General features: G+C 73.3%; 53 protein-coding genes and 1 pseudogene (2 of these 54 cut by a window edge). 27 read left to right on the forward strand and 27 right to left on the reverse strand.

Annotated features, from left to right (window positions below; all coding sequences use genetic code 11):
- A protein-coding gene (locus IF20_RS08360) for a hypothetical protein (protein ID WP_052864348.1) crosses the window boundary here: on the forward strand, nt 1–237 show its 3' portion. Its footprint begins 96 nt before the window's first position; 237 of the gene's 333 nt are visible here — the last part of the coding sequence; the start codon falls outside the window, past its left edge; it ends in the stop codon at nt 235–237.
- Between the two features lie 126 nt (nt 238–363).
- Here IF20_RS08360 and IF20_RS08365 read toward each other — a convergent pair whose 3' ends face one another.
- Both IF20_RS08365 and IF20_RS08370 read right to left on the reverse strand, forming a co-directional pair.
- Nucleotides 364–1,335, reverse strand: coding sequence for a YihY/virulence factor BrkB family protein (locus IF20_RS08365; protein WP_110943964.1), 972 nt, complete (start codon nt 1,333–1,335; stop codon nt 364–366).
- Nucleotides 1,336–1,458: 123 nt separating this feature from the next.
- Nucleotides 1,459–2,253, reverse strand: coding sequence for an SDR family NAD(P)-dependent oxidoreductase (locus tag IF20_RS08370; RefSeq protein ID WP_052864349.1), 795 nt, complete (start codon nt 2,251–2,253; stop codon nt 1,459–1,461).
- A 125-nt stretch (nt 2,254–2,378) separates the two neighbouring features.
- Between IF20_RS08370 and IF20_RS08375 the strand changes: the two genes are divergently transcribed.
- The 6 genes from IF20_RS08375 to IF20_RS08400 all read left to right on the forward strand — a co-directional run bounded on the left by IF20_RS08375 (nt 2,379) and on the right by IF20_RS08400 (nt 9,091).
- Nucleotides 2,379–2,969, forward strand: a complete 591-nt coding sequence (locus IF20_RS08375) for an AAA family ATPase (protein WP_052864350.1) — start codon at nt 2,379–2,381, stop codon at nt 2,967–2,969.
- Between the two features lie 75 nt (nt 2,970–3,044).
- Nucleotides 3,045–3,578, forward strand: coding sequence for a DUF2243 domain-containing protein (locus tag IF20_RS08380; protein ID WP_052864351.1), 534 nt, complete (start codon nt 3,045–3,047; stop codon nt 3,576–3,578).
- A 29-nt stretch (nt 3,579–3,607) separates the two neighbouring features.
- Nucleotides 3,608–4,423 carry a cytochrome c oxidase assembly protein gene (locus IF20_RS08385; RefSeq protein WP_052864509.1) on the forward strand — a complete coding sequence of 272 codons (816 nt, stop codon included), beginning with the start codon at nt 3,608–3,610 and terminating at the stop codon, nt 4,421–4,423.
- Nucleotides 4,424–4,533: 110 nt separating this feature from the next.
- Nucleotides 4,534–6,000, forward strand: coding sequence for an aldehyde dehydrogenase family protein (locus IF20_RS08390; protein WP_052864352.1), 1,467 nt, complete (start codon nt 4,534–4,536; stop codon nt 5,998–6,000).
- Between the two features lie 38 nt (nt 6,001–6,038).
- Nucleotides 6,039–7,580 (forward strand): GMC family oxidoreductase, encoded by a 1,542-nt coding sequence (locus IF20_RS08395; RefSeq protein ID WP_052864353.1) that lies wholly within the window; start codon nt 6,039–6,041, stop codon nt 7,578–7,580.
- Nucleotides 7,580–9,091: an APC family permease gene (locus IF20_RS08400; protein ID WP_052864354.1), complete on the forward strand. Its 1,512-nt coding sequence runs from the start codon at nt 7,580–7,582 to the stop codon at nt 9,089–9,091. Before IF20_RS08395 ends, IF20_RS08400 begins: the two co-directional genes overlap by 1 nt.
- Here IF20_RS08400 and IF20_RS08405 read toward each other — a convergent pair.
- Nucleotides 9,037–10,311, reverse strand: coding sequence for an FAD-dependent monooxygenase (locus IF20_RS08405; protein ID WP_052864355.1), 1,275 nt, complete (start codon nt 10,309–10,311; stop codon nt 9,037–9,039). The genes IF20_RS08400 and IF20_RS08405 overlap by 55 nt on opposite strands.
- 129 nt (nt 10,312–10,440) lie before the next feature.
- Between IF20_RS08405 and IF20_RS08410 the strand changes: the two genes are divergently transcribed.
- Nucleotides 10,441–11,190 carry a TetR/AcrR family transcriptional regulator gene (locus IF20_RS08410; protein ID WP_052864356.1) on the forward strand — a complete coding sequence of 250 codons (750 nt, stop codon included), beginning with the start codon at nt 10,441–10,443 and terminating at the stop codon, nt 11,188–11,190.
- 22 nt (nt 11,191–11,212) lie between these two features.
- On the opposite strand, the gene IF20_RS08415 is transcribed toward IF20_RS08410, so the two are convergent.
- Together IF20_RS08415 and IF20_RS08420 are read right to left on the reverse strand one after the other, a co-directional pair.
- The gene (locus tag IF20_RS08415) at nt 11,213–11,881 is read right to left on the reverse strand and encodes a hypothetical protein (RefSeq protein WP_234426572.1); all 669 of its coding nucleotides are present in this window, start codon (nt 11,879–11,881) and stop codon (nt 11,213–11,215) included.
- 52 nt (nt 11,882–11,933) lie between these two features.
- Nucleotides 11,934–13,016, reverse strand: coding sequence for an SDR family oxidoreductase (locus IF20_RS08420; RefSeq protein WP_234426573.1), 1,083 nt, complete (start codon nt 13,014–13,016; stop codon nt 11,934–11,936).
- Nucleotides 13,017–13,118: 102 nt separating this feature from the next.
- On the opposite strand from IF20_RS08420, the gene IF20_RS08425 reads away from it, so the two are divergent.
- From IF20_RS08425 to IF20_RS08465, 9 genes are all read left to right on the forward strand, one after another.
- Nucleotides 13,119–13,616 carry an SRPBCC family protein gene (locus IF20_RS08425; protein WP_052864357.1) on the forward strand — a complete coding sequence of 166 codons (498 nt, stop codon included), beginning with the start codon at nt 13,119–13,121 and terminating at the stop codon, nt 13,614–13,616.
- Between the two features lies 1 nt (nt 13,617).
- On the forward strand, nt 13,618–15,246 hold the full coding sequence (locus IF20_RS08430; RefSeq protein WP_052864514.1) for a phytoene desaturase family protein: 1,629 nt from the start codon (nt 13,618–13,620) through the stop codon (nt 15,244–15,246).
- Between the two features lie 179 nt (nt 15,247–15,425).
- The gene (locus IF20_RS08435; RefSeq protein WP_110943965.1) at nt 15,426–16,595 is read left to right on the forward strand and encodes a Gfo/Idh/MocA family protein; all 1,170 of its coding nucleotides are present in this window, start codon (nt 15,426–15,428) and stop codon (nt 16,593–16,595) included.
- Nucleotides 16,596–16,602: 7 nt separating this feature from the next.
- Entirely contained in the window at nt 16,603–17,562 is a 960-nt protein-coding gene (locus tag IF20_RS08440; RefSeq protein WP_052864358.1) for a DUF6807 domain-containing protein, read from the forward strand.
- Nucleotides 17,563–17,576: 14 nt separating this feature from the next.
- Nucleotides 17,577–18,323 (forward strand): cupin domain-containing protein, encoded by a 747-nt coding sequence (locus tag IF20_RS08445; RefSeq protein WP_052864359.1) that lies wholly within the window; start codon nt 17,577–17,579, stop codon nt 18,321–18,323.
- 2 nt (nt 18,324–18,325) lie between these two features.
- Nucleotides 18,326–19,603: an ABC transporter substrate-binding protein gene (locus IF20_RS08450; protein WP_110943997.1), complete on the forward strand. Its 1,278-nt coding sequence runs from the start codon at nt 18,326–18,328 to the stop codon at nt 19,601–19,603.
- A gap of 11 nt (nt 19,604–19,614) precedes the next feature.
- Nucleotides 19,615–20,580, forward strand: coding sequence for a carbohydrate ABC transporter permease (locus IF20_RS08455; protein WP_052864361.1), 966 nt, complete (start codon nt 19,615–19,617; stop codon nt 20,578–20,580).
- On the forward strand, nt 20,580–21,416 hold the full coding sequence (locus IF20_RS08460) for a carbohydrate ABC transporter permease (RefSeq protein ID WP_052864362.1): 837 nt from the start codon (nt 20,580–20,582) through the stop codon (nt 21,414–21,416). Before IF20_RS08455 ends, IF20_RS08460 begins: the two co-directional genes overlap by 1 nt.
- Nucleotides 21,413–22,009 carry a hypothetical protein gene (locus tag IF20_RS08465; RefSeq protein ID WP_052864363.1) on the forward strand — a complete coding sequence of 199 codons (597 nt, stop codon included), beginning with the start codon at nt 21,413–21,415 and terminating at the stop codon, nt 22,007–22,009. Before IF20_RS08460 ends, IF20_RS08465 begins: the two co-directional genes overlap by 4 nt.
- A gap of 236 nt (nt 22,010–22,245) precedes the next feature.
- Here IF20_RS08465 and IF20_RS40890 read toward each other — a convergent pair.
- Nucleotides 22,246–22,500, reverse strand: a pseudogene (locus IF20_RS40890) (transposase); the annotation flags it as partial.
- A gap of 525 nt (nt 22,501–23,025) precedes the next feature.
- On the opposite strand from IF20_RS40890, the gene IF20_RS08475 reads away from it, so the two are divergent.
- Nucleotides 23,026–24,018 (forward strand): aldo/keto reductase, encoded by a 993-nt coding sequence (locus IF20_RS08475; RefSeq protein WP_052864365.1) that lies wholly within the window; start codon nt 23,026–23,028, stop codon nt 24,016–24,018.
- 239 nt (nt 24,019–24,257) lie between these two features.
- Here the strand turns inward: IF20_RS08475 and IF20_RS08480 are convergent, their stop codons facing one another.
- The 5 genes from IF20_RS08480 to IF20_RS08500 all read right to left on the reverse strand — a co-directional run bounded on the left by IF20_RS08480 (nt 24,258) and on the right by IF20_RS08500 (nt 28,824).
- A complete protein-coding gene (locus tag IF20_RS08480; RefSeq protein ID WP_052864517.1) occupies nt 24,258–25,265 on the reverse strand; it encodes an aldo/keto reductase in 1,008 nt (335 codons plus the stop codon).
- Nucleotides 25,266–25,312: 47 nt separating this feature from the next.
- The gene (locus IF20_RS08485; protein WP_052864366.1) at nt 25,313–26,074 is read right to left on the reverse strand and encodes an SDR family NAD(P)-dependent oxidoreductase; all 762 of its coding nucleotides are present in this window, start codon (nt 26,072–26,074) and stop codon (nt 25,313–25,315) included.
- Nucleotides 26,071–27,492 carry an L-fuconate dehydratase gene (locus IF20_RS08490; protein WP_110943966.1) on the reverse strand — a complete coding sequence of 474 codons (1,422 nt, stop codon included), beginning with the start codon at nt 27,490–27,492 and terminating at the stop codon, nt 26,071–26,073. Before IF20_RS08490 ends, IF20_RS08485 begins: the two co-directional genes overlap by 4 nt.
- A 115-nt stretch (nt 27,493–27,607) precedes the next feature.
- Nucleotides 27,608–28,507: an amidohydrolase family protein gene (locus tag IF20_RS08495; protein ID WP_407702471.1), complete on the reverse strand. Its 900-nt coding sequence runs from the start codon at nt 28,505–28,507 to the stop codon at nt 27,608–27,610.
- A gap of 5 nt (nt 28,508–28,512) precedes the next feature.
- Nucleotides 28,513–28,824 carry an L-rhamnose mutarotase gene (locus IF20_RS08500; protein ID WP_052864368.1) on the reverse strand — a complete coding sequence of 104 codons (312 nt, stop codon included), beginning with the start codon at nt 28,822–28,824 and terminating at the stop codon, nt 28,513–28,515.
- A gap of 202 nt (nt 28,825–29,026) precedes the next feature.
- Between IF20_RS08500 and IF20_RS08505 the strand changes: the two genes are divergently transcribed.
- From IF20_RS08505 to IF20_RS08520, 4 genes are read left to right on the forward strand one after another with little or no spacing between them, the layout of a single operon-like run.
- Nucleotides 29,027–30,391, forward strand: a complete 1,365-nt coding sequence (locus IF20_RS08505) for a sugar porter family MFS transporter (RefSeq protein ID WP_199896528.1) — start codon at nt 29,027–29,029, stop codon at nt 30,389–30,391.
- Nucleotides 30,392–30,434: 43 nt separating this feature from the next.
- Entirely contained in the window at nt 30,435–32,177 is a 1,743-nt protein-coding gene (locus tag IF20_RS08510; RefSeq protein ID WP_052864370.1) for an alpha-L-fucosidase, read from the forward strand.
- A 33-nt stretch (nt 32,178–32,210) separates the two neighbouring features.
- Entirely contained in the window at nt 32,211–32,741 is a 531-nt protein-coding gene (locus IF20_RS08515; protein WP_052864371.1) for a cupin domain-containing protein, read from the forward strand.
- Complete coding sequence (locus IF20_RS08520; protein WP_052864372.1) at nt 32,734–33,525, forward strand: SDR family NAD(P)-dependent oxidoreductase; 792 nt, start codon at nt 32,734–32,736, stop codon at nt 33,523–33,525. The genes IF20_RS08515 and IF20_RS08520 overlap by 8 nt, the downstream gene beginning before the upstream one ends.
- On the opposite strand, the gene IF20_RS08525 is transcribed toward IF20_RS08520, so the two are convergent.
- The 7 genes from IF20_RS08525 to IF20_RS08555 form a co-directional block, all read right to left on the reverse strand.
- Nucleotides 33,503–34,468, reverse strand: a complete 966-nt coding sequence (locus IF20_RS08525; RefSeq protein WP_052864373.1) for a LysR family transcriptional regulator — start codon at nt 34,466–34,468, stop codon at nt 33,503–33,505. The two genes, IF20_RS08520 and IF20_RS08525, sit on opposite strands and share 23 nt — an antisense overlap.
- Nucleotides 34,469–34,559: 91 nt before the next feature.
- On the reverse strand, nt 34,560–34,814 hold the full coding sequence (locus IF20_RS39025; protein WP_052864374.1) for a hypothetical protein: 255 nt from the start codon (nt 34,812–34,814) through the stop codon (nt 34,560–34,562).
- A 141-nt stretch (nt 34,815–34,955) separates the two neighbouring features.
- The gene (locus IF20_RS08535; protein WP_052864375.1) at nt 34,956–36,233 is read right to left on the reverse strand and encodes a SufS family cysteine desulfurase; all 1,278 of its coding nucleotides are present in this window, start codon (nt 36,231–36,233) and stop codon (nt 34,956–34,958) included.
- The gene (locus tag IF20_RS08540; protein WP_052864376.1) at nt 36,220–37,614 is read right to left on the reverse strand and encodes a family 2B encapsulin nanocompartment shell protein; all 1,395 of its coding nucleotides are present in this window, start codon (nt 37,612–37,614) and stop codon (nt 36,220–36,222) included. Before IF20_RS08540 ends, IF20_RS08535 begins: the two co-directional genes overlap by 14 nt.
- A 307-nt stretch (nt 37,615–37,921) precedes the next feature.
- The gene (locus IF20_RS08545) at nt 37,922–39,988 is read right to left on the reverse strand and encodes an ATP-binding protein (RefSeq protein WP_052864377.1); all 2,067 of its coding nucleotides are present in this window, start codon (nt 39,986–39,988) and stop codon (nt 37,922–37,924) included.
- Nucleotides 39,985–40,629 (reverse strand): DUF4255 domain-containing protein, encoded by a 645-nt coding sequence (locus tag IF20_RS08550; protein ID WP_052864521.1) that lies wholly within the window; start codon nt 40,627–40,629, stop codon nt 39,985–39,987. Before IF20_RS08550 ends, IF20_RS08545 begins: the two co-directional genes overlap by 4 nt.
- A gap of 135 nt (nt 40,630–40,764) precedes the next feature.
- Complete coding sequence (locus IF20_RS08555) at nt 40,765–41,409, reverse strand: helix-turn-helix transcriptional regulator (RefSeq protein ID WP_052864378.1); 645 nt, start codon at nt 41,407–41,409, stop codon at nt 40,765–40,767.
- Between the two features lie 204 nt (nt 41,410–41,613).
- On the opposite strand from IF20_RS08555, the gene IF20_RS08560 reads away from it, so the two are divergent.
- Nucleotides 41,614–44,460, forward strand: a complete 2,847-nt coding sequence (locus IF20_RS08560) for a helix-turn-helix transcriptional regulator (protein ID WP_234426575.1) — start codon at nt 41,614–41,616, stop codon at nt 44,458–44,460.
- Nucleotides 44,461–44,511: 51 nt separating this feature from the next.
- On the opposite strand, the gene IF20_RS08565 is transcribed toward IF20_RS08560, so the two are convergent.
- The 7 genes from IF20_RS08565 to IF20_RS08595 are packed head-to-tail and all read right to left on the reverse strand — an operon-like array spanning nt 44,512 to nt 51,990.
- Nucleotides 44,512–45,873 carry a zinc ribbon domain-containing protein gene (locus IF20_RS08565; RefSeq protein ID WP_110943968.1) on the reverse strand — a complete coding sequence of 454 codons (1,362 nt, stop codon included), beginning with the start codon at nt 45,871–45,873 and terminating at the stop codon, nt 44,512–44,514.
- The gene (locus IF20_RS08570) at nt 45,870–46,439 is read right to left on the reverse strand and encodes a phage tail protein (protein ID WP_052864379.1); all 570 of its coding nucleotides are present in this window, start codon (nt 46,437–46,439) and stop codon (nt 45,870–45,872) included. The genes IF20_RS08565 and IF20_RS08570 overlap by 4 nt, the downstream gene beginning before the upstream one ends.
- The gene (locus IF20_RS08575) at nt 46,436–48,394 is read right to left on the reverse strand and encodes a putative baseplate assembly protein (RefSeq protein WP_052864380.1); all 1,959 of its coding nucleotides are present in this window, start codon (nt 48,392–48,394) and stop codon (nt 46,436–46,438) included. The genes IF20_RS08570 and IF20_RS08575 overlap by 4 nt, the downstream gene beginning before the upstream one ends.
- A complete protein-coding gene (locus IF20_RS08580; protein ID WP_052864381.1) occupies nt 48,394–48,876 on the reverse strand; it encodes a GPW/gp25 family protein in 483 nt (160 codons plus the stop codon). The genes IF20_RS08575 and IF20_RS08580 overlap by 1 nt, the downstream gene beginning before the upstream one ends.
- Nucleotides 48,877–48,931: 55 nt before the next feature.
- Nucleotides 48,932–50,827 (reverse strand): VgrG-related protein, encoded by a 1,896-nt coding sequence (locus IF20_RS08585; protein ID WP_052864382.1) that lies wholly within the window; start codon nt 50,825–50,827, stop codon nt 48,932–48,934.
- On the reverse strand, nt 50,827–51,552 hold the full coding sequence (locus IF20_RS08590) for a CIS tube protein (RefSeq protein WP_052864383.1): 726 nt from the start codon (nt 51,550–51,552) through the stop codon (nt 50,827–50,829). The genes IF20_RS08585 and IF20_RS08590 overlap by 1 nt, the downstream gene beginning before the upstream one ends.
- Nucleotides 51,553–51,990, reverse strand: a complete 438-nt coding sequence (locus tag IF20_RS08595; RefSeq protein ID WP_030613525.1) for a phage tail protein — start codon at nt 51,988–51,990, stop codon at nt 51,553–51,555.
- Nucleotides 51,991–52,358: 368 nt separating this feature from the next.
- On the opposite strand from IF20_RS08595, the gene IF20_RS39030 reads away from it, so the two are divergent.
- The 4 genes from IF20_RS39030 to IF20_RS08615 all read left to right on the forward strand — a co-directional run bounded on the left by IF20_RS39030 (nt 52,359) and on the right by IF20_RS08615 (nt 54,314).
- The gene (locus tag IF20_RS39030) at nt 52,359–52,649 is read left to right on the forward strand and encodes a hypothetical protein (RefSeq protein WP_199896529.1); all 291 of its coding nucleotides are present in this window, start codon (nt 52,359–52,361) and stop codon (nt 52,647–52,649) included.
- A gap of 144 nt (nt 52,650–52,793) precedes the next feature.
- Complete coding sequence (locus IF20_RS39035) at nt 52,794–52,979, forward strand: hypothetical protein (protein WP_052864385.1); 186 nt, start codon at nt 52,794–52,796, stop codon at nt 52,977–52,979.
- Between the two features lie 303 nt (nt 52,980–53,282).
- A complete protein-coding gene (locus IF20_RS08610; RefSeq protein WP_052864386.1) occupies nt 53,283–53,603 on the forward strand; it encodes a hypothetical protein in 321 nt (106 codons plus the stop codon).
- Between the two features lie 192 nt (nt 53,604–53,795).
- Entirely contained in the window at nt 53,796–54,314 is a 519-nt protein-coding gene (locus IF20_RS08615) for a hypothetical protein (RefSeq protein WP_199896530.1), read from the forward strand.
- Nucleotides 54,315–55,485: 1,171 nt separating this feature from the next.
- Here IF20_RS08615 and IF20_RS39040 read toward each other — a convergent pair.
- Entirely contained in the window at nt 55,486–55,644 is a 159-nt protein-coding gene (locus tag IF20_RS39040; RefSeq protein ID WP_199896531.1) for a DUF6760 family protein, read from the reverse strand.
- On the reverse strand, nt 55,641–56,133 hold the 3' portion of the coding sequence (locus IF20_RS08625) for a hypothetical protein (protein WP_052864389.1). 26 nt of this gene lie beyond the right edge of the window; the window shows 493 of its 519 coding nt (coding positions 27–519); its start codon lies off the right edge, out of view; its stop codon occupies nt 55,641–55,643. Before IF20_RS08625 ends, IF20_RS39040 begins: the two co-directional genes overlap by 4 nt.

A 56,133-nucleotide genomic window follows, 5' to 3' on the forward strand; every position in this document is an offset into this window, starting at 1 on the left:
GCGCGGACGGCTTCCCAGTGGCTGCCGCCCATGCCGCCTGCCAGGGAACTCTGGTACTACGGCGGCCTGGGCGCGCTCGCCGTCGCGGGGGCGCTGGAGTGGCCGGTCGCGCTCGCCGTCGGCGGCGCCACCGTCCTGTTACGGCGCTCCGGACAGCAGGAATCGGCCGAACGGCGGGAGCCGACGGCGGAACGTGCCTCCGAGCAGGTCGCGCAGCCCGCCAAGAAGCGGGACTGACGCCGGAGAAAGGGGAGGGAAGAGCGGCCGGACAGACCGGCGCCGGGCCCGGTTCCACAAGGAGCCGGGCCCGGCACCGTCTCTCGGCGGAGGACGCCGCGCACGGATGCGCAGCGGCCGACCGCCTCACATATTGCGGGTGTCGCGCGGTTCGGCGTACGGCTCCTCGTCCCGCGGATGACCGGCTTCCATGGCGCGGCTCCGCTCCATCTCCGCGTTGAACTCCAGGCCGAGCAGGATGGCGAGGTTGGAGATCCACAGCCAGACGAGGAAGATGATGATCCCGGCCAGGCTGCCGTAGGTCTTGTTGTAGTTGCTGAAGTTGGCGACGTAGAGCGCGAAGAGGGCCGAGGCGACGAGCCAGAGCACGACGGCCAGCAGGCTGCCGGGGGTGACCCAGCGGAACCGGCGCCGGACGTTGGGCGCGGCCCAGTACAGCAGCGCGATGATGAAGCTGACCAGGATCACCATCACGGGCCACTTGGCGATGTTCCAGACCGTGACCGCCGTGCTGCCGAGCCCCAGGATGTCCCCCGCCTTCTTGGCCAGCGAGCCCGTGAAGACCACGGCGATGCTGATGAGGGCGAGCAGGACGACGGTCACGACGGTGATCAGGAAGCGGGTCGGCAGGATCTTCCAGGCCGGCCGGCCCTCCTCGATGTCGTAGACGGCGTTGGCGGCGCGCATGAAGGCGGCGATGTATCCGGAGGCCGACCACAGCGCGATCAGGATGCCGATGATCAGGACGATGCCGGCCTTCCCCCCGCTGCCCTGCATCTGTTTGAGCATGTTCGTGATGACGTCGCGGGTGGCGCCCGGGGCGAACTTCCCGACATTGTCGATCATCTGCTGGATCGTGTCGCTGCCCAGCAGGCCGAGGATCGAGACCAGGGCCAGCGCGGCCGGGAAGATGGCCAGCACGCCGTAGTACGTGAGGGCCGCGGCCAGGTCGGTGAGGTTGTCCCTCTTGAACTCCTTCGCGGTGCGTTTCAGCACCGCCTTCCACGACTGTTTGGGCAGGTCGCCAGGGCCCTTGGGGGTGCCGGAGCTCGCCCCGCCGGCGCCTTCGTGGTTCTCGTCTCGGTGCTGCCCTCGCATGGGTACGGGACCTCCGCATCGGGTGATCGGATCTCCAGCCTCACCAGTCCGGCGGACGGCCGCCCGCCGGACTGGTCCGTATGGAGGGCCGGCGATCGGCCCGGCGCCCGGTCAGGGCAGGGGTCAGGGCAGGATCGAGTCGACGTAACCGCCGTCCACCCGCAGCGCGCCACCGGTCGTCGCCGATGCCTGCTCCGAGCTGAGGTAGACGACCATGTGCGCGATCTCCTCGGGTTCGATCAGCCGCTGCAGCAGCGACTGCGGCCGGTGCTCGCGCATGAAGACCCGCTGCGCCTCGTCCCACGGCAGGTCGCGGTCCACCAGCTCGTACACGAAGTCCGCCACGCCTTCGGTGTGCGTCGGCCCGGCGATGACGGAGTTGACCGTGACGCCGGTGCCCGCCGCCTGCTTGGCGAAGCCGCGGCCCACCGCGAGGAGCGCCGTCTTCGACATGCCGTAGTGGATCATCTCGGCGGGGATCACCACGGCCGAGTCGCTGGCGATGTACTGGATCCGGCCCCAGCCGCGCCCGGTCATGCCGGGCAGGTACGTCCGGGTGAGCCGGACCGCCGCCAGCACGTTCACCTCGAAGTAGCGTCGCCACTCCGCATCGCTGATCTCCAGCGGGTCCCGCGCGCCGAAAATGCCGAGATTGTTGACGAGGATGTCCACGTCGGGCAACGTGTCCGCCAACCGGGCGGTGCCCTCCTCGGTGGTCACGTCGGCGGTCGCCGCGACGAACCGACCACCGGGCACCTCCGCGCCGAGCCGGGCCACCGCCTCGTCGACCCGGGCGGCGTGCCGCCCGTTGATCCCGACCCGGGCGCCCGAGCGGGCCAGTCCCGCGGCGATCGCCGCGCCGATTCCCTGGGTCGATCCCGTGACCAGTGCGGTCCGTCCTGACAGGTCGAGCTGCATGGCATCGGCTCCCTTTCCTGACTGTTCCCTGGCTGTTTCCCGACTCGTTTTTTCGCCTGCCGCCCCTGGTCAGCAGGCTGCCACGGCCCCCCCGGCCCTCCCCAACGGCACGAAAGGTGTCCGCCATGTCTTCGTCCTTCACCCCCGCGCACCGCGACCGCTTCGTGGTGGTCACCGGCGGGCCCGGGGCCGGCAAGAGCACGCTCATCGACCGGTTGGCGGCGGCCGGGTACGCCCGGACGGAGGAGGCCGGCCGGGGCGTGATCCGGGACCAGGTGGCCATCGGCGGGCGCGGCCTGCCGTGGACCGACCCGGCGCTGTTCGCCGAGCTGATGCTGGGCTGGGAACTGCGCTCGTACCGGCTCGCCGCGGCGCACGGGACGCCGCCCGGCGGCCCCGTCTTCTTCGACCGCGGGGTGCCCGACATCGTCGGCTACCTGCGGCTGCAGGGCCTGCCCGTACCGGACCACGTGCACGCCGCCGCGCGCGCTCACCGCTACCACCGCCGGGTGTTCGTCGCGCCGTTCTGGCCGGAGATCTACGCGCGGGACGCGGAGCGCAAGCAGTCCCCGGCGGAGGCCGAACGGACCTGCCTCGTCATGGTCGAGACGTACGCGGAGTACGGCTACGAGCCGGTCGAACTGGAGCGGGCACCGGTCGAGGACCGGGTGCGGTCGGTGCTGCGGTCGGTGGAGGCGGACCGGAAGAGCGCGTGACGGAGGGGCGCGGCCGGGAACCGGTACGGGGACCGGGACGGCGGAGCCCGGCGTCCACCAGGAAGGAGTGACCGTATGGCCACCACGAGCGAGATGCGGGCAGGCCCCGCGCCGCGGAGCCTCCGGCTGCCGGGGATCGTACTGGGCGTGGGGCTCGGCGGCTTCGTCGACGGCATCCTGCTGCATCAACTCCTGCAGTGGCACCACATGCTGACCAGCACCAACACCGACCGCATCGGCGTGAAGTACTACAGCCCGCACACCGTTTCCGGGCTGCGGATGAACACCGTGTGGGACGGCATCTTCCACACCGTCTGCTGGTTGGCGGTGCTCATCGGGCTGGCCGTGCTGTACTCCCGGGTGACCCACGACCGGCGGCGCGTGTGGACGTCCCGGGTGCTGTGGGGCTGGGTCCTGGCGGGCTGGGGCCTCTTCAACCTGGTCGAGGGGGTGCTGGACCACCAGATCCTCGGCATCCACCACGTGCACGGCGGCCCGTACCAGGTCTGGTGGGACATCGGCTTCCTGGTGCTGGGGGCGCTGCTCTGGCTCGGAGGCTGGGCGCTGCAACGCAGCGGCCGCTCCGTCGACCCCGCCCTGAGCCTCTGATGGGCGGTCACGCGCACCACACCGGAGGCATGCACCCACTGCCCGGCGGCCCGCTCCCGACGGCGGTCGCGGTCGCCCTGCTGCTCCTGCTCGCCACCGGCTACCTGCTGCTCGTACGGCGGGCCGGCCGGCGGCACCCGGCCAAGAGCCAGCATCCCTGGCGCACCGCGAGCTTCCTCACCGGGTGCGCGCTGGCGGCCGGTGCGCTGCTGCCACCGCTGGGGACGTTCGCGCACGGGGACTTCCGCGGCCACATGGCCCAGCATCTGGTGCTCGGGATGTACGCGCCGCTCGCGCTGGTCCTCGGCGCGCCGGTCACGCTGCTGCTGCGGACGCTGCCGCCCGCCCGTGCCCGGCGGCTGACGGGCCTGCTGCACAGCCGCCCGCTCCGGTTGCTCGCCCACCCGGTCACCGCGCTGCTGCTGAGCACGGGCTCGCTCGCGGCCCTGTACGGCACGCCGCTGTACGACGTGACCGCGGCGCATCCGGCGCTGCACTGGCCGGTGCACGCCCACTTCCTGCTCTCCGGGTGCCTCTTCGCCTGGGTCGTGGCGGGGCCGGATCCCGCTCCGGCGCGGCCGGGGGTGCCGGCGCGGCTGGTCCTGCTGGGTGTGGCGGTCGCCCTGCACGCGGTCTTCTCGCAGCTCCTCTACGGCGGCTTCCTCATCGGTGTGCACGCGCCGGTGGAGCAGGTGCGGGGCGGCGCGGAGCTGATGTACTACGGCGGCGACATCGCCGAGCTGCTGCTGGCGGGCGCGCTGGTCGCCACCTGGCGGCCGGTCCGCCGCCCGGGCCGGCCGACCGCTCCGCGCGTTAGCCCGACCGAGTCACTTTCCTCCTCCTAGCCCGGGGTGCTTCGGTGCGCCCCGCCGTCCGCCGCGCCGGACTCTGGACCATGGTGCGAGTCCAGGCCCAGGCATAGCGGCGCGGCCCCCGGGAGCGAGGAGATCAGCAGATGGCTGACCTGTACATCGACGGCGAGTGGACCGGGGCGGCGGCGGGCGGCCGACGCGACGTGGTCAACCCGTTCGACGCGTCCGTGGTGCGCACCGTCGACGATGCGGACGGCACGGACGTCGACCGGGCGGTGCGGGCCGCGCGGCGCGCGTTCGACGACGGGGAGTGGGCGGGCTCCCCGACCCGGCGCCGCGCGGACGTGCTGCACCGCGTGTACGAGCTGCTGCTGCGCGACCGCGAGGACGTCGCCCGCATCGAGACGCAGGACACCGGCAAGACCATCGCGGAGTCCCGGCTCGACGTGGAGGACATCGCGAACGCGTTCCGCTACTTCGCCGAGATCGCCGACAAGGACGGCGGCCGGGTGGTGGACGTCGGCCCCGATGTGCTCAGCCGGGTGGTGTACCAGCCGGTCGGGGTGTGCGCGCTGATCGCACCGTGGAACTATCCGCTGCTCCAGGCGACCTGGAAGGTGGCGCCCGCGCTCGCGGCCGGCAACACCTTCGTGCTCAAGCCGAGCGAGACCACGCCGCTGACCACCATCTACCTCTTCCGGCTGCTGGCGGAGGCCGGTGCGCCGCCCGGCGTCGCGAACCTCGTCCTCGGGCCGGGCGCGACGGTCGGGTCCGCGATGACCCAGCACCCGGACGTGGACCTGGTGTCCTTCACGGGCGGGCTGGCGACCGGCCGCACGATCATGGCGGGCGCCGCGGCCGACGTGAAGAACATCGCGCTGGAGCTGGGCGGCAAGAACCCCAACGTGATCTTCGAGGACGCCGACTTCGATGCGGCGGTGGACTACGCGCTGGACGCCGCGTTCCTCCACTCCGGCCAGGTCTGCTCGGCCGGCTCGCGCCTCCTCGTGCAGGAGGGGCTGCACGACCGGTTCGTCGAGGCGCTGGCCGACCGGGCCCGGCGCATCCGGCTCGGCAACGGCATGCACGAGGACACCGAGAGCGGGCCGCTCAGCTCCCCCGAGCACCGGGAGAAGGTGGAGGGCTATCTGAAGGTCGCGGCCGCCGAGGGCGCACGGCTGGTGTGCGGCGGCCGCCGCCCGGACGACCCGGAGCTCTCCCGCGGCTTCTTCGTACTGCCCACCATCTACGCCGACTGCGACCGCTCGATGCGCATCGTCCAGGAGGAGGTGTTCGGCCCGGTGGTGACGGTCGAGCGGTTCCGCGACGAGGAGGACGCGGTGCGGCTCGCCAACGACACCAAGTACGGGCTGGCGGGCGCGGTGTGGACGAGCGACGCGAGCCGCGCGCAGCGGGTGGCGCAGCGGCTGCGGCACGGCACGGTCTGGATCAACGACTTCCACCCCTACGTTCCGCAGGCCGAGTGGGGCGGCTTCGGGCACTCCGGCGTCGGGCGGGAGCTCGGCCCGACCGGGCTGCGCGAGTACCAGGAGGCCAAGCACATCTACCAGAACCTGCGGCCGGCGCCCTCCGGCTGGTTCAAGGGCTGAGGGCGACAGGGTGACGGGAACGGACCGAGGAGCGGAACATGGGTGACGGCACGGAGTTCGACCACGTCATCGTGGGCGGCGGAACGGCGGGCTGCGTGCTGGCGGCGCGGCTGACCGAGGATCCGGACTGCCGGGTGTGCGTGGTCGAGGGCGGGCCCAGCGACGTGGGCGACGAGAAGATCCTGCGACTGCGCAACTGGATCAACCTGCTGGACTCGGAGTACGACTACGGCTACACGACCGAGGAACAGCCGCGCGGCAACTCCTACATCCTGCACTCGCGGGCGCGCGTGCTGGGCGGCTGTTCCTCGCACAACACCCTGATCAGCTTCCTGCCGCTGCCGCAGGACATGGACGAGTGGGCCACTCTGGGCTGCAAGGGCTGGGACGCGGCGACGGTCCTGCCCTACCGCGACCGGCTGCAGAACACCATCGTCCCGGTGGCGGAGAAGGACCGGAACCCGATCGCGAAGGACTTCGTGACGGCCGCTTCCACTGCGCTGGGCGTGCCGGTGGTGGAGGACTTCAACGCCCGGCCGTTCGCCGACGGCGTGGGCTTCTTCTCACTGGCGTACGAGGCGGAGGACAACAAGCGCTCCTCGGCGTCGGTGGCGTACCTGCACCCGGTCATGGACCGCCCGAACCTCACGCTGAAGCTGGAGACCTGGGCGCACGAGGTGGTGCCGGACGGGGACGGCCGGATGACGTGCGTACGCGTACGGGCCGCGGACGGCACGGAGTCGACGCTGCGGGCGCAGCGGGAGCTGCTGCTCTGCGCGGGCGCCATCGACACGCCGCGGCTGCTGATGCTCTCCGGCATCGGCCCGGCCGACCACCTGCGCGACCTGGGCATCGACGTACGGGTGGACCTGCCGGGGGTGGGCGAGAATCTGCTGGACCACCCGGAGTCGGTGATCATCTGGGAGACGGCGGGGCCGCTGCCGCCGAACTCCGCGATGGACTCCGACGCCGGGCTGTTCCTGCGCCGCGATCCGGCCGGCGGGCCGCGCCCGGACCTGATGTTCCACTTCTACCAGGTGCCGTTCAGCGTCAACACGGAGCGGCTGGGCTATCCGCCGGTGGAGCACGGCGTATGCATGACGCCGAACGTGCCGCGGGCCCGGTCGGTGGGCCGGATGTGGCTGCGCAGCGCCGACCCCGCGGAGAAGCCGGCCCTGGACTTCCGGTACTTCACCGACCCGGAGGGCCACGACGAGAGGACCATCGTGGACGGGCTGAAGGTGGCGCGCGAGGTCGCGGCGACGGCGCCGCTGCGGGACTGGCTGAAGCGGGAGGTCGCGCCGGGCCCGGACGTGACGTCGGACGAGGCGCTGTCGGAGTACGGGCGGCGGGCCGCGCACACCGTCTACCACCCGGCGGGCACCTGCAAGATGGGCGGCGACGACGACCCCGCGGCCGTACTCGATCCACAGCTGCGGGTGCGCGGCACGGACGGCCTCCGCGTCGTGGACGCCTCGCTGTTCCCGACGATGCCGACGATCAACCCGATGGTGACGGTGCTGCTGGCCGCCGAGCGGGCCGCCGATCTGATCCGCGTGACGGGCGGAGGTGGCCGGTGATGGCCTCGGCAAGCACCCCGGCGGGTGACGCGCACGCGCACGGGAACGGGCCGGCCGGCGGGGAGTCGGCGGACCCCACCGACGGCTCCGTACCCGGCTCGGAGTTCCGCAAGGACATGGGGCCGTGGGCGAACTTCGCGCTCGGCTTCACCTACCTCTCCCCCGTCGTCAGCACGTACACCCTCTTCGCCACCGCGCTGGGCGAGGGCGGCCCGCCGATGGTGTGGGCGTTCCTGCTGGCCGGCTGCGGGCAGTTCCTGGTCGCGCTGGTCTTCGGCGAGGTGGTGGCGCAGTTCCCCATCGCGGGCGGGGTCTATCCGTGGGCCCGCCACCTGTGGGGGAAGCGCTGGGCGTGGATGACCGGCTGGGTCTACATGTGGGCGCTGCTGGTCACCATCACCTCGGTGGCGTACGGGGCGGGGCCGTACATCGCGATCCTGATCGGTTTTGAACCGACCGTGCACACCACGGTCTTGTGCACGGTAGTGCTCATCATCATCGCCGTACTGATCAACTATGCGGGCACCAGGTGGCTTTCATGGGCGGCCATGATCGGCTTCGCCGCGGAGCTGATCGGTGCGCTGATCGTCGGCATCTACCTGCTCGTCACGCACCGCGAGCACAACCTGGGCGTGCTCTTCGACACCTACGGCACGCAGGGTGACGGCAGTTACCTGCCGGTCTTCCTCGCCGCCGCGATCATCGGCTTCTACCAGTACTACGGCTTCGAGGCGTGCGGCGACACCGCCGAGGAGGTCGCCCATCCGGGCAAGGTGATCCCCAAGGCGATGCGCCGCACGATCTACGTCGGCGGCGCGGCGGCCACCTTCACCTGCCTGTCGCTGCTGCTGTCGGTCACGGACTACCGCGCGGTGATCTCGGGCAAGGACACCGACCCGGTGGTGCATCTGCTGTACGACGCGATGGGTGAATTCGGGGCCCGGCTGGTGATGGCCGTCGTCCTGATCTCCTTCCTCTCCTGCACGATCAGCCTCCAGGCCGCTGCCGGCCGCCTCATCTACTCGTACGCCCGCGACCAGATGATCGTCGGGCACCGGCTGCTGCGGAAGTTCTCCCCCGCCCGGGCGGTGCCGGGCTGGGCACTGCTGGTGTCGGCCGTCATTCCCGCGCTCATCGCCTTCGGCTCGCTGGTGTCGGCGGACGCGCTCACCAAGATCGTGTCGTTCGCGATCCTGGGCATCTACGGCGCGTTCCAGATGGTGGTGCTGGCCGCCCTGCGGGCCCGTCTGAAGGGCTGGAAGCCGTCCGGCGAGTACAGGCTCGGCCGGTGGGGGCTGCTGGTGAACGCCGGCGCCCTGGCCTACGGCATCTTCGCCATCGTCAACATCTGCTGGGCCCGCACCCCCGAAGCGCCCTGGTACGACAACTACATCGTGCTGCTGTGCGGCGGTGTCGTCGTCCTGGCCGGGGTGCTCTACATGTTCACCACCCACCACTACGGACGCAGCGACGCCCCCTGCGGCGACGCGATCCCCGAGTCGCGACGCTGATCCCGGGCCGGAGCGGGGGCCGCGCCGGCGATTCCGTAGTCGGGCAGCTCGACCGTGCTGCTGACCTTCTGCCCCTCCTTGAGCATTCGCTCCAGCAGGAAGCGCCGGGACAGCAGGGTGTTGCGCAGCCACAGCCCGGTGGCGGTACGCGGCGCGAGGAACGGCCCGGTGCGGTCACCGCCCTTCTGGCAGCCCTCCGCGTACGGGCGGATGCGCCGCTCGTACCGGGCGAAGGCGGCACGGTGGTCGCCGCCGGCCCGGGCCAGCTCCCCGGCCAGGACGTACGCGGCGACCAGTGCGGTGCCCGTGCCCATGCCGCCGAGGGTGGCACCGCATGCGGCGTCCCCGACGAGCCCGATGCGCCCCTTGGACCAGGCGGGCACATCGGCCCGGCTGATGGAGTCGAAGTACATCTCCGGCGCGGCACGCAGCGACCCCAGCAACCGCGGGACGTGCCACCCCAGCCCGGCGAAGGCGTCGGCGACCAGCCCCTTCTGCTCCTCGATGGCATGCCGGCCGTAGGGCAGTTCGGGCGCGGCGAAGACACACATGGCGCCGGCGCGCGTCGGGTCCCGGTGGTCGGCGCCCACCGAGGCGAGCCGCCCCGGGACATTGAGACCGACCGCTCCCTCCCCTGCCGTCAGCCCGAGGTCGTTGGGGAGTTGCCAGGTGGCGGCGTAGTACCCGAGGTGGCGTACGTAGTGCTCCTCGGGGCCGAACGCGAGCCGTCGGACGGTCGAGTGCAGCCCGTCGGCGCCGATCACCAGGTCGAACTCGCGGGCCGGGCCGTTGCGGAAGGTGACCCGCACGCCCGAGGCGGTCTCGGTGAGCCCGGTGATCGTGTCGCCGAAGACGTACTCCGCCGCGGCGGCGCTGTGCTCGTACAGCACCCGGGCCAGGTCGCCGCGCTGCACCTCCAGCTCACCGCCCATGAACTCGGCGGGCAGACGCAGCAGTTGGCGTCCGCGCTCGTCGACGAAGCGGATCGCACTGCCGCCCGTCCGCAGCCGCCGCAGCTCCGGCAGCAGCCCCATGCGGCGGAGCACGGTCAGATGCGTCTCCCCGCGGAAGTCCACGGCCTGACCACCCTCGCGCAGCGCGGGGGCGATCTCGACGACGGTGGGCCGGAAGCCGTGGCGCGCCAGCCAGTAGGCAAGCGCCGGTCCGGCAACGCTCGCGCCGGAGATCAGGACAGTTCTGTGGTGAGCCGTCGATGACATGGATCTCTCCCCGTTTCCCACGTGAATCCGTGTCCGGCGGACACAGTTATTCCTACTGTGTACCATGGACACGGTTATTCGGGAAGCCGCGATGACGAGCACGGGACGAGCAACGGAACGGTGAACGCGATGGCGGAGGGAACGCGCGACGGCGACAGCGGAGAGGCCCGCCACGCCGCGACCGCACGGCTGTTGTGGGGTCCGCAGCCGCAGCCCGCGCGGGGGCCGCGGCGGACGCTGGACCTGGCGCGGATCGCCCGGGCCGGCGTCGCGGTCGCCGACGCCGAGGGCCTGGCCGCGGTGTCCATGCAGCGGGTCGCCTCGCAACTGGACGTGACGAAGATGGCGCTCTACCGCTACGTGCCGGGCAAGGCCGAGCTGGTCGCGCTGATGGTCGACGCGGCGCTCGCACCGCTCCCACCCGAGGACGAACCACGCCCCGACTGGCGGGGACAACTGGCCGCGTGGGCGCAACACCTGCTGCACGGCTTCGGCCGGCACCCCTGGCTGCTGGACGCGACGGTGGGCCCGCGCATGATGGGTCCGGTCGAGCTGGCGTGGCTGGAGCGGGCCGTTGCCGCGCTGGACGGCACTCCGCTCACCGGCGCCGAACGCCTGGACGCCGCCGTCCTGCTGACCGGCCACGTCCGCACCCTCGCCCAACAGGGCGCCGCGGCAGGCCCGGGCGGTGGCGCCGAAGCTCAACTGCACGCCGTACTGGGCGGGGTGCTCCGCGACCACGGTGACCGCTTCCCCGCCGTGACCACCGCCTTCCACGCCGCGGCGACCGCCCCGGCCGCAGCCCGGGACCAGGCCTGGGAATTCGGCTTGCACCGCATCCTGGACGGCCTGGAGACGCTGATCGCGGAACGGTCGTGAGCAGGCGGGCCGGACGCGGGGCTCAGCCGACCCCGTCGCCGGGTCCCACCGGGTGCGCCTCCAGTTCCGGAGCGGCGAGCAGCTCGGCGATCAGCGCGTGGGACCCGCCGACGTAGGTGCTGACCAGGTCCACATCGCCACCCACACACCAGGCACGGTCCTGCGGCCACCAGAGGTCGGGCAGCTCGTCGAACGCGTCGCACGCCGCCGGCGAGAGGACATCGGCGAGCGTCCCCGAGAGCAGCACCTCCCGCCGGCCCGGCGTCTCGAAACGACGCACCCGGCTGAAGTCCCGCCGCCCGTACCCCTCCCACAGGCCGAACCAGCACTGCTCAGAGGTTCCGGTGTGCCGACCAAGAATCGGGATCAGGGTCCGGGCCAGGTCCGGTGGGGTCGGGCCCTCTTCCGGATGCTCGTCCCAGACCTGGGGCAGACCGTACTCGGAGGCGTTCTGGTAGAAGGGCTCAGCGCCGATCACCTCGTGCCACTTCGTGTCCGGCGCCACCTCGCGCCCGTACGCGGCAGCCACCGTCGCCCACCGCACCGGCCGCTCGTCCAGCGAAGCCGGATGCAACACCCTGGCGTAGGCGGCGAACCCGGGCGCGGCGACCCCCGCCACCGTCGCGAAGTCGCCGTGCCCCGGGGCACGCTCGGTGAGCCAACGGGCCGGCCCGAGGTCAGCGGGCTGCACCCGCAGGCGTCCGTACCATTCGGGAGCAGGCGTCCGGAGCGACGGACGGAAGTCATTCATCCCCACAGTCTGCCCGAGCCACGCCACAGCGCCGAAGCCGCCGGCCGCACGCCGACCGCATCACCGCGTACCCCACGCCCGTCGCCAGTGCTGCCGTGGCCAGGCGGCGGCCGGCGGTGCGGCGGGTGCCGCCCCAGCCGCCGCGTACGGCGCCGCCCGGCAGCGGGTGCGGGACGGTGCCCGCGGTGTCGGGGGCCGATTCGGTGCGGGAGAGGTGGGAGCGGTTCATCTGGTACGCCAGGGCCTTCTCCGTCGGGCCGGGGAAGAGCTTGGTCCAGCAGGCCAGGACCGCGGCGGCGGGGCCGACGTAGGACTCGCGACGCGGGGAGCGGGCCAGGCGGAGGATCGTACGGGCCGCCCGTTCGGGGGTGTAGACGGGGGCCATCGGAGTGACCTTGCGGCCGGAGTAGTTGGCGGCGCTCTGGAAGAACGGCGTGTCCATGGTGGCGGGCAGCACGGTGCAGACGTGGACGTCGCGGTGGCCCTCCAGCCAGAGCTCCTGGCGGAGGCTGGTGCCCAGCGCCCGGACGGCGGCCTTGGCCACCGCGTACGGGGCGTTGTACGGGACCGGGGAGGCGCCGACGACCGAGGAGACGTTGATCAGGGTGCCGCTCCCCTGGCGGCGCATCGCCGTGAGCGCGGCGCGCGCCCCGTACACATAGCCCATCACGTCGGTGTCGATCACCTTGCGGCAGACGTCCGCCGGGATCTCGTCGAGCGCCCCGAAGGCGGCGACGGCGGCGTTGTTGAGCCAGACGTCGATCCGCCCGAAGGCGGCGACGGCCTCCTGGGCGAGCCGGTCCACCGCGGCGGCGTCGGTCACGTCGGTGGGGATCGGGAGCGCGCGGCCGGTGCCCCGCTCGCGGCACCGGCGGGCGACCTCGTTCAGCTCCTCGGCGCGCCGGGCGGCCAGGACGACGTGCCAGCCGCGGGCGGCGAACGCCTCGGCGCAGGCCCGTCCGACCCCGCTGGACGCGCCGGTGATGACCACGACACCGCCGTTACCCTGGGCCATCATGGCCGCCTCCTCCATGCGTACGGCCGCGGTCCGGACCGCGGTGGTTGTCGAGGCCATCAAGTACCCGGATAGGCATAATGCACACATAACGGGTCACCCGTCAGCGTGCGCAGCAGCCCGTCACCGCCGGCCCCGCCGGCCGACCCGGATGGAGCATCCATGGCCGTACGGCACCAGCTCATCGCCCGGCCGCCGGCAGCGGTGTGGACGGTACTGGAGGACTGCACCCGCTACGGCGACTGGGTCGTCGGCCCCAGCGACTCCGACCCGCTGGACGACACCTGGCCGGACGTCGGCTCGACCATCACCTACAAGCTCCGGCTGGGTGCCCTGCAGATGACCGGTCACACCGTCGTCCGCCGCCACGAGCCGCCCCGGTGGTTGGAGCTGGAGGCGCACTGCGATCCGCTCGGCTCGGCCCGGATCGCGCTGGACATCCGGCCCTGGGGCCGGGACGAGACGCTGGTCGTCCTCGACGAGCACCCGCTGCGCGGCTTCGGCGGGATGGCACACAACTTCGTTCTGGACGCACTGCTGCAAGTGCGCCACCGCAACATGCTCAAGCGGCTGGCCAAGGTGGTCGAGGGCATGCCTCCGGAGGCGGATGCCGGTGGCGGCGGACGGGGGCCGACCTCCGAGCGCGCGGCGGGGCGGTGACATGGCCGACGCAGTGGTCATCGGGGCGGGACCCAACGGGCTGGTGGCGGCCAACCTCCTGGCCGACGCGGGCTGGAGCGTCACGGTACTGGAGGCGCAGTCGGAGCCGGGCGGCGCCGTCCGCAGCGACCGCGGGGTCCACCCGGACTACATCAGCGACGTCTTCAGCGCGTTCTACCCGCTGGCCGCCGCCTCGCCCTTCGTGCGCGGGCTGGAGCTGCACCGGGACGGCCTGCGCTGGAGCCACGCGCCGCACGTCCTCGCCCACCCGCTGCCCGACGGCAGATGCGCCGTCCTCGACCGCAACCGCGCGGTGACCGCGAACGGGCTGGAGGATTTCGGGGCCGGGGACGGCGAGGCCTGGGCCCACCTGTGCCACATCTGGGACCGGCTGGGCCAGGACATCATGCACGCCCTGTTCACACCGTTCCCGCCGGTGCGCGCCACCGCCCGGCTGGCGGTCCGGCTGCGCGGCGCCGGCGGGCTGCGGCTGGCCCGCAGCCTGGTGCTGCCGGTGCGCCGCTTCGGCGAGGAGGAGTTCCGCGGTGAGGGTGGCCGGCTGCTGCTGGCGGGCAACGCGCTCCACGCGGACCTGGCCCCGGAGGCGGCGGGCAGCGGCGGCTACGGCTGGCTGCTGACGATGCTGGGGCAGGCGGTCGGCTTTCCGGTGCCGGTCGGCGGGGCCGGGGCGCTGACGGAGGCGCTGGTCCGGCGGCTGGCCCGACGGGGCGTCACGGTGCGCTGCGGGGAGCCGGTCACCGAGGTGGTGGTGCGCGGCGGCCGGGCGGTCGGGGTGCGAACGGCGGGCGGCGACCGGGTTCCGGCGGAGCGGGCGGTGCTGGCGGACGTGGCCGCGCCGGTGCTCTACCGCGAGCTGGTCGGCGCGGGGCACCTGCCGGCCAGGATCTTCGACGATCTGCGCCGCTTCCAGTGGGACTTCGCGACGTTCAAGGTCGACTGGGCGCTGAACGGCCCGGTGCCGTGGTCGGCGCCGGGCGCCCGGCGAGCCGGCACGGTGCATCTGGCGGACGGCGTGGACGACCTGACGCGGTTCGCCGCGCAGCTCGCCATGGGGCTGGTGCCGGACCGACCGTTCGCGCTGTTCGGCCAGATGACGACCGCGGACGCCGCCCGCTCGCCGGCCGGTACGGAGTCGGCGTGGGCGTACACCCACGTACCGCAGACCGTGAAGGGCGACGCCGGGCCGGACGGGCTGACGGGCGGCTGGAACGCGAGCGAGCAGGAGCGGATGGCCGACCGCCTGGAGGCACAGGTGGAGCGGTTCGCGCCGGGCTTCCGTGACCGCATCCGGGCCCGCCGCATCCTCGCGCCGCCCACGCTCCAGGCCGCGGACGGCAATCTGCACGGCGGCGCGATCAACGGCGGTACGGCCGCCATGCACCAGCAGTTGTTCTTCCGGCCGCTGCCCGGTACCGGCCGACCGGAGACCCCGGTGCCCGGCCTCTACCTCGCCTCCGCCTCCGCCCACCCCGGCGGCGGGGTGCACGGCGCGCCCGGTGCGAACGCGGCACACGCAGCGCTCCACTCGGGGACCCGGCCCCGGCTCCTCGCCGCCGCGCAGAGCGCACTGGCGGCCCGGGGCCGCGGTGGCCGAAAAGGGCGTACGTAGCGCCCGGTCGGGGTCCCTGACGGGCCGCCGGGTCCAGCGGCCGATTCCGCGGCGTCCCACATGCCGGACGCCGTTCGTTCCTCAGCACTCCCTTGCTGCACGGGTCTTGTGGCCGCGTGCGGCGCGGGCCTAGTGTCGCGAGCCGGTAAGCGCTTTCTATTCGAGGGAGCTTCACGGCAATGCCCGCTGCGGAACCGGCCGCCGAGCCGTCACCCACCGGCACCACCCCCTCCTTCCCTGTCCGGGCCGCGGTCGTCGGCACCGGCGGCATCGTCACCGGGAGCCACCTCCCGGCCCTGCGGGGCATGGGCGACCGCGTACGGCTGGTGGCCGCCGTCGACACCGACCCGGCACGGCTCGCGGCCTTCCGCGACCGCGCGGGCGAAGACGTCACCGGCTACGGCGGCCTCGATGAGATGCTCGCCGCCGAACGCCCCGGCCTCGTCCTCCTCGGCACCCCGCCCGCGCTGCACGCGGAACAGACCCGGGCCGCGCTGCGGGCGGGAGCCTGGGTGCTGTGCGAGAAGCCGCTGTGTCTCTCGCTCGCGGAGTACGACACGATCGCGGCGGCGGAAGGCACCGAGGAGGGCGGCCCCGGCGGCCCGTACGCCTCCGTCGTCTTCCAGCACCGGTACGGATCGGGCGCGGTGCACGCACGCGAACTGCTGCGCTCCGGAGAGCTCGGCCGACCGCTGGTCGCACACTGCCAAACCACCTGGTACCGGGACCGGGCGTACTACTCCGTGCCCTGGCGCGGCCGGTGGGCCACCGAGGGCGGCGGGCCCACGATGGGGCACGGCATCCACCAGATGGACCTGCTGCTGCATCTGCTGGGCGAGTGGGAAGAGGTCCGCGCGATGGCGGGCCGGCTGGTGCACGACGTGGAGAGCGAGGACGTCTCCACCGCGCTGGTGCGCTTCGCCGACGGCACCATGGCCACCGTCGTCAACAGCGTGCTCAGCCCGGACGAGGTGAGCCGCATCCGCATCGACTGCGCGCACGCCACGGTCGAGCTGACGCACCTGTACGGGCACGCCAACGACGACTGGGCGTACACCCCGGCCGTGCACCGCCGCGACGACGCGCGCACCGCGCACTGGCGCTCCCCCGCCGCCGACGTGCCCAGTTCGCACGCCGCGCAGCTCGACGGCTTCCTCGACGCGATGGCCAAGGGGGTGCGCCCACCCGGCAGCGGCGTGGCGGCGCGCCGCACGCTGGAGTTCCTCGCCGCGCTCTACAAGTCGGCGTTCACCGGGCAGCCGGTACGCGCCGGCGAGATCGGTCCGGAGGACCCGTACTACCACGCCATGCACGGCAACCACCCCGACTGGGCACCGAAGGAGCAGTGACCGCAGCATGAGCGCAGCACCGATCCCGCACACCGGCACCGCGACGCCGATCACCGTCACCCACACCCACGGCGAGCGCATCCGCGTGGCCGCCGCCGGCACCGAGCTGCTGTCCTACGTCTACGCCCCGGACCCGGTGGCCTTCGAGTCCCGCAAGCCCTACGTGCACCCGCTGCGTACCCTCGCCGGCAACCTGGTCAGCGGCTACCGGCCGCATGACCACCGCTGGCACAAGGGCCTGCAGATGACCGCCAGCCACCTGTCCGGGCAGAACTTCTGGGGCGGCAACTCCTACGTTCACGGCGAGGGTTACCTGCCGCTCCACGAGCGCGTCGGCTCGATGCGCCACGACGGGTTCGACGCCTTCGACGTCTCCGATGACCGGCTGGCCTTCACCGAGGCGCTGACCTGGGTGGAGAACGGCGGTGCTGAGTGGGCGCGGGAGCGGCGCACGGTCACGGTGCACGCGGTCGACGCCGAGGCGGGCGCGTACGCCATCGACTGGTCCCTCCACCTCACCAACATCCGAGACGAGGCACTGCACTTCGGGTCGCCGACGACGGCGGGTCGCGAGATGGCGGGCTACACCGGGCTGCACTGGCGCGGGCCGCGCGACTTCACGGGCGGGCAGGTGCTGACGCCGGCCGGCCCCGCTACGGACGAGGAGACGATGGGCACGCCGGCCGCCGAGCAGCCCTGGCTCGCGCTCGTCGGGGCGCACGACGACGTGGACGCGCAGTCCACGCTGGTCTTCGCGCACGCGCCGGAGAACACCGAAGCGGTGCACGCCTCGCACTGGTTCGTGCGCTCCGAACCGGTGCCGACCGTGGCGTTCTCGTGGGCGTTCTTCGAGGAGTTCGCGCTGGAGCCGGGCGACTCCTTCGCGTACCGGTACCGGGTGGTGGTCGCCGACGGGGCGTGGGAGCCGTACCGCATCGAAGCCCACCTGAAGTCGCTGGCCTGGTAAGAGGGGAGCCGGTCATGGTCATGGACGCACCGCTGCCGGGCGGCATCGGTCTCTCGCACATCGGCGCCTACGAGTGGGAGGCCGCCGACGGCGTGTGCGGGGGCAGCCCGCACCTCCATCTGGCCTGTACGGAGGCGTACGTCGTCACCGGCGGCCGGGGCGCCGTGCAGACGCTCGGCATCGCGGACGGCTACCGCGAGACGCCACTGGAGCCTGGCGTCATCGCGTGGTTCACGCCGGGAACCGTGCACCGCATGGTCAACGGCGGCGGGCTGCGGGTGACGGTGCTGATGCAGAACGGCGGGCTGCCGGAGGCGGGCGACGCGGTCTTCACCTTCCCGCCCGAGGTGCTGGCCGACCCCGCGGCGTACGCGGCGGCCGCCGCACTGCCCGCGAGGGAGGGGCCCGAGGCGGAGGCCGCGGCACGCAAGCGCCGGGACCTCGCCGTCGAGGGGTACCAGGCGTTGCGTACGGCGCTGGCGGACGGTGACGACTCCCCGCTGCGCGCGTTCCACGAGGCCGCGGCCCGGCTCGTCGCGCCGAAAATCACGGACTGGCGGGAGCGCTGGCGCGAGGGGGCGCTGGCCGCGGCCGAACGCACCGGAACGCACCTGGACGCGCTCGGGCAGGGGGACGCGACGCACCTGGCCGAGGGCGGGGTGCGGGCCGCGGGACCGACCCGGCGCGGCGGGTACGGCATGTGCGGCCGCCGCGACGAGTACGAACTGCCCGGCACCACGCTCCCGTACTACGGCGAATGACCATGCGGCGGATCAGAACGGCCGCGACCGCGGTCCTCGTCCTGTGTCTGGCCCTCGCGGGCTGCGGCGGCGGTGGCGCGTCCACCGCCGCCGGCGGCAAGGTCACGCTCCGCTTCACCTGGTGGGGCAACGCGGACCGGGCGGCGCGTACCGAGCAGGCGGTCGCCGCTTTCGAGAAGGCGCACCCGGACATCGACATCCAGACCTCCTACTCCACCTACGAGTCCTACAAGCAGAAGCTGGCCACGCAGGCGGCCGGCGGCGACGTGCCCGACCTCATCCAGCTGGACTACCGGCAGATCAGCCAGTACGCGGGCTCCGACGTGCTGCTGGACCTCAAGACCCAGCGCGGCACGCTGCCGACGAAGGAGATGGATCCGGGGCTGCTGAAGACCGGGCAGGTGGACGGCGTGCAGTACGCGCTGCCCATGGGCGTCGGCACGCAGGCCATGGCGTATGACAAGGCAGCCTGGCGGAAGGCCGGGCTCGCCGCCCCGAAACCGGGCTGGACCTGGGACGACTGGGTGAGCGCTGTGCGGAAGCTGAAGGCCGCCGGGTACGAGCGGCCGATGACCGACCCCGGTCAGATGGAGGACTGGTTCGAGGTCTGGCTGCGGGGTCAGGGCAAGCGGCTGTACGGCGAGGACGGGCAGGCCGCGTTCACAGCGGCGGACCTCACGCGGTTCTGGACGTTCACCTCCCGGCTGCGCAAGGCGGGGCTGGTCAGCAGTGCCGAGGACACCACGCAGATGGCGGGAGGGGCGGTCGAGGACTCCCCGATGGGCCGCAAACGGGCCGTCGCGGAGTTCAACTGGGACGCCCCGTCGGCCGGGTACGAGGCGATGTACGGGGACCGGCTGGCGCTCGCGCCGATGCCGGCGGGCCCGGACGGCACCCCCGGCCAGTACTACAAGCCGTCGATGCTCCTCGGCATCGCCGCCGACAGCGCGCACCCGCGCGAGGCGGCCCGCTTCATCGACTTCCTGCTCAACTCCGACAAGGCCGCCGACATCCTCGGCGTGGACCGCGGCACCCCGGTCAACAGCCACCAGCGGACCCGCGTCCTGCCGACGGTCACCGGCTTCCAGCAGCAGGTCGCCGGGCTTCAGGAATCTTTGCAGGGCAAGCTGAAGGACCCGCCGGCCGCGCCGCCGCGCGGTGACAACGGGCTGCAGTCGACCTTCGGCCGCGACTACGACCAGGTGTCCTTCGAGCAGGCGTCGCCCCGGGAGGTCGCCGAGGACTTCCTGACCGAGGCACGGACGGAGCTGAGGCCGTGAGCACCCGAGCGATGGACAAGGCAGCAGCCCCGGGGGCGCTCCCCCGGCAGCGCCCGGCCCCCGCGGAGCAGGACCGGAAACGGCGCCCGAAGCGGGAACGGGAGGGCGCCGCCTGGGTGTTCCTCTCCCCGTGGGTGCTGGGCGCCGTCGTCCTCACCCTCCTCCCGATGGCCGTCTCCCTCTACCTCTCCTTCACGGACTACGACCTCTTCGACCCGCCGTCGTGGGTGGGCCTGCGCAACTACACGCAGATGTTCACCGAGGATCCGCGGCTGCTCCGCTCGGTCCTGAACACCCTGCTGTACGTCGTGATCGCGGTCCCCTTGCAGCTCGCCCTGGCGCTGGCGGTCGCGCTGGCGCTCAAGTCGATGAAGCGCGGCAAGGCCTTCTACCGGTCGGCGTTCTACGCCTCCTCGCTGCTCGGCGCGTCCATGAGCATCGCGCTGGTGTGGCGGGCCCTGTTCAACGACGGCGGCACGGTCGACAACGTCCTCGGCTCCCTCGGCCTGCACACCGGCGGCTGGATCAACAAGCCCGGCTGGGCGCTGCTGTCGGTGGCGTTGCTGACGGTGTGGCAGTTCGGCGCGCCGATGGTGATCTTCCTGGCGGGGCTCCAGCAGATACCGAAGGAGCTGTACGAGGCGGCGGCGGTGGACGGCGCCGGCCGGTGGCGGCAGTTCGTCTCGATCACCCTGCCGATGCTGTCCCCGGTGCTCTTCTTCAACCTGGTACTGCAGACCATCCAGGCGTTCCAGGTCTTCACCCCGGCGTTCGCGGTGAGCGGCGGCCGGGGCGGCCCCGCCGACTCCACCCTCTTCTACACGCTCTACCTCTACGACCGCGGCTTCACCGCCTCGCACATGGGCTACGCCTCCGCGATGGCGTGGGTGCTGCTCATCGCCATCGGGATCGTCACCGCGGTGCTCTTCCGCACCTCGCGCTCCTGGGTCTTCTACGCGAACGAGGAGGGCCGCTGATGACCGCCACCCGCTCCCGCATCGCCCTGCACGCCGGCTGTCTCCTCGTCCTGCTGGTCATGCTGTACCCGCTGGGCTGGCTGGTCGCGACGTCCTTCAAGCCGGCCGACGAGGTGCTCGCCAGCCTCGCGCTGCTGCCGTCCCGGCTCGCCACCGAGAACTACACGACGGCGGCGGCCGGCATCCAGGGCGTCAGCCTGCTGAAGCTGTTCGGCAACTCGCTGACCATCTCCGTCGGCGCCGTACTGGGCAACGTCCTCAGCTGCTCGCTCGCCGCGTACGCCTTCGCGCGGCTGCGGTTCAAGCTGCGCGGGCCGCTGTTCGCCTTCATGATCGCCACGATCATGCTGCCGCACCACGCGGTGCTCATCCCGCAGTACATCGTCTTCAACCAGCTCGGCATGGTGAACACCTTCTGGCCGATGGTGCTGCCGAAGTTCCTGGCCACCGACGCGTTCTTCGTCTTCCTCATCGTGCAGTTCATGCGCGGCCTGCCACGCGAGCTGGAGGAGGCCGCGAAGATCGACGGCTGCGGCCCGTTCCGTACCTTCGCGCGGGTCGTGCTGCCGCTCACCCGGCCCGCGCTGATCACCACCGCGATCTTCACCTTCATCTGGACCTGGAACGACTTCTTCACCCAGCTCATCTACCTCTTCGAACCCGGCAAATACACCCTCACCCTGGCGCTGCGCACGTTCGTGGACACCTCCAGCCAGTCCGCTTACGGCCCGATGTTCGCGATGTCGGTCTTCGCGCTGCTGCCGATCGTGCTGTTCTTCCTCGCCTTCCAGCGATTCCTGGTCGAGGGCATGGCGAACTCGGGGGTGAAGGGATGAGCACCGCGACCGACTCCGCCTCCGGACGGCGGGAGCCGGGCGAGCTGTTCGGCCCGCGCTTCGAACTGTTCGCCGACGTGCTCGCCGTCGGCCTGGTCACGGCGGTGGCCTGTCTGCCGCTGGTGACCGTACCGGCCGCGCTCGCCACGGCCTGCGCCCTGCTGCGACGGCGTCAGCGGTACGCCGAACCGTGCACCGCCGGCCACTACGTCCGAGCGCTGCGGGCCCGGCGGTGGCGCGCCGACCTGGCCGCTGGCGGACTGCTGCTCGCGTTCGGCGCGCTGTTCGCGGCGGACGCGGCACTCGCAGCCGCCGGCCTGCCGGGCGCGGTGCCGTTCGCGGTGTTCCTGGCGGCCGTGGGGACGGTGTTGGCGGCGACGGGGCTGCGTGCGTGTGCCCGGCACGATACGGCGGGCGGCTGGCGCGCCGCAGTCCGGGCGAGCGCGGCCCGCACCGCACGGGACCTGCCCGGAAGTCTGCTCATCCTGCTCGCGCTCGGCACGGCAGCGGTGTGCGCGTGGACGCTGCCACCGCTGCTCTTCCTCGTCCCCGGCCCGCTGGCGGTGGCACTGACGGCGATCGAACTCCGCTGATCCGGCGGCTTCCGTCCCGACGAGCGTCGGACGCAGGGCATGAACTGCGTTCGGGCACAGCGGCCGCACGGACCCATGCGTTCGATAAGACCTTTATCCCGGGTGGAAGGTCGCCTCGGGGGTCTCTTGTGCCTGGGGCAACCACTTCCTTGACTTCAGGTGAATCTCATGCACATACCAGGAAGTTGAGCATGCGCCGAGACATACCGCACCTCGCCGAGGTGCGCCGCATCACCTCGCGGCGGCTCGGGAAGCCGCAGGACGCGGTCCGAGCGCAGGCGTCCGACCAGCTCGACGGGAAGGTCGCGCAGCACCCGGGCCAGGCGCAGCACGTCGTGACCCGCGTCCATCACCACCAGGATGTCCCGGTCACCGTGCTGCCATTGGCCGGCCGCGGCATCGTCGGTGGGGCCCAGCCGAACCATCGTCCAGGATCTGCCGACGAGGTGCGGTCCGGGGCAAGGTGTTGCACCACCCGGCCGAGTCCAGCCTGACCGTGGTCCCCTGCTCGTCCAGGACGACGACGGACGCACTATGCCTCCCGGCGGTCGCCGAGGACCCGGTTCCGCATGAAGCGCGTTTCCAGAAGTCCTGTCGGTCGGGGGAACCAGGGGTCGGTTCAGGGGACTGCGGTGGCCAGAAGCCGGCCGGGCGAGCGGGTACGGAAGAAGGTGTCCGCCTCCTCGGAGGCGGGTCGGCGCGATCGGGCCGGAGGGCGTCTGCGTCCGCCGTGGCCTTCTGCTCACTCCGCGTCATGGCCGGAGCCTTTCTTCGCAGCTGTTTCGTAGGTGTGTGGTGGGAAATGACAAGCCGATTCGGAATGAAACAACGGGAGAAAACGCCCTCTCGTCCGTTCCGCTTGCTTGGAGTGCACTCCAAGACCATAGCGTTGAGGACATGCCTGTATCACTAGGGTCTCGCCGGCGTCCCGGAAGGCTACCTAACTTCTATACCGGCTCCCGGCTGAACACGAAATCAGCGGGAGTCGGACGATCGATATCCCAGGAGTATCTCCAATGCAACAACGCAAACTAGGGCAAGGCCTCGAAGTCTCGGCTCTCGGGCTCGGCTGCATGGGCATGAGTTTCTTCTACGGTCAGCCACAAGACACAGCCGAGATGACGAAGCTGCTGCGGGCGGCCGTTGACCACGGCGTGACTTTCTTCGACACTGCCGAAGTGTACGGCCCGTTCACCAATGAGGACCTGGTCGGTCAGGCGCTGGCACCGGTCCGCGACCAGGTGGTGATCGCCACCAAGTTCGGAATCAAGCACGGCGAGCACGGGCCGACCCCGATGTCCGGGGTCGACAGCAGACCCGAGCAGATCCGCCGAGTGACCGAGGCCTCGCTCAAGCGCCTTCGAACCGAAAGCATCGACCTGCTCTACCAACACCGCGTCGACCCCAACGTACCCATTGAAGACGTGGCCGGCACGGTCAAGGAGCTGATCGCCGAAGGCAAGGTAAAGCACTTCGGCTTGTCCGAGGCCGGTACCGCGACAATTCGTCGCGCCCACGCCGTGCAGCCAGTAACGGCACTGCAAAGCGAGTACTCGCTCTGGATGCGCGAGCACGAAACCGAAATCATTCCGACCTTGGAGGAACTGGGCATCGGCCTGGTGCCCTACAGCCCGCTCGGCAAAGGGTTTTTGACCGGCAAGATCGATTCCAGCACGTCGCTGGCCGACAACGACCTCCGCCGCCTGCTTCCGCGCTTCAACCCTGAAGCACGGCAAGCCAACCAGGTGCTGGTCGACCTGCTGCAGCGGATTGCCGACGACAAAGGAGCCACGCCGGCTCAGATCGCTCTCGCCTGGGTGCTGGCGCAGAAGCCGTGGTTCGTGCCGATCCCCGGCACCACCAAGCTGCACCGCCTGGAAGAGAACCTGGGCGCGCTCGACGTCGAGCTGACAACCGGCGACCTGCATCGGATCGAAGAGGCCGCGGCCAACATCCGGATCCAGGGCGAACGTCTCCCTGAGCAGTTGCAGTCACGGTTCGGCCGCTGAAAGCCTGTTCCGACTCCTGAAACCGCAGGTCACCGCACCGATGGCGGGCGGCAGCGTCCTCCTCCTCGTGGTGGAGGACTCCCGGGAGGACCGGACCGGGAAGACCGTTGGGCTCGTAGCACCACCGCCCCACAACCCACTACGACGTCGGGAAAACGACCAGACGACCGGAGAGCACCACCGAGCTCGACAGCCTCAGAGGTGCAAAGACGGGCTGAGTACCGGATGCCCGGGCCCACTCAGGGCGCGGGTACATGGTGCGGCAGGAGGCCGGCCGTGCGCAGGTCGCCCCATACCGCGGGCGGTACGGGGCTGCGCAACAGCGCGCTCGCGTCGGTGATCTCGGCGGGCGAGCGGGCGCCGACGAGGACGCTCGCGACGGCCGGGTGGGCGAAGGGGAAGTGGAGGGCGGCGGCCCGCAGCGGTACGCCGTGCCGTTCGGTGACGGACTTCAGGCGCAGGGCACGGTCCAGTACGGGCCGGGCCGCGGGCGCGTAGTCGTAGGTGGCGCCGGGGCGCGGGTCGGCGAGCAGGCCCGAGTTGAAGACGCCGCCGATGACGACGCTCCGGCCGCGCGCCGCCGCTTCCGGGAGCACCACCTCCAGGCCCGAGTGGTCGAGCAGGGTGTAACGCCCGGCGAGCAGCACCGCGTCGACGTCGGTGTCGCGGAGGAAGCGGGCGAGCATGGCCGTCTGGTTCATGCCCGCGCCGATCGCCCCCACGACGCCCTCGGCCCGTAGGCGTTCCAGTGCCGGGTAGCCTTCCCCGAACGCCTGCTCCGCGTGGTCGTCCGGGTCGTGCAGGTAGGCGATGTCGATGCGGTCCAGGCCGAGCCGGTGCAGGCTCTCCTCGATGCTGCGCCGGACGCCGTCGGCGCTGAAGTCCCAGACCCGGTGGTGGGTGGCCGGCACCGCGAACCCGTGCGCGAGGTCGTCGCCGCCCGGGCCGCCGGGGCGCAGCAGCCGGCCGACCTTGGTGGAGAGCACGTACTCGGCGCGGGGCCGGTCGCGCAGTGCGGCGCCGAGCCGCCGTTCGGCGAGCCCGAGTCCGTAGTGCGGCGCGGTGTCGAAGGCGCGGATGCCGGCGTCCCAGGCGGCGTCCACGGTGGCGGCGGCCTGCTCGGGGGCGACGGCGGCGTAGAGGTTGCCGAGGGGCGCGGTGCCCAGGGACAGCGGGGTGACGGGGACACCACTGCGGCCGAGGGCGCGGCGGGAGCGCGGGAGCCCGGCCCCGGTGGGTGTGGTCAGCCCGGCGCCGTCCGGGGCGGCGCCGCGTGCGTCCCGTGGCGCGCCTGTCACCGTTGTGCCTCCGGGCGCAGGCGGAGGCCCGCCATGCCACCGTCCACGGCGAGGGCGGTGCCGGTGACCGAGGCGGCGGCGGGAGACGCCAGGTAGGCGATGGCGCCGGCCACTTCGTCGGCGGTGACGAGGCGGCCGATGGGTTGCCGGGCGTTGAGCGCGGCGCGTTCGGCCTCGGGGTCGTCGGCCGCGTCGAGCAACCGCCCCACCCACGGGGTGTCGGCGGTACCGGGGTTGACGCAGTTGACGCGGATGCCCTCGCGGACATGGTCGGCGGCCATGGCGAGGGTGAGCGAGAGGACGGCGCCCTTGGAGGCCGCGTACAGGGCACGCTGCGGCAGGCCCGCGGTGGCGGCGATGGAGCAGGTGTTGACGATGGCGGCGTGTGCGGACCGCCGGAGGTACGGGAGGGCCGCACGGCTGGTGCGCACGATGCCGACCACGTTGACGTCCAGGACGCGGTGCCACTCGTCGTCGGGGTTGTCCTCGACCGTACCGGCGGCCCCGATCCCGGCGTTGTTGACCAGGATGTCCAGCCCGCCGAGGTCGCGTGCGGCTCCCTGGACGACCGCACGTACGGAGTCGTCGTCGCCGAGGTCGGCGAGGTAGCCGGACACCAGCGGGTCCTCGGTCCTTTCGGCGGTGCGGTCCAGTACGGCCACGCGGGCGCCGCGCGCGGCGAGCAGCCGGACGGTGGCCCGGCCGATGCCCGAGGCCCCGCCGGTGACCAGTGCCGAGAGGCCGCTCATGTCGTTCATCCCTGCTCCTCCTTGTGTGCCGCGATGTGTTCCGTGGTGCGGGCCGCGCGGTCGGCCGTCCAGAACGTGCCGTCGGGGTAGCTGTACGTGGTGAGCGTGCCGGGGTGCAGCTCGGCGGAGAAGCCGGGTGCGGTCGGTGCGGTGTAGTGCCCGTCCCGGATCTCCACGGGGGTCACGAAGTGTTCGTGGAGGTGGTCGACGTACTCGATCGCGCGGTTCTCGGTGGTGCCGGAGAGCGCGAGGTAGTCGAACATCGAGAGGTGCTGGACCAGTTCGCACAGGCCGACGCCGCCGGCGTGCGGGCAGACCGGTACCCCGTATTTCGCTGCCAGCAGCAGCACCGCCAGGTTCTCGTTGACGCCGCCGACGCGGGCCGCGTCGATCTGCAGCACGTCGACCGCGCCGGCCTGGAGGAGCTGTTTGAAGACGATGCGGTTCTGCACGTGTTCGCCGGTGGCGACGCGTACGGGCGCGACGGCCCGGCGTACGGCGGCGTGCCCGAGGACGTCGTCGGGGCTGGTGGGCTCCTCGATCCAGTACGGGTCGATCTCGGCCAGCGCGCGGGTCCAGGTGATGGCCTCGGCCACGTCCCAGCGTTGGTTGGCGTCGACCGCGATGCGGATGTCCGGGCCGACGACGGCGCGGGCCGTGCGGCAGCGCCGCAGGTCGTCCGCCAGGTCGGCGCCGACCTTCAGCTTGATCTGGGTGAAGCCCGCCGCGACGGCCTCCTCGGCGAGCCGGGTGAGCTTGGCGTCGGAGTAGCCGAGCCAGCCCGGCGAGGTGGTGTAGGCGGGGTAGCCGCGCTCGCGCAGGCCCGCCTCGCGGGCCGCCAGCCCGTCCCGGCCGGCGCGCAGCAGGGCCAGCGCCTCGCCGGGGGTGAGCGCGTCGGTGAGGTAGCGGAAGTCGACCTGGGAGACGAGCCATTCGGGCTCGGCGTGGGCGAGGAGCCGCCAGAGCGGTTCGCCCCGGCGCTTGGCGGCCAGGTCCCACACCGCGTTGACCACCGCGCCGATGGCCATGTGCATCACGCCCTTCTCCGGGCCGAGCCAGCGCAGCTGGCTGTCGCCGACGAGATCGCGGCTGAGCGATCCGGGGTCGGCGCACAGCTCCGCCACGGAGCGGCCGATCAGATACGGGCGGAGCGCGGCGATGGCCACCGCCTGGACGTCGTTGCCGCGGCCGATGGTGAAGGCGAAGCCGTGGCCCGCCAGGCCGTCGGGCGCGTCGGTGCCGAGGACGACGTAGGCGGCGGAGTAGTCGGGGTCGGGGTTCATCGCGTCCGAACCGTCCAGTTCCCGGGAGGTGGGGAAGCGGATGTCGTGGACGGTGAGGGAGGTGATCCGCGCGGTGGCGGCCGGCCCGGCGGGCGCCGTGGCCTGGATCCCCGCGTCCGGCGGGCCGAGGCGGGTCGGTCTCATCGGTGGCGTCCCTTCCGTCGACCGCACTGCCGAGATACATCGGATGTCTGCGCCGGCGACGCGAACATACGGCCCCGCCGAGCCACCGCACAAGAGGACACCGCCGCCCAAGAGGTCATCCGGTGTCCGAGCGGTGGAGATCGATGCCATCGAGGCCATCAAGGGCGCAGCCGTCCAGGCCGTACACCCGCAGCGCCGTACCGCCGAGCACGGCCGCACGCTCCGTGGCCGTGCAGCCGCCGAGCAGGTCGTCGGTCAGGGCGCGCACCGCCGCGTAGCCGCCGGCGAGTTCGCACACCGGCCAGTCCGAGCCGAACAGCACCCGGTCGGCGCCGAAAGCCGCCAGCACGTGCTCGGCGTACGGCCGCAGCCCATCGGCCGTCCAGCTGTGCCACGGCGCCTCGGTGACCAGCCCGGACAGCTTGCACACGGTGTTCGGGCAGGCGGCGGCCTCGGCGATCCAGGTGGCCCAGGGCTCCCACTCCCCCGCCGCGATGGCCGGCTTCCCCGCGTGGTCGAGCACGAACCACACCTCGTCCAGGGCCCGTACGCACTCCAGCGCCGCCTGTCGTTGCGGCGCCCGCACCAGCACGTCGTAGGCCAGGCCGCGGGCCCCGAGGGCGGCGAGCGAGCGCCGGACGTCGGCGCGCACCAGCCACCGCGGGTCGGGTTCGTCCTCGGCCTGATGCCGCACGCCGACCAGCAACGGGTCGTCGGGCAGGGTGAGTTCGGGAGCGGTGAGGTCGGCCCAGCCGACGACGCCGGCGACCAGGCCGGCCGACGCGTGCGCCGTGGCGAGGAAGCCGGCGGTCTCCTCGGCGGTGGCCACGGTCTGGACGAGGACGGTGGCGCTCACGTCGTGCGCGGCCGCCTGCTGCCGGAGGTCGGCCGGCGTGTAGGGACGGTGGATCGGCGCGTGCGCCACCGGGTCCAGCCAGGGGTAGGCGCGGGCTGCCGGGTCCCAGAGATGGTGGTGCGCGTCGATCACGGGGCTCGTATCGCTCGCGGGACGCACGTCGGTCACGGCAGCTCCCAGACCAGGTCGAGGCCGTGGTCGTCGCCCGCGTAGCTGTCCGGGACGTCGAGCAGGCCCGCCATCCGGGCCTGCCAGGGGATGTTGGCCGGGTGGTCGGCCAGCGCGCGGCGCATCGCCCGGTAGTCCTCGACCTCGACGAGGTGGAACAGGTCGAGGCCGTCGCGCCAGATCCGCCAGGCGTGCACCCCGGCCGCCCGGAGCGCCTCGTCCAGCTCGTCCGGGATGGTCGCGTGCACCCGCTCGTACGCGGCTTCCTTGCCCGGCTTCAGCCGGGTGTGCAGGGCGATCCGTTCCATGGTTCCGTCCTGGCCCTTCCACGGTTCCGACAGTGGACAGATGCATACATCGGATGACTGGTCCGCATCATAGATCGGACCTCTCGACCCATCCATTCGGTCCGAACCATTGCCCTCGACTTGCGCACAGGCTAGCTTTCGTCGCCGAGCCTGACACCTCCTCCGGATAGGTCCCATGTATGGCGTGCGGAAGGACGATCTCGTGAGCCAGGTCCAGTCCCCGGCCGGAACCGCCCCGCGCAGCGGCGAGAAGGTGCCCCGGCGGGTGCACTGGATCGCGGTGCTCGGCGGCCTCTCCGGCCTGCTGTACGGCTACGACTCCGGGGCCATCTCCGGGGCGCTGCAACCGCTGACCGACCGCTTCGGCCTGGACGCCACGGGCCAGGGCCTGGTCACCAGCCTGCTGCTGCTCGGCGCGCTGCCCGCCATCGTCGGCGGCTCGCTCGCGGCCCGCCGCTGGGACCGCCGCCACCTGCTGATCCTGGCGGGATTCATCTTCGTCGGCGGCTCGGTCGCCTGCGGGCTGGCCCCCAACGCGGGCACGCTGATGGTCTCCCGGTTCGTCCTCGGCTTCGCCGTCGGCCTGGCCAACATGTTCGGCCTGATCTACCTCAGCGAACTGGCGCCCAAGCACCTGCGCGGCCGGATCACCGCGCTGTACCAGCTCGCCGTCAACGTCGGCATCCTGCTCGCCTACGCGGTCGGTGACGCACTGTCAGCCGCGGCCGCGTGGGAGTGGATGCTCGGCCTGGGCGCCGTGCCCGCCGTGGTCTTCCTGGTCGGCATGTTCCTCAGCCCGGCCGGCCCACGCTGGCTGATGACGCACGGGCGGGAGGCGGAGGCCCGCGGGATGCTGCGGCGGCTGCGTCCGACACCGGAGTCGGCGGAGGCCGAGGTCACCGAGATCCGCGAGAGCCTGGCCCAGCAGCACGCCGGGCTGCGGGAGCTGGCCGGCACCTACCGGCCCGCGCTGCGCATCACCCTGATCCTGACCTTCTTCCAGGTCTTCACCGGCATCAACGCGGTGGTCTACTACGCGCCCGTCATCTTCTCCCACCTCACGCACGGCAACGGATCCCAGGCGGGGACGATCGCCAACTACGGCGTCGGCGCTGCGCTGGTGCTGTCCACCGCCGCATCGCTGCCCTTCATCGAACGCCTGGGCCGGGTGAAGCTGCTGACCGTCTCGCTGGCCGCGCAGGTGCCGCCGATGGTGGCGCTCGCCCTCTTCCCCGACGTGGCCGTGCTCGCCGTGGTCTGTGTCTTCGTCTACACCTTCGCGTTCGGGTTCGGGCTCGGCCCGGTGTTCTGGCTGTACTGCCCCGAGGTGCTGCCGCTGCGAGCCCGCGCGCTCGGCATGGGCGTGATCACCTTCACCCAGTACCTGCTCAACTTCGCGTTCGCGCTGGCCTTCCCCGACGTCCTGGCGGCCATCGGCAGCACCGTCTTCGGCGTCTTCGCCGTGCTGTCCGCGCTCGCCGCCTGGTACGTCGCCCGGCGCGTCCCGGAGACCGCGGGGCGCTCCCTGGAGGAGATCGAGCGGTACTGGCAGCACCGCTCGGCCTAGTTCCTCGCGCACCGCTCGTCCACCACACCCCACGGAGGTCACGATGAGCCTGTCCCGGAGAACGATCTTCGCCCTGGGGGCCGCGCTGCCCGCCTCCGCCGTCCTCTCCCGGACCGCTGCGGCGGCCGGCGGCGCGCACCCCGCCGCAGCGGACGGCATCGCCCCCGCGCCGATCATCCCCGTCTCCCCCGGTGACACCGACGGGCGGATCGTCGCCAAGGCCGCGCACGTCATCCCCACGCCCCACCAGCTCGCCTGGCAGCGCAACGAACTGACCGTCTTCACGCACTACGGGATGAACACCTTCACGGACCGCGAGTGGGGGTCGGGGTGCGAGGACCCGGCGTGGTTCGCACCGGAGCGGGTGGACGTGACGCAGTGGATGCGCGTGTACCGCGCGGCGGGCGCGAAGCTCGTCATGCTCACCGCCAAGCACCACGACGGCTTCGTCCTCTACCCGACGCGCTACACCCGGCACTCCGTCACGGCCAGTGCCTGGAAAGGCGACGTGCTCGGCGCGTACGTACGGGCCGCCCGGGCCGCCGGCCTGAAGGTCGGCGTCTACCTCTCCCCCGCGGACGGTGCCGAGCTGCCGCACGCCTGGCACGCCGACCGGGTGACGAAGATCCGCGCCAAGCAGCAGGCCGGCGAGGTCCTCAGCATCGAGGAGCAGGCCACCCTGGAGGACGGCGACCGCGCCCCGGGCGGCCACGGCCGGTACGGCAACGGCAGCGCCCGCACCCCGCGCACCCTCCCCACCCTCGTCGACGGCGACGACCGCGCGCGGGCCGTCGCCCGGGGCGACCTGCCCACGTTCCACGTCACGGTCAACGACTACGACGCGTACTACCTGAACCAGGTCTACGAACTCTTCACCCAGTACGGCCCCATCGACGAACTGTGGCTGGACGGGGCCAACCCGTGGACCGACGCCGGCATCACCCAGGAGTACGACTTCGCCACCTTCTACGAGGTCATCGGCGAGCTGTCCCCGAAGACCGTGGTCTTCAAGGCGCCGTGCGGCGTCCGCTGGATCGGCAACGAGAAGGGCATCGCGCGCGAGTCCGAGTGGAGCGTGCTGCCCGTCACCGGGGACGGCGTGCGCATGCAGGTCCCCGGCGGTGAGTCCGGCGCCGACCTCGGCTCCCGGGAACGGCTCACCGGCAACCCGGACGTGACGTCGCTGCGCTGGTTCCCCGGCGAGGCGGACGTCTCCCTCCGCCCGGGCTGGTACCACCACCCCGACCAGCGCCCGAAGGCCGCGGGCGAACTGGTCGCCCTGTACGAGCAGTCCGTCGGACGCAACGCCGTCCTGTTGCTCAACGTCCCGCCGGCGAAGGACGGCCGGGTGGCCCCCGCCGACGTCGCCGAGCTGACGTCCTTCCGCCGCGCGCTGGACCGTACGTACGGCACCAACCTGCTGTCCGGGGCGCGCGGCCGGGCCGCCGCCGCGCTCGCCGACCCCCGCCTCACCACCGGCTGGTCGCCGGCCGGCGGCGCGGTCACCGGCGCGCTGGAGTTGACGCTCCCGGAGGCCGTCACGTTCGACCGCGTCCGGCTGGGCGAGGACATCACCAGGGGACAGCGGGTCGAAGGGTGCGCGGTGGACGTGTGGGACGGTGCGGGCTGGCGGCCGGCGGCGGCTGCCACCACGATCGGGTACAGCCGCATTCTTGTCCTGTCCTCGCCGGTGACGGCCGGCCGCGTACGGGTACGCATCACGGCGGCACGGGCCACGCCCCGGCTGGCGTTCCTGGGCCTGTACCGGAGCGCCGAGCCGACCTGACGGCCCGGCGCGTCGACCTGAGAGGGGCCGGGGATGGACGAGACGACACCCGCCGAGCTGGCCGAGCGGTACGGGCTGCGGCCGCTCCCCGCGGAGGGCGGGCTGTTCCGCCAAACGTGGGCGGGGCCGCCGGACGCCACCGGCCGGCCTGTCGGCACGGCCATCCTCGTGCTGCTCACCACGGCCGACGACGGGTTCTCCACCCTGCACCGCCTCCCCGTCGACGAGGTCTGGCACTGCTACCGCGGTGACGCCGCCGAGTTGCTGCTCCTCGGGTCGGACGGCGCCGACCGGGTGGTGCGGCTCGGCGGGGACGGCGGTGAGGTGCAGACCGTGGTGCCCGCGGGTACATGGATGGGCGCCCGGGTGCTCCCGGGCGGGCGCTGGTCGCTGTGCGGTACGACGATGGCGCCCGGCTTCCTGCCCAGCGACTACGAAGGCGGCGACGTGGACGACCTCACCAGGCAGTACCCCCGGCAGGCGGCACGGATCCGGGCCCTGAGCCGGCCCGGCGCCCCGCTGCGGATGCCGGACGGCACGCCGGGCGCGGCCGACGATGCCTGACACGGCGACGACAGGCGGCCTGGCCGGCCGGGTCGCGCTGGTCACCGGCGCCGGCGGGCTGATCGGTGGCGGCATCGCCCGGCGGCTCGCGCGGGCGGGCGCGGCCGTGGTGGTCCACCGGCACCGCAGCGAGCAGCAGGCCGGGGCCCTCGTCGAGGAGATCACCGGAGCGGGCGGCCACGCGCTCGCCGTACCGGCGGATCTGATGCGGGAGGAGGAGTGCCACCGGCTGGTCGACGCGGCGGCGGCCTGGCGCGGCCGGCTGGACGTACTGGTCAACAACGCCGGGATCCAGCCGGTGCAGCCGCTCGCGGAGATGACGGCGGCGGACTGGCGGCGGATGTCCGAGACCAATGTGACGAGCGCCTTCTGCTGTACCCAGGCCGCGGTGCAAGCGATGACGCGCGAGGGCGGGAGCGGCGGCTCCATCGGCTCCATCATCCACATCGCCTCGATCGAGGGATCGAGTCCGGCGCCGGGGCATGCGCACTACAGCGCGGCGAAGGCCGCCCTCATCATGTTCGCGCGCTCCGCCGCGCTGGAGTACGGCCCCCTCGGCATCCGCGTCAACACCGTCTCCCCCGGTCTGATCGGCCGACCGGGGCTCGCCGAGGACTGGCCGGACGGCGTGGACCGGTGGACCCGCGCCGCGCCGCTCACCCGGCTCGGCCGTCCCGAGGACGTCGGGGACGCCTGTGTGTTCCTCGCCTCGGACGCGGCTTCCTGGATCACCGGTACCGATCTGGTGGTGGACGGCGGGGTCAGCGCCCGTCCGACGTGGTGACGCGCCGGCCGGCAGCGTGGTCCTCGTCCGGTTCGTCCAGGTCACAGCCGTGATCGCAGATCAGGTCGATGACGGAGCGCAGCAGTTCCGAGGAGTCGTCCGACCGCCAGACCAGGTGGAAGCGGTGCTCGGGGCCGGGCTCGGCCAGCGGTAGCACCGCGACGCCCGGGCAGGTGACGTTGGCGGGGTCGTCGATGTCGGCGGGGTGGGCGTGCAGCAGCCCCGAGGCCGTGCCGGCCGCCACCAGGGAGAGCAGCTGCTCCGGTTCGCGGAGCCGGTGGTGCTGCCACAGGGGGGCCACGCCGTGGTCGGCGAAGAAGCGGACGGTCGCGTCGTGCACGCCGGGTGCGGTGTCGCGCTCGTTGATCAGGAAGGGCATGCCCTCGAACGCGCCGAGGGGCACCGGGACCTGCCGGGTCAGCGGGCCGGGTGCGGGGACGGCCACGTGGTCGTCGCGGTACCGGCCGACGATCAGGGACGAGGTGCCCTGCGGCGGCAGCGGGTCACGGACCAGGGCGAGGCCGAGGTCGCCGTGTACGACCGCGTCCAGGGCCTCCAGGCTCGACAGGGGGACGGCCACCACTGCCACGTCGTCGTGTTCCCGCGTCACCTTGCCGATGAGCGCGTCGACGAGGCGGGCCGTGCCCGGTGCGCAGCCGACGCGCAGTTCGCCGAGGCGGGCGGCGCGCAGGGTCCGGGCGACGTCCGTGACCTCGGTCGCCGCGGTGAGCGCGCGGCGGGCGGCGGGCAGCAGTTCGTCGCCGGCCGCGGTGCGCGTCACCCGGCTGCTCGTCCGGTCGAAGAGGACGAGGCCCAGCTCGCGTTCGAGGTCGCGGATCCGCCGGCGTACGGCGGCGGGTGACGCGTGCAGCCGGGCCGCGGCCCGGCCGTAGTGCAACTCGTCGGCCACCAGGGCGAAAAACTCCAGATCACGCAGCTCCACGTGTCGCTCCCCACCTCGCTCGGCCGACGGGTACCCGCGCCGGCCCGGTGTGTACCGGGCCGACGCGGGCAGAGCCGCATGGAAGCGCCTGTCAGTCGTCGCTCTCTTCGCCACCCTCGTCGTCGTCGCCCCAGTGGCCCGTCTGGACCAGCGAGGTGTGCGTCCCCGCGCCGGTGCTCTGAGCACCGTGGTGGCTCGACGTCGCGTTCTGGTAACCGGAGTCGGTGGACGCGATCTTGCTGTCCAGGAAGTCGTCGTTGTCGGCGCTGGCGGTACCACCGGCCATCAGCACGAGGGCCGCGACCGGGCCGACGACGGCGGCCACGCGCTTCACAGTGCGGTTCATCTTCGATGCCTCCATTGGGTTACGCACGGAGAGGCGACCTCTCGTGCCGCCTCGCGATCGATGAGTAACCATGCGTATGCACTCGCACACGTGCTATCACCTGAATGGAAGCGCACCAGTTTCCGGCGGCACTCCTTCGTGCTACACGCCCTGCTGCATGCTGTGGAGTGACGCGACCAGGGTGTCCACCTCCCGGCGTGTGTTGTAGAGGGCGAGCGAGGCACGCGCCGCGCTCGCCACGCCGTAGTGGCGCAGTGCGGGCTGGGCGCAGTGGTGGCCGGCGCGGACGGCGATGCCGTCCCGGTCCAGCCACTCGGCGACCGTCGCGGGGTCGTACCCGGCGACGGTGAAGGTGAGGACGGAGATGCGTTCCGGCGCCGAGCCCAGCAGCTCCAGGCCGGGGACGGTGGCCAGGGCCTCTACGGCGTACTCCGTCAGGGCCTTCTCGTACGCCGTGACGGCGGTGCGGTCCAGCGAGGTGAGCCAGTCGATCGCGGCGTGGAGGCCGACGGCGCCGGCGATGTTGCCGGTACCGGCCTCCAGGAGGTGCGGCACGGGGGCGAAGGTCGTCCGGCCGAACTCGACCGAGTCGATCATGTTGCCGCCGCCCTGCCACGGCCGCAGCGCCGCCAGCACCTCCGGCTTGCCGTACAGCGCCCCGATGCCGGTGGGGCCGAACAGCTTGTGGCCCGAGAACACGTAGAAGTCGGCGTCCAACTCCTGGACGTCCACCGGGAAGTGGGCGACCGCCTGTGCTCCGTCCACCAGCACCCTGGCGCCGTACCGGTGTGCGAGCGCAATCATCTCCCGCACGGCCGGGACGGTGCCGAGCACGTTGGACGCGTGGCTGAGCGCCACCAGCTGGGTGCGGTAGGAGAGCAGGTCGGCGAAGGCGTTCCGGTCGATCTGCCCGTCCGGCAGCAGCGGTACGGGCACCACCCGGGCGCGCCGCTCCTTGGCGATCAGCTGCCACGGCACGATGTTGGAGTGGTGCTCCAGGACGGGGACGAGGATCTCGTCGCCGGCGCCGAGCTGGGCCCGGCCCCAGGTCTGGGCGACCAGGTTGACCGCCTCGGTCGTGCCGCGGGTGAAGACGATGTCGTCCGGGGACGCGGCGCCGAGGAACGAGGCGACGGCCGCGCGGCTCCCCTCGTAGGCCTCGGTCGCCTCGCGGGCCATGGTGTGGGCGCCGCGGTGGATATTGGAGTTGGCGGTGGCGTAGAAGCCGGCGAGCGTCTCGATGACCTGGCGCGGTTTCTGGGTGGTGGCGCCGTTGTCGAGCCAGACCAGCGGGTGGCCGTTGACCGTCCGGTGCAGCACCGGGAAGTCGCGCCGTACGGACTCGGGGTCGAAGCCGGGCCCCGCCGGCGTGCGCAGTGCGCGCAGGGCCTCGGGCGCGGTGGCCTCAGGAGTAGTCATGGTACTTGGACACCTCGACGTTCTGGAGCACGGCGATGGCGTCCTCGACCAGGACCGCGGTGTTGAAGTACGCGGTCATCAGGTAGGAGGTGATCGCCCTCTTGTCGGTGCCCATGTTCCGCATGGCGAGGCCGGGTTCGACCTCGTCGGGCACCTCCGAGGGGCGCAGCCCGACCACGCCCTGCTCGGCCTCGCCGGCCCTGATGAGCAGGATCTCGGTGGTGCCGGCGGCGGCGCCGGAGCTGTTGCTGAACCCCACCTTGTCGGAGGGCAGCAGCGGCACGCCGCGCCAGGTCAGCAGCGGGCTGCCGAAGCGGGTGTCCATGACCGGGGGCACACCCCGGCGGGTACACTCCCGGCCGAACGCGGCGATGGCCCGGGGGTGGGCGATGAAGTAACCGGGCTGCTTCCAGACCTTGGTGAGGAGTTCGTCCAGGTCGTCGGGGGTCGGCGCGCCGGTGCGCGTCTGGACCCGCTGGCCGGGGCTGACGTTGTGGAACAGGCCGAACTCGGGGTGGTTCAGCATCAGGGCTTCCTGGCGCTCGCGCAGCGCCTGGATGGTCAGGTCGGCCTGGGCCCGCACCTGGTCGTTGGGTTCGTTGTAGAGGTCGGAGACGCGGGTGTGGACGCGCAGCACGGTCTGCGCGACGGTCATGTGGTACTCGCGGGGCGTGTCCTCGTACTCCACGTAGGTGCCCGGCAGTTCGGGCTCGCCCACGTGGCCGCCGGCCAGTTCGATGGGGGCTTCCCGGCCCGCGAGCCGATCGCCGCCCTCGCGGTACGCATCGAGCGCGGCGCACAGCGCCTCGTCCCGGTCCGCCAGGCGGGCCAGCACGGAGCGCTCGACGCACAGCGCCACGCCGGGGGTGAGCGCCTTGACCTGGTACGGCATGGGTTCGCCGCGGGTCCAGGCGTCGAGGTCGAAGAACTGGCCGTCGCCCACCACCTCCAGGACGGTCTCGTCGCCGTAGCGGGTGGTCACGCGCTTCTCGGCGCGGCCCATGGCCAGCACCCACAGGCGGTCGCAGGTGTCGCCCTCGTTGCGCAGTAACTGCCCCGCGTCGAAGGTGACTTCGGTGAAGCCGGACGCCAGCTCACCGAGGAGCGCCGGGTCGGCCTCGCGCAGGAAGGGTATTTCCCGCAGGTCCTCGCTGATCACCCGGCGGTTGCCGGCGGCGTCCGCGTCGACGGTGATCCGGTCGTCGCCGAGCAGGAAGGTGCGGCGCCGGTTGACGCGGAAGACACCGGAGTCGACGTCCACCCAGGGCAGCGCGCGCAGCAGGTAGCGCGGGGTCCTGCCGCGCATCTGCGGCCGGGTCTTGGTGGTGGTGGCGAGTTGCCGTGCGGCGTCCGGGCCGAGGCTGAGGCGGTGGTCGTTCATGGGGACTCCTGGAAGTCGATGGGGGGGCGCCCCGTGCGGAAGTCCCGGCCTCCGATCAGCTCCGACCGGGACGGAAGCGATCGTCACGGTGGACACTCATCGCCCACAAGAAGGCGCCGTCCTCACGCGGTCCGGAAACGATCGGTCAGCCTTTTGCGGCGTATGATCCGGAATGCAACCATTTTTTGCGAGGTATGGCGTGACCAGCGCCCCAGCCTCTTACCGGCCCGGACGCCGCCCCGCGGGCACCGCCGCACTCCCCCGCTCCCGGCCCCGCGGGAACGGCTTGATCACGCCCGTCCGGCCGTCACCAAGTGACGTCGTCCAGCACCAGCCGGCCCGCCTTGCGGTACTCCCGGCGCGCCCCCTCCAGCAGGTCGTCGTTGTGCACCGGACCGCCCCGCTCGGCCGCCGCGTAGGCCGCGGTGACCACGGCGCTGCGGATGGCGCCGCCGGCCAGCTCGAACTCCCGGGCACACGGGCCCGGATCGATGTCCTCGGCGCAGGGCACGTGCTTCAGGCTGTGCCGCCACAGGGCGAGGCGCTGGTCGGGGGCCGGGAACGGGAAGTCGACGACCAGGTCCAGCCGGCGGGTGAACGCCTCGTCGATGTTGGCGCGCAGGTTGGTGGTGAGCAGCGCGATGCCGTCGAAGGACTCCAGCCGCTGGAGGAGGTAGGCGCTCTCCATGTTCGCGTACCGGTCGCCGGCCTCCTTGACCTCCGAGCGCTTGCCGAACACGGCGTCGGCCTCGTCGAAGAGCAGCACGGCGTCGGTGCGGTCGGCCTCGGCGAAGATCCGCTCCAGGTTCTTCTCCGTCTCCCCGACGTACTTGTCGACGACGGAGGAGAGCTGGACGACGTAGAGGTCAAGGCCCAGGTCGGCGGCGACCACCTCGGCGGAGAGCGTCTTGCCGGTACCGGAGTCGCCGGCGAACAGGCCCAGAACGCCGCGTCCACGCCCACCGCCGGCGCTCAGCCGCCAGTCGCCGAGCACCCGGTCGCGGTGGCGAGCCCGCCGGGTCAGCTCGCGCAGCGCGGTCAACTGGGTGTCGGGCAGCACGAGATCGTCCCAGCCGACCTCGGGGCTGATGCGGCGGGCGTGCTGCTCCAGGCCGGAGGCGGACTGCCGGCGCGCCGCGAGGCGCAGGTGCGCGGCGGTCAGCGGGGTGCCGTCGAACTCCGCCAGCGCCACCGCGGTCCGGGCGGCCCGGCGGACGGCGGCGTCCCCGAGCCGGTAGGCGGCGACGACCGGCGCGAGGTCGAACTCCGGCTCCGTGGCGAGGCTTCCGGCGTTCTCGGAGGGGGCCGGGTGGCCGCCGGCGGCTTCGAGGGCCGCGGTCCAGGCCGCCACGTCACCCGCGCGCTGCCGGGGCACGTCCAGGACCAGCGGGTCGCGGCCGCCGTCGGACCACCGGGGGTCGTACGGGCGGGGGTCGGCCAGGAGCACGGTGACGTCGTCGGCGGCCAGTGCGCGCAGCAGGGTGCGCGGCTGCTCGGGAAGGGCCGGCACGACGATCGCGCGGCCGGTCAGCCGCGCCTCCCGCAGCAGTTCCGCGTACGGCGCCCCGTCCTCCGGGGTGAGGTGGAGCGCGCCGAGCCCGGCGGCGTGCAGCGCGGCCACGGCGCAGGCCGAGCCGTCGCCGGCGCGGTGTTCGCGCAGGTGGACGGTGAGCGGTCCGCGCGCCAGCCGCTCGGCCAGCTTGCGGGCGAGCGGGCCGTGCTCGGGCGCGGCGGCCGGCGTCCGGACGCTGCCGGCGAGTTCGGCGTCCGGGGTGTCGTCGCCCAGGAGGTGGGCCAGGACGCGGTCGGGGACGCGCAGGCCGCGGCTGAGGAAGGGGCGCTCCGGCTCCTCGACGGTGAGCAGGCCCAGCGCCTGGAGCGGTGCGGAGGGGTGGAGCCTGGCGCGCGCCGCCGCGGCGTGCGGCGGCACCCCGCACAGGTCCAGCGCCAGCCCGGTGGTCGCCCGGCGGCGGCTCACGTCGTCGTTGAGGTAGCCGTAGAGCGGCTCGAAGCCGCGGTCGAGGTCGGGGGCGAGGGCGACGAGCAGGATGCGGGTGTCCAGCTCGGTGAGGCCCAGGCGGTCGGCGAGCCGACGCAGCCGGTCGTCCGCGGTGGCTGCCGAGGATTCCGGTGCGTCCGCGAGCGGGGCCGGCTCGGCGTCCCGGTCCGGGACCGGTGCCTCGCCGGTGCGCAGCAGGTGCTGGATCGCGTCCTCGGAGAGGTACAGCCCGCGCAGCGGGTCGTCGGCGGTCGGATCGGTGGCGCGGCGCGCGTCGACCAGCAGCGTCACGCGCTCGCGCAGCCGGGCGAGGCGGGCGAGCAGCGGATCGGCGGACGGAACTGACGGTGCGTCGGTGGTGGCGGACGTGCTCACTGCGCGGCCCCTCCGGCGGCCAGGTGGCTGGGCCGGTGCGCGCGTTCGAGGTTGTCGTCGTAGGAGCCGTCGATGCCGCGGACGCGCACCGCCGCGCCTTCGGTGACCGGCGGGCCCGCGTCGTATTCGGGGTACGCGGGGAACGGCACGGTGAGGACGACGTCAAGCGACGGCTTCAGCTCACCGCCGAGCGCGGACCAGACGTCGGCCATGGAGCGGGCCTCGGCGCCCGCGCCGGCGACGGTCAGCGGGACGGTCAGGCCGAGCTCCGCGAGCGGACCGGTCAGCTGGTCGGGCGACAGGGTCTCGTGCGGCATCAGGGTGGCGAGCACCGCGGAGAGCAGCCGGTGCTCGTCCTGCGGGCGCTTGGTCCAGGCGGTGACGAGGTAGGCCAGCCGGAACCAGCGCGGCGGCTGCCGCCGGGACCGCACGGCTCCCTGCTCGTCGCGTACCGGTACCGTGCCGCGCTGGCGCCGCTGGACGTCCTCGCGGATGTCGTAGAGGTAGGCGTCGACCACCGGGCCGTTGCGCCGGGCCGCCCAGTCCCGGGTGGGCGCTTCGAAGGCGATCTCGACGCCGGAGCTCGCCAGCGCACCGCCGGTCAGCAGCCCCTTGAGTACCTCGTCCACCTCGTGGATCACGGTCGTGCCCTTCACTTGCCGCGTGTTCGTGCTCGCCCCATCGTCGTCCGCGGGGGCCGGTGCCGGCAGCCGTTCCGGGGCCGCACACGGGGCACCCAACGATGCCCCGGGGGCCCTTGACGGACGTCCGAACCGTCAGATGTAGCCTTCACGGAGAGCAAACGCCACGGCGTGGGCCCGATTGCGAAGGTGCAACCGGGTCGTCAGACCGTGCATCACGTTTTTGACGGTGCGTTCGGAGTACGAGAGCTTGCCAGCGATCTCACCGGTGCCCAGGCCCTCGGCGACCAGCCGGAGCACGTCGACCTCACGCGCGGTGAGGCCGGAAGTGGGGAAGTCGGCCGGCCCGGCCGCGTTCCGCTGCATGCTGCCTATCTGGCTTATCAGCCGTCCGAGCAGGTCGGAGGGGAGATCACCGTCTCCCCTGGCCGCGGCGAGGATCGCCTTCAGGAGCCGGTTCCCGGTGGCCTCGCGCCGCCACACGATGGTGCCGACGCCGCACTCGATCACCTGCAGCAACTCCGCTTCCCGGATCAGCTCGGTAACCAAAACGGCCCGGGAGCCGTCTGTCCGTACGAGCCTGCGCAGCCGCGCCAGTGCCGTTTCGTCCAGTTTCTCGGTGAGCAGCACCGCCACCGAGCCCTCCGGGAGGGGTGACGTCGTGTCGTCGACGAGCTCGACCTCCGGCTGCGCACGCAGCTGGCTGACGGCCCCCGCGTGGGAGAGCGGATCCGACGCGTGGACGACGACCGGGACCCTGGTCCGAACGTGCACAAACATTCCCTTACGTGCTTGCCCTGCGGTACGTACGCTGCAGTGGGTACGTGCTTCTCCGTGCCTGTGCGCTCGTCGGTCGGGTGCCCTTTCGGTCAGGCCCCGCGCCGTGAGCGGTACGCACACCGTCCAGCCTGCGGCCGGCGCCGTACGGGCCGCAATCGTGGCCGACCACGAGACGAACCACGAGATCAGCGGCGGTCGATACCTGTGACCGCACTTCTCGAACGCGAGACCGCGCTCGGCCTGTTGTCCGCCGAAGCCGCCCGCGCCCGGGCCGGTACGGGACGGCTACTGCTGTTCCGCGGGCCCACAGGGGCGGGCCGCAGTGCCCTTCTGGACGCCGCGGCACAGCACGGAACGGACCACGGGATGCGGGTCCTGCGGGCAGAATGTTCCGCCGAGAGCGCCGGCACCGCGCTCGGCCCCGTACTGCAGCTGCTCGACCCGCCGCCGTGCGCGGGGCTGGACGAGGACGCGCACCGGCCCTCGCGCCAGGACGGCCTGCCGGCCCGACTGTGGCGGCTGCTGCGCTCGTACGCGTCCGCCTCGCCGCTGCTGCTGACCGTGGACAACGTGCACCTCGCCGACTCCGCCTCGCGGCGCTGGCTGGCCGAGGCCGCCCGCCGGCTCGCCGAGCTGCCCGTGCTGCTCGTGGCGAGCGAGCGCGTCCAGTACGACATCGCGCCGCCCGGCCACGGCCTGGCGCACGCCCTGTCGCCCGCGCTGCTGCGCGCGCACGCGCCGGCACCGCTGTCCCCGGACGCGTCGGCGACGCTGGTCCGCGAGGCCTTCGGCGCGGACGCGACCGACGCCTGGGTGGACGGCTGCGTCCGCGCCGGCGCCGGCCTGCCGCTGCTCCTGCACGCCCTGCTGGACGACCTGCGTACGGTCGTGCCCGACGGCGGCCGGGACGGGGTCGCGCTGCCCGACAGCTCCGCCGACCTCTACCCGGGGGCCTACGCGGCCGCCGTGCTGTGGTGGCTGGACAGCGCCGGGCCCGAGACCGCCGCCGTGGCCCGTGCCCTGGCCGAGCTGGAGGAGGCGGGCGACGGCAACGCCCAGATCACCGATGCGTTGCTGGCCGAGGCGAGCGGCGCGGGCGCCGCCCGGGTCGCGGGCTGGCTCACCGCGATGACCCGGCTGGGCCTGCTGCGCCGCGATCCGGGGCACGGCGGCCCGCTCTTCGCCCACCCCCTGCTGCGCGGCGCGGTGCTGGACGGCTGGCCGGAGGAGGACCGGCTCGCGGTGCACCGGCGGGCCGCGGCGTACCGGTACCGGCGGGGCGACCGCGCGGAGGCGGTGGCCTGGCACCTGCTGCGGGCGCACCCGGAAGGCGTGGGCTGGGTCACCGACATCCTGCTGGACGCGGCGACGGAGGCCACGCGTGCGGGCCGGAACGACGATGCCGCCGCCTACTTGCGTGGCGCGCTGGACACCCCGATGCCGCGCGAGCGCCGTGCCGAGGTGCTGACCCGGCTCGGCGCGCTGGAGTTCGCCACCGTACGGTCGGCGGGGGTGCCCCGGCTGACCGAGGCGCTCCGCCTCCAGCAGGCGCCCAGGGAACGGGTGCTGACGGCGGTCACGCTGGGCACCGCGCTCGTCCACCGCGGCGAGGCGCGGGCCGCCTTCGATGTGCTGCGGGGCATCGACGACCAGGACGACCCGGTGCTGGCCCGTACGGTGCAGACCGCGGCGGCCCTGCTCTCCGACCACGACCGGGACATCCGGCGCGAGGTGCACCAGCGGCTGCGGGAGACGGCGCAGCGGCGGCCCACCGCGCTCAGCCCGGCCGTGCACACGCTGCTGGTGCGGTACGAGGCGGCGGCCGGCATGCTGTCGGCCGAGGTGGCGATGGAGCGGATACGGGAGTTCGTCGCGGCGCCCGAGGACCGGCTGCTGCTGCCGTACCGGATGAGCGCGGCCTCCACGGTCGCCCAGTGGGCGGACGCGCTGGAGGACGCCGACCGGTACGTACGGGACGGGCTGACCCAACGTCTCTCGCCCCTGCACCCGGCCCACCACGCGCTCCTCAACACGCGTGCGGACACCGATGCGGCGCGCGGCCGTTTCGCGGCGGAGGCCTATCCCGACGGGCGGCCGGCGGGGGTGCCCGCCGGGCGCGCTGCGCCCACCAACATCCGGGCGCACACCGTCATTTCGCTGGTCCGCTCCGGACAGCTGGCGGACGCCCGCAGCATCGCCGCGGACGTGCACGTCGACGAGTCGACCGACGGCTGGCAGTTGAACCGCTTCCTCTACGCGCGCGGTGTGCTGCGCGCCGCGGAGGGGGATCAGGTGGGCGCCCTGGACGACTTCCTCGACTGCGGCCGGCGGCAGTCGGCCCGGGACATCCTCAGCCCGGCCGTCTCCCCGTGGCGTTCGGCCGCCGCCGAATGCCACCTGGCGCTCGGCCGGCCGGAGGAGGCGCTGCCGCTCGCCGAGGAGGAGTACCGGCTGGCGGCCATCTGGGACACCCCGCGCGTGGTGGGCCGGGCGCTGCGCGTACTGGGCGCCGCCACGGGCGGCCGGCACGGCCTGGAGCTCACCGGACAGGCCGTCACCGTCCTGCGGGACGGCGCTCCGACGCCGGCACCGGACGCCGGGGAGCGGACGGCGGACGCCGGTCCGCCACGGGGGCTGGACCTCGAACTGGTCCCGGCGCTGATCACGCACGGCCGTCAGCTCGCCGCCGCCGGCCACCCGCGCCGGGCCCGCCCCCTGCTGCGGGAGGCCGCCGCCACCGCCGACCACATGGGCGCCGCACGCCTCCTCGCCGAGGCCGAGCAGGCGCTGCGCGACAGCGGCGCCCGGCGCGGGCCCGCCCGGCACACCGGCGCCGGCGCCCTCACCGACAGCGAGCGCCGGATCGCCGCGCTCGCCGCCGACGGCCGCACGAACGACGAGATCGCCGGCCTGCTGCACCTCGCCCGCCGCACCGTGGAAACCCATCTGACCAGCACCTATCGCAAACTGGGCATAAGACGCCGCACCGCCCTGCGGGACGCGCTGGCCGACGACGGGGCCGGGGAGAACGGCGACCGGCGTGCGGGATGAGGCGTCGGCGCGCGCGGGTGCCGGCCGGGGCCGGGCCCCGGCCGGCGCGGCTCACGACGTCGACGACGACTGGGAGCGCCGGAAGAACTCGATCTCGGAGATCGAGACCTGCTTCTTCTCGCCCGTTCCGTAGGCGGACCGCACCGTGAACCGTACGGAACTGATCTCACCGACACGGAAGGGGACGCGCTGCGCGCCACTGCCCTGGTCGAGGTTGATGGTCCGGGTGAAGTGCTCCCCCTTCGCCGTGGTCACCAGGGCGTCGATCCGGTGCGGCAGGGCGGCCTTGGTGAGGTCGGCGGGGTCCTTCGAAATGCCGGGAGTGATCATCAGGTCGAGCAGCCGGACCGGGTCGTGGAACCGCGCCTCGACCCACTCCCCCTCGGCCGACCCGGAGACGCCCGGCCCCCACCAGGTGTTGTTGAACTTGTCGCCGACCAGGTCCGGGCCGTGGTCGTCGAAGGAGCGGGACGCCGCCCAGTCCTCCGGGGAGACCTGCGCCCGCTTGGCGAAGTGATCGCGTACGGCGTCGATCGCGGTACCGATGTTGAAGAGTCCGAAGACCACCAGGCCGACCACGATCAGACGGAACGCCCAGGTCACGATGGAGCCCAGGTCCCGGCGGAGGCGCGGGCGGGAACCGGCCCAGGGTGCCGGCCGGTTGCGGCGGTCGAATATCCGGCGCCACCACGGCAGCCGGACCGGAGCCTCCGGGCTAGCGGCGAGCGACATGGCGCACCGCCGGCAGAAGTGGCGGTCGGGGCGGTTGCCGGTGTGGCACCACGGGCAGGGCGGGCCGCCGTCCTCATTGGGGTCGACGGCGGGCCCCTGCGCCACGGGGCGGGCCGCTTCGGGCCGGCCGGGCAGCACGGGCGCCACGGCCGGTGCCGCCGCCGCCCGCTCCTCGGGGTCGGCCACCGGGATGAGCAGCGCCCGGGCCCGCTCGTCGGCGGCGGCCCGCTCGTCGGCGGCAGCCTGGTCGCGCGCGGCCTGCGCGGGGTCGACGGGGGCGGCGGCACCGGGGGGCGTGGGGGCGGCCGCCGCGGGGCTTTGAGACTCGGCGTGGGCGTCGGGTGCCGCACTTCCCGGGTACGCCGCCGCGGTCCGCGGGTCGACGGGGCTCCGGGACCCGGCGGGGTCCTGGTGTGCGGCGGCGTCCGTGCCGCCGACGGCGTCCTGACGGAGCGTCGTCTCCTCGGGTCCGACGGTGTCGGCGGACGGGGCAGCGGGGCCGCCGCTCCCGGCGGGCGTGCCCGGGGCGCCCGGCCGGCCCGCGTCCAGCTTCGGCGGCTTCCAGCCCAGTACCGTGCCGCAGCCGTCGCAGAACGACTGGCCCGGGGCCGTACGGGTGCCGCACTCGGGGCAGTCCGCCGGCCCGCCGGCGGCGGAGGAGGCAGAGTTGTGCTCGGTCACCTGTCGGATGTCCTTTCGGCTGCGGTCACCTGGACCGTGTAGGGCATGTGCGCGGGGCGGGCGGCGGCGACGAGCCGCTCCAGCCGGTGTTCGTCGTGCGGGCCGGGGTCGGGGAGCTGGAGTTTCACGTGCAGGCTCGGGCGGCGTCCGCCGGGGAACGGGCCGAGGGGCCGGGCGTCCCAGGTGGCGCCGCCGCTCTCGGCGATCTGCGGTGTCACTCCGAAGGCGAGCCGGACGGCCTCCTCCAGGCCGCGCCGGGTGCCGCGGATGCGGTGCAGCCGTACGGCGGCGGCGACCGCGGCCCGCAGCTGCGCCGGGTCCTCGGGCAGGTCCGGGCCGCCGTCGGGCGCGGCGCCGATCCACTCGCCGAGCCAGCGGGTGAAGTCGACCGGCGCGAGCGAGGGGGTGAAGTAGGCGTCCAGGCAGTCCAGGACGTTGTGGATGGGCGCGAGTACCTCGTCGAGGCCGGCGACGAAGCGCTGGGCCAGGTCGTCCTCGGCGAAGACGGCGGGCAGCATGGCGCTCAGCGGCACGGACGAGGCGAGCCCGTCGACCGATCCCCTCATGAGGCGTCCCCGATCACCCGGACGCGGTGGTCGAAGGAGAAGACCAGCGCGGACGGATCCAGGGCGATGCGGTCGGTGGGGTCACCGCGCTTGCCGGTCAGCGGGTCGGCGGGGTGCAGCAGCACCTGGTCGACGAGCTCGACACCGGGCACCCGCTGGAGGACCGCGAAGACCTCGCCGGCCTGCACCGGCCGCCCGAAGGGCCAGCCGGTGCCGTGCGCGCCGCCGGTCAGCGGGTCCAGGTGGCGGTAGAGCGCGTCGTGCGCGTCCCGGCGGACCCGGTCGGTGTCGGTGCCGCGGAACGCGTGCAGGGTCGCGACGACGGTGACGCCCTGGTAGTACGGCGGGCCCACGGCGAGCCGGGTGCCGATCAGCCGCCGGTCGTCGAGGTAGCGGGTGATCCGGCCGAGCAGCGCGTCGTTGGGCACGAGCTGCTCGAAGCGGAGCCGGCCGCCCGGGTCCGGCACGGCCTGCGGGATGACCAGGACGCGTACGGCGTGCGCGCCGTGTTCGTCCGGTTCGGCGGCCAGGCAGGTGATGCGGGCGGTCTCGGGCGCGGCGCGGCGGGCCAGTTCCTCGTAGTCCCGCAGGGTGACGGCCCGGTCCTGGGCGCTCAGCGCGATGGGCGCGCGGACCTTCGCCTCCTCCACGGTCTCGCCGTCCACGCCGCCGCTGGCCGCCTCGCGGTTGGTGACCTCGGCGACGTACGGGACGGAGTCGCGCAGCACCTGGATGGCGCCGCGCGCGACGTTGCCCGTCTTGCCGCCGCCGGTGCGGTAGCGGCGGGCCCGGATCATGGCGCCCTTGGGCGGTACGGCGCCGTACTGGCGCAGCGTGCCGTCCGGTTCGCGCACGGCGGGGCCGAAGGCGATCTCGCCGGTGGCGGCGTCGAGGGTGACGTGCCGGTCCTCGGGGCCGGAGGCGGCGAAGTGCCCGACGACCTGCCAGTCGACCCAGCCGTCGTGCTCGGCGACCTGGAGGAGCAGCGGCGGCACGTCGCCGACGACGGGCGCGTGGGCGAGGCTCAGTCGCTGGCCGGGCAGCCCGGCGGCCTCGCCGAGGAGTTCGTCGCGGACGGTGTCGGCGTGCACGGCGCTCGTGGTGCCGCCGATGGTGAACGCCTCGGCCGCCCGAACGGTGGGCGACACCGCGTAGAACGGCTGGTCGGCGGCGGGCTCGGTGACCCGGCAGCGCAGCCAGCCGGCCTCCCGGCGGCCGGCGCGGGAGAGCACGTGTCCGCCGGGCACGTGCAGGACGACCTCGCCGGGGCGGTTCAGACCGCCGGTGGTGTCCCGCTCCACCTCGCACTCGGCCCAACCGTCCGCGGTCCACGCCTCCCAGACCAGCGGGGGCTGCCGCGGGTCCACGCCGACACCGTCGACGCGGCTCTCCAGAGTCAGCACGACGGCGCAGTGCGGTACGGCGGCGCTCAGTCCGAACAGCATGCGGTCGCCGGGGCGCGGGGCCTCGGCGAAGCAGTTCACGTCCTTGCCCTCGGCGAGGTCCGTGGTCCGCTCGGTCACCTCGCCGTCCTGCGGGTGGACCACGAGATGCGACAACTCGCTCGGCACGATGGTGAGTTCGTGCTCGGTGGCGAAGACGGCGGCCTCTTCGCTCTCGGTGCGCGCGGTGGCGACCTCACTGCCGACGGGCAGCCGTACGGGCTGCTCCTGAGGGGCGGAGAGCCAGAACGTCACGTCGGCGCGGGCCGCGGAGGGCGGGAAGAGGGTGATGCCGAGCAGGTCGAGGAACGCCAGGTGGTTCTTCTCCGGCACCCGGTTGAGCCGGTAGACGACCTGGTCGGCCATGTGCGCGACCGTCTCCACCAGCGTCACTCCGGGGTCGGAGACGTTGTGGTCGGTCCACTCCGGGGCGCGCTGCTGGATGTAGCGCTTGGCGTCGTCGACGAACTGCTGGAAGCGCCGGTCGTCGAGGTTCGGGGAGGGCAGGGCCATCAGCGGTCGCTTCCAATGTGCTCGTCGGACTTACGGAGGGAGGTGGTGGGCACGCCGCCCTGGTCGGCGGAGCCGGCGGCGGCCGGCTCGTCGTGCGAGGGGATGACGTAGAACGGGAAGACCAGGCTGCGCGGGTTGTTGGTGCCGCGGATCGAGTAGCGCACGTCGATGTAGAGCACGCCCTGGTCGTCGCCGGCCGTCACGGTGACGTCGTCCACCTCGATGCGCGGCTCCCAGCGGTCGAGGCTGGCGTACACCTCGTGCTGGATGCGGCCCGCGGTGGCCTCGTTGATCGGCGCGAAGACCATGTCGTGGATGGCGCAGCCGAACTCGGGGCGCATCGGACGCTCCCCCGGCGCGGTGGCCAGCACGAGCCGCATGGCCTCCTCCACCTCGCGCTCCCCGCTGACCAGGGCGATGCCACCCGTCGGGCTGATGCGCAACGGGAAGGACCAGCCGGAGCCTACGAACTGCCCGGACATCAGTGGGCCACCTGCCTTCTCTCTTCCGTGACGTTCCCGGTGAACCGCTCGGCCGTCACGGGATCGGGTAGGGCTTGTTGTTGACCAGCACGACACCCTGGAGCATCAGCGTGGCGGCGCGGATGCCGACGTTGGCGACGGAGTTGACCTGGATGGTGCCGCCGGCGCTGAGCGTCGCGGCGCCCACGGCCTTGAGGCTCAGCGCGCCCATCGCGTCCACGTTGACCGCGCCGGCGAGGGACTTGACGTTGACCAGCCCCCGGCCCTGGATGTTGAGCATGCCGCCGCTCTTGATGGTCAGATTGCGGCGGGCGCTCAGGTCCAGGTCCGTGCCCGCCTCCACGGACACCGACCGGCTGCCCTTGATGGTGACGCTGCCGGAGCTGTCGACCGTGATCTCGGTGTTCGTACGGTCCAGATTGACCGTCAGCTTGTCGTCCCCGGTGCTCAGCCGGACGCCGCGCTTGCCGCCGGCGCGCTGGTCGAGCAGGTCGATGCGGTTGCCGCTGCGGTCGGCGACGGTACGCCGGGTGATGGTGCCCTTCGTGCCGTCGTACAGCGGCACGTCCACCGGATCCGGCTTGTCCCGCCCGTTGTAGAGCCCGCCGATCACATACGGATGGTCCAGGGTCCCCCGGTCGAAGGCGACCAGTACCTCGTCGCCCACGTCCGGCGTGATGACACCCCCGCCCTTCACGCCGCCGAACTGCACGGTCCGCGCCCAGTCGCTGGTGTACTTGTCGTCCAGCCACGGGAAGCGGAGCTTGACCCGCCCCTGCTTGAGCGGGTCCTTCACGTCCGTGACCAGGGCGTTGGCGACGCTCGGCAGCCGGGGCTGCAGGCTCGCGCCGCCGGAGGCGAGGCCGTACAGGGAGCGCCACTGCCGGCCGCTGACGGTCAGCAGGGTCTCGTAGTGGCGGCCGTCGCCGAAGGAGTGGCGGGCCGCGGTCACCGTGTACTTGCCTTCGAAGGGCTCCCCCACGTCGGCGAGCGCGACGGGCACGCCGGGCCGCAGCTTCGGGTTGCCGCGCACCGTCACCTCCAGCTCGGCGAAGGCCCCCGTCACGTCGTCCGCGAGGGCCTGCGCCGCGTACCGGACCTGGGCCTGGTTGTCGAGCGGTGTGTCGGTTTCCACGAGCGTGCTGGCGCCGAACGCCGAGGCGGCCCGGCCCGGCGTGGTCCCGATCGACACACCGGGCGTCGTGGCCCCGCTCGCGCGCCCGACCAGGTCCCGCTTGGTCGTCACGTCCCAGCCCCGGGCCTCCACCGAACTCACCTGGTCGGCCGAGGTGACCGCGGCCCGGCAGCGCAGGATGTCCACGCCCGCCTCCAGGACGAACGGGCTCTTCTCGCTCGGCGTGCTCACCGGGGGCGCGCCGGACGCCGGGTCGGCCTTGAGGAACTGCAGCTTGCCCTTGGAGCTCAGCGACAGCACCCGCTCGTTCTCGTCCGCCAGCCGGCACGCGAAGTCCCAGTCACTGACGTTGGCCTGGGTGAGGAAGTCGTACTTGGCGGTGGTGGCCTCGATCCGGCCGACCGGCACCCGGTCCTGGCCGGCGAGCTTGCGGACGATGTCGGAGGCCGTCATGGAGCGGTAACCGGCCACCCGGCGCTGCCGCAGCATGCGGTGGCCGAGGTCGTAACCGCGGACAACGGTGAAGGTGCCGGTGCCGTCGTAGTCCGTCTCCAGCCCCGTGACCTCGCCCGTGAGCAGCACGGACTGCGCGCCCTGGCCGTCGGCGACCGGCGCCAGCTCGACCTCGGTACCGATCTTGATGCCCGCCTCGCCGAGCAGCTTCCGCTTCGGGTCGCGGAAGGTCAGCTGGAAGGCGCCGGGCACCCCGGCCCCGAAGTCCACCCAGCCCGCGACGAGCAGCCGGGCGTGCTGAGGCTTCAGCGGCGCGCCGCCGACCTTGGCGTGGAAGACGTTGGAGTAACCGATCTGGGTCATCAGGAGCCGACCTCTTCGGCGGCCGGCAGCACCAGTTCGGTGCCCGGCCGCAGCTGTGCGGGATTGTCGATGTCGTTGGCCTCGGCGATGGTCCGCCAGGCAGTGGCGTCCCCGTACTCGCGGAAGGCGAGGAACTGCAGCGAGTCGCCCGCGACCACCCGGTGCACGCGGCGCGCCGTGAGCGCGCCGGAGGTGGGGTTCTGGCCCGCGGTCCGCGTCGGGATCTCGTGCAGCTGCACCTGGCACGTGGCGCGGATCGGCACACCGGTGGTGCCGAAGAGGGTGTACTGCGCCTCCACGGCACTGACGTACGCGGTGAACCGGGCCGTCGAGAACGACCCCCACTCGAACACCACCCACGGCGTGGACGGCTGCTTCGCCGCGATGCTCGCCGAGGTCACCTCACAGCAGGAGAACAGCGCCTCCACGTTCTTCCGCACGTCGTTGCTGTCCGGCTCGCCGGACCGGTCCAGGAACACCTCGACCGTCATCTCGCGCGGAGCGGCGCCCATGAACTCCGGGAGCGCGCCGTCGCGTACGGCGGCGGTCGGCGTGGTCTTCCACTCGGCGCGCCGGCTCAGGGCCAGCTGCGCCGGGTTGAAGTCGAAGTTGAAGGTGGTGATCAGACCGCCCGGCTTGGTGCTGTAACCGAGCGGCGGCTGGTGGATGGCGAGCGTCGCCCGCACCAGGCTCTTGCCCGCGCCGCCCTTGCCCTTGCCCGCCATCTACGCCGCCCCCGCATCCGTGAAGCCGTGGTGCGCGATCTCCAGCGTCTCGGTCGCCACGGCCGGGCTGGCCGGGTCCAGGGACGGCCCGCGCCAGCTGACCGGCAGGACGTCGAGCAGCCCCCAGCGGGCGACGACCGACCCGTCCGCGCGCAGCGCGGCGATCTGCGCGGTCGGCCGCACCACGCCGCTGGTGACGGAGGAGACCCAGGCGGCCACCTTCGCGGTGTCCGGCGTGAGCGGCCGGGTCAGCGTGATGTGCGAGAAGCTCACGCGGGAGGGCAGCTGCCAGACGAAGCCGTTGTTGCCGCCCTCCTGCCGCTGCTCGATCTCGACCTCCGAGGACAGCCCCTCGCAGCCGTTGAAGTCGCCCAGGCTCTCACCGTCGATGGTCAGGTTGAAGAAGATCGTGGAACCGGGATCCTGGTCCTGCGGCATCGGGGCGGGCCTTCCTGGTGCGGCTCATGGGTTCTGCGGGTCGGTGGGGGTGTCGGATCGGGGACGGCGGACGGCGGCGGTACGGGGTGAGAGTCGGGTCCGGTCAACGCCGGGGGTCGCGCAGCCTCCCGATCCGCTCGCGGTCCATCCGGAGCTCGGTACGGAGGAGCCGGGTCAGCGGCCCGATGAGCCGGTGCGTCAACTCATCGACCTGCCCGTCCGTCAGCTCCCGCGCGTCGAACCCGCCGGTGTCCGGCGCCTGCGCGCCACCGTCCTGCCGCGACGTGCGGGCCCCGCGGTGCGACGCCCCGCCGACCTGCCGCGACGTGCTCCGCGCCGACCGCTTGGCCTTCCCGGCCCGTTGAACGGTGGGGGTGGGGTCGGAGCCGGATGCGGACGAGGGGGACGGTGCGGGGGCGGACGCGGGCGTTGCCGGGGTCGACGGCGAGGTCTTCGTCGTCGGGTGGGCCGGGGTCGCCGGAGCGGGGGCCGAGGTCGTGCCCACCGACGCCCTCTGCACCGGCGCCACCGGGAGTGCGGCGGGCGGTGCGGGAGCCGGTACGTGGTCCGGTACAGGGGCCGGTACAGGGGCCGGTACGGGGGCCGCGCCGGCCGGCATCGCGGCCGGCGCCGTCGTCCCCGGCCGCGCCACCGGCTGAGGCGCCGCTGCCTGCGGTGCCGCTGTCCGCGCTGCCGTGCCCGGTGACGTCGTCGCCGGTCCCGTCATGGGGCGCGCCGTCAGAGGTGCCACGGGCGGTGTCGCCACCGGAGGGGTCGCGGCGGCCCGCTGCACGGGAAGCTGCATGGGCAGCGTCGGCACCGGCCGGGCCAGCGGGACCGCCCGGTCGCCCGCCTGCCGGGCCGCGGGCGCGTGGGACGCCTGCGCGGACGGCGCGGCCGGCTGCCCCGCCGGGGCCGGGGGCGCCGGAGAGGCGGGGTGCGCCGGGGCGGCGGCCGGCGAGGCCGGGCCGGCCGCGGCCGTCGGCTGACGCACCGTCAACCGCTGGACCGGCGCCTGCGGGGCCGCGGAGGGGGCCGGTCCGGGCGCCGCCCCCGCGGGCACCACTCCGGGAATCGGCACGGGGCCCGTCGCGGAGACGGGCGAGGGGGCGCTCCCGGGAGCCGTCGCGGGGCTGCCCGGCACGGCACGCTGGACCGGCGCTCCGGCACCGCCTGCCGCGGGCTGACCACCCACTGCCCGTACGGTCTTCCTCGGCTCGCTGCCGCCGCCCGCCGCCGTACCGCCGCCGGGGAGGCGACGCAGCGCCACGGGCGCGACCGGCGCGGCCGGTGTGTTCGATGCGTTCGATGCGTTCGGTGCGTTCGGTGTCGATGTGGCGGAAGCGGTCGAGGCGGTCCGTGCGTTCGGTGCCTGGCTCGACGGGAGTACCGGCTGCGACGTGGACAGTGGCTTCGCCGCCGCCACGCCGAGGAGCGGGGCATCGGCCCGGCGCCGCTGGACGGGGCGCTCCACGGGGGCACCCGACTCGGCCGGCTCCGACCGCTGCGCGCGCTCCGCCGTGGTCGCCACCGTGGGCGCGGCCGTACGCTCCGTCGCGGGCGCAGTCGTACGCTCCGTCGCGGGCGCAGCGGACGGCACGGCCGACCGCTGAACGACGGGAACAGGGCCGGCAGCTGCCGACCCGGTGGGCGGCTTCGGGGCCGGGTTCGTCGTCCCCACGGGGGCGCCGAGCCCGGGGCGGCGTACGGGTACACCCGACCTGGCCGCGGCCGTCCGCGGGCCCGCGGACGGCGTGCCACTCGCGGACGGCGTACCAGAGGAGGTACGGGAGCCCGGGGCCTCCTTGCGCGTCGCCCTCTGCACCGGGCTGCCGAGCCCGACGCCGCTGGTGGGGCGGGCAGGCGAAGCCGCGGGAGTCGGCGAAGCCGAGGCCTCCGAGGCCGCCGGGTCCGGCACGTGCCGCTGGCCGGGGCCCGACACGTGTCGCTGGACGGGAGCGGTGGCCGGCTGCGCCTCGACGGCAGCACTCGCAACGCCCGTCTCGGCCACGGGCGCGCGATGCGGCGTCGCCGCCTTGTTTTCCGGCGACGCCGGCGACCCCGACGACTCCGAAGGCTTCGACGACTCCGAAGGCTTCGACGGCTTCGACGACGAATTCGAAGGATTCGATGGGTTCGACGGCTCCGACGACCGCTCGGGGCGTGCCTGCGACACGGGCATCGCGGGACGGGCGGCGGTGCGCCCCGGTGCGGGCTGCCGCACCGGTTCACCCAGCGGCACCGACCGCCGGGCCGGGCCGGGGTTCGGCGCCGGCCGCGAGGCCGCCCCGCCGTCCGGCACGTCCCGCTGCGCTGCCCGCTGAACCGCCGGCCGCGGCGACGGCTGAGCCGCCGGGCGCTCCGGGGACTTCGCCACCGGCCGGTCCGACGACCGGTCAGCGGGACGGTTCGACGACTGCGATGCCGGACGGTTCGACGACTGCGGTGCCGGACGCTTCGACGACGCCACCGGCGGCAGCGCCGGACCACTGGCCGACGCCGACGACCGCTGCACGGCGGGCCCCGGCTCGCCGACCGGCCCGGCAGCCGAGCCGGGCTCGGCGACAGGCCCCGGCGCGCTGCCCGCGACCGGAGCGGACGGCGCGACCGGCGCGGTCTCCGCCCCTGCATCCGGCCCGGACGGGACGGTACGACTCGACTCCGAAGGCGCCGGGGCCGCGGGGGCGGGAGTCACACCTTCCGGCCCCGAAGCCGTACGGCTCGGCTCCGTTCGCGTCGACTCAGTACGCGTCGGCTCCGTACGGCTCGGCTTCGTACGCGACGGCTCCGTACGACTCGGTGCCGACGACGGCAGCAGGCGTCGCTGCACCGGGCCGGGCGTCGCGCGGGTCAACGACGGCCCGCCGGAGGCCGATACGCGCCCCGACTGCGTCGGTGCGGCCGATGCGGCCGGCGTGACCGGGACGACCCGCGGACCCCTGGCCCGCTGGACCGACGGCGTGGCGTCGGCCGGCCGGGGGCGAGGGGTCGGCGGGGTCGCGGACGTTTCCGGGGACGGGAGAGCGCGGCCTCGGGGAGCGCTCTGCGGGGCCGGGGCCCCGTCCGCGGGCTCGGGGTGCGCGACCGGGAGGGACAGCGCGGGGTTGCCCAGGCCCGGGACGGGCGTCACCGCGGGGGTCAGGGCGCCCTGAATCAGGCCCGTCGGCGCGCTGTCCAGGACGGCGTGCGAGAGCGTGCCCATGAAGGCGGGGTTCTGCCAGGACGCCAGCGAGCCGGCGAAGTTCGGCGCCGACACCGTGTGCTGCCCCGAAGTGCCCAGCGCACGCTGGATCGGCGGCAGGCCGACGGGGCCCGTCGGCGCCGCGCCGGCACCGGCCGGCACCGCGGCCGGTGCGTCGGCGACGGCCGGGCCGGTCCGCACGTCCTCGGCGGCGCCCTGCGTCCGGCCGGTCGTCGCCGCTTCCCCGTCCGGCACGTCACCCGTGGCGGTGCCGGCGTTCTCCCGGTCCCGCCGGAACCGGTCGAGCATTCCCATTAACGTTCCGCCTCCGCGCGCGTCACCAGCGTGGCGATCTGCTCCACATAGCGGCGGCGGTCCCGGTGTTCGAGGTCCAGGATCTCCGCGTGGCTCCAGTGGAAGTGGTACGCGACGTACGCGATCTCCTCATGCATGCGGTCGGTCGCGTACGTCACGATTCCCCCAGGCGGCTCCCGCCGAGTTCGACCTCGAACGGCTGCTCACAGTGCGGACACGACACTCCGGCCCGCGTGTGGCCCTCGGCGTTGATCTGCCGGTAGAAGTCCTGCAGGAAGGCGAGGTCGGAGGCGAACATGTTCTCCACCACCCCGTCGTGCACCAGCGGCAGCGTCCCCAGCCGGGTGATGACCCGGCCGAGCAGCACCACCGAGAGGTACGCGGGGTTCTCCTGCACCCGCAGGTCCCGCAGCGGTACGAGCTCGTCCTTGGCGGTCGCCAGGCGCATCACGCCGTGCCGGTGCACGGTGCCCGACTCGTCGACGTAGCCGCGCGGCAGCTCGAAGGCGAACTCGGTGCTCAGGGTGGGTTGCGGGACCGGGGCGGGGGCGGCCGGGGCCGCCGGAGCGGCGACCGCGGCCCCGGCCGCCTCCGGTGCGGCCTCCGGCCCTGTCTCGGGACCGGAAGCCGCAGGCTCCGCCATGGCC

It is taken from the genome of Streptomyces niger (assembly GCF_000718305.1).
GTDB lineage: Bacteria > Actinomycetota > Actinomycetes > Streptomycetales > Streptomycetaceae > Streptomyces > Streptomyces niger.

Excerpts from the sequence above, each read along its gene's own strand:
- IF20_RS08365 (WP_110943964.1), bottom strand. The coding sequence starts at position 1,335 with ATGCGAGGGCAGCACCGAGACGAGAACCACGAAGGCGCCGGCGGGGCG.
- IF20_RS08370 (WP_052864349.1), bottom strand. The coding sequence starts at position 2,253 with ATGCAGCTCGACCTGTCAGGACGGACCGCACTGGTCACGGGATCGACC.
- IF20_RS08375 (WP_052864350.1), top strand. The coding sequence starts at position 2,379 with ATGTCTTCGTCCTTCACCCCCGCGCACCGCGACCGCTTCGTGGTGGTC.
- IF20_RS08380 (WP_052864351.1), top strand. The coding sequence starts at position 3,045 with ATGGCCACCACGAGCGAGATGCGGGCAGGCCCCGCGCCGCGGAGCCTC.
- IF20_RS08385 (WP_052864509.1), top strand. The coding sequence starts at position 3,608 with ATGCACCCACTGCCCGGCGGCCCGCTCCCGACGGCGGTCGCGGTCGCC.
- IF20_RS08390 (WP_052864352.1), top strand. The coding sequence starts at position 4,534 with ATGGCTGACCTGTACATCGACGGCGAGTGGACCGGGGCGGCGGCGGGC.
- IF20_RS08395 (WP_052864353.1), top strand. The coding sequence starts at position 6,039 with ATGGGTGACGGCACGGAGTTCGACCACGTCATCGTGGGCGGCGGAACG.
- IF20_RS08400 (WP_052864354.1), top strand. The coding sequence starts at position 7,580 with ATGGCCTCGGCAAGCACCCCGGCGGGTGACGCGCACGCGCACGGGAAC.
- IF20_RS08405 (WP_052864355.1), bottom strand. The coding sequence starts at position 10,311 with ATGTCATCGACGGCTCACCACAGAACTGTCCTGATCTCCGGCGCGAGC.
- IF20_RS08410 (WP_052864356.1), top strand. The coding sequence starts at position 10,441 with ATGGCGGAGGGAACGCGCGACGGCGACAGCGGAGAGGCCCGCCACGCC.
- IF20_RS08420 (WP_234426573.1), bottom strand. The coding sequence starts at position 13,016 with ATGGCCTCGACAACCACCGCGGTCCGGACCGCGGCCGTACGCATGGAG.
- IF20_RS08425 (WP_052864357.1), top strand. The coding sequence starts at position 13,119 with ATGGCCGTACGGCACCAGCTCATCGCCCGGCCGCCGGCAGCGGTGTGG.
- IF20_RS08430 (WP_052864514.1), top strand. The coding sequence starts at position 13,618 with ATGGCCGACGCAGTGGTCATCGGGGCGGGACCCAACGGGCTGGTGGCG.
- IF20_RS08435 (WP_110943965.1), top strand. The coding sequence starts at position 15,426 with ATGCCCGCTGCGGAACCGGCCGCCGAGCCGTCACCCACCGGCACCACC.
- IF20_RS08440 (WP_052864358.1), top strand. The coding sequence starts at position 16,603 with ATGAGCGCAGCACCGATCCCGCACACCGGCACCGCGACGCCGATCACC.
- IF20_RS08445 (WP_052864359.1), top strand. The coding sequence starts at position 17,577 with ATGGTCATGGACGCACCGCTGCCGGGCGGCATCGGTCTCTCGCACATC.
- IF20_RS08450 (WP_110943997.1), top strand. The coding sequence starts at position 18,326 with ATGCGGCGGATCAGAACGGCCGCGACCGCGGTCCTCGTCCTGTGTCTG.
- IF20_RS08455 (WP_052864361.1), top strand. The coding sequence starts at position 19,615 with ATGGACAAGGCAGCAGCCCCGGGGGCGCTCCCCCGGCAGCGCCCGGCC.
- IF20_RS08460 (WP_052864362.1), top strand. The coding sequence starts at position 20,580 with ATGACCGCCACCCGCTCCCGCATCGCCCTGCACGCCGGCTGTCTCCTC.
- IF20_RS08465 (WP_052864363.1), top strand. The coding sequence starts at position 21,413 with ATGAGCACCGCGACCGACTCCGCCTCCGGACGGCGGGAGCCGGGCGAG.
- IF20_RS08475 (WP_052864365.1), top strand. The coding sequence starts at position 23,026 with ATGCAACAACGCAAACTAGGGCAAGGCCTCGAAGTCTCGGCTCTCGGG.
- IF20_RS08485 (WP_052864366.1), bottom strand. The coding sequence starts at position 26,074 with ATGAACGACATGAGCGGCCTCTCGGCACTGGTCACCGGCGGGGCCTCG.
- IF20_RS08490 (WP_110943966.1), bottom strand. The coding sequence starts at position 27,492 with ATGAGACCGACCCGCCTCGGCCCGCCGGACGCGGGGATCCAGGCCACG.
- IF20_RS08500 (WP_052864368.1), bottom strand. The coding sequence starts at position 28,824 with ATGGAACGGATCGCCCTGCACACCCGGCTGAAGCCGGGCAAGGAAGCC.
- IF20_RS08510 (WP_052864370.1), top strand. The coding sequence starts at position 30,435 with ATGAGCCTGTCCCGGAGAACGATCTTCGCCCTGGGGGCCGCGCTGCCC.
- IF20_RS08515 (WP_052864371.1), top strand. The coding sequence starts at position 32,211 with ATGGACGAGACGACACCCGCCGAGCTGGCCGAGCGGTACGGGCTGCGG.
- IF20_RS08520 (WP_052864372.1), top strand. The coding sequence starts at position 32,734 with ATGCCTGACACGGCGACGACAGGCGGCCTGGCCGGCCGGGTCGCGCTG.
- IF20_RS39025 (WP_052864374.1), bottom strand. The coding sequence starts at position 34,814 with ATGAACCGCACTGTGAAGCGCGTGGCCGCCGTCGTCGGCCCGGTCGCG.
- IF20_RS08535 (WP_052864375.1), bottom strand. The coding sequence starts at position 36,233 with ATGACTACTCCTGAGGCCACCGCGCCCGAGGCCCTGCGCGCACTGCGC.
- IF20_RS08540 (WP_052864376.1), bottom strand. The coding sequence starts at position 37,614 with ATGAACGACCACCGCCTCAGCCTCGGCCCGGACGCCGCACGGCAACTC.
- IF20_RS08555 (WP_052864378.1), bottom strand. The coding sequence starts at position 41,409 with ATGTTTGTGCACGTTCGGACCAGGGTCCCGGTCGTCGTCCACGCGTCG.
- IF20_RS08570 (WP_052864379.1), bottom strand. The coding sequence starts at position 46,439 with ATGAGGGGATCGGTCGACGGGCTCGCCTCGTCCGTGCCGCTGAGCGCC.
- IF20_RS08575 (WP_052864380.1), bottom strand. The coding sequence starts at position 48,394 with ATGGCCCTGCCCTCCCCGAACCTCGACGACCGGCGCTTCCAGCAGTTC.
- IF20_RS08580 (WP_052864381.1), bottom strand. The coding sequence starts at position 48,876 with ATGTCCGGGCAGTTCGTAGGCTCCGGCTGGTCCTTCCCGTTGCGCATC.
- IF20_RS08585 (WP_052864382.1), bottom strand. The coding sequence starts at position 50,827 with ATGACCCAGATCGGTTACTCCAACGTCTTCCACGCCAAGGTCGGCGGC.
- IF20_RS08590 (WP_052864383.1), bottom strand. The coding sequence starts at position 51,552 with ATGGCGGGCAAGGGCAAGGGCGGCGCGGGCAAGAGCCTGGTGCGGGCG.
- IF20_RS08595 (WP_030613525.1), bottom strand. The coding sequence starts at position 51,990 with ATGCCGCAGGACCAGGATCCCGGTTCCACGATCTTCTTCAACCTGACC.
- IF20_RS39035 (WP_052864385.1), top strand. The coding sequence starts at position 52,794 with ATGGGCAGCGTCGGCACCGGCCGGGCCAGCGGGACCGCCCGGTCGCCC.